This window comes from Streptomyces sp. NPDC048295, from assembly GCF_040652135.1.
Taxonomy (GTDB): Bacteria; Actinomycetota; Actinomycetes; order Streptomycetales; family Streptomycetaceae; genus Streptomyces.
In genome coordinates this window covers 288,358-346,028 of record NZ_JBEZLL010000008.1, presented here as the reverse complement: position 1 = coordinate 346,028, position 57,671 = coordinate 288,358, and the positions used below count along the sequence as shown (strand labels likewise).

General features: G+C 73.3%; 42 protein-coding genes and 1 tRNA gene (2 of these 43 only partly in view). 17 read left to right on the top strand and 26 right to left on the bottom strand.

Annotated features, from left to right (window positions below; genetic code table 11):
- From AB0D53_RS15300 to AB0D53_RS15290, 3 genes are all read right to left on the bottom strand, one after another.
- A protein-coding gene (locus AB0D53_RS15300; protein WP_362445552.1) for an ABC transporter permease crosses the window boundary here: on the bottom strand, positions 1–946 show its 5' portion. It extends 110 nt beyond the left edge of the window; the window shows 946 of its 1,056 coding nt (coding positions 1–946); its start codon is at positions 944–946; its stop codon lies beyond the left edge, outside the window.
- Positions 943–2,502 (bottom strand): sugar ABC transporter ATP-binding protein, encoded by a 1,560-nt coding sequence (locus AB0D53_RS15295; protein WP_362445549.1) that lies wholly within the window; start codon positions 2,500–2,502, stop codon positions 943–945. The genes AB0D53_RS15300 and AB0D53_RS15295 overlap by 4 nt, the downstream gene beginning before the upstream one ends.
- A gap of 144 nt (positions 2,503–2,646) precedes the next feature.
- A complete protein-coding gene (locus AB0D53_RS15290; RefSeq protein WP_362445546.1) occupies positions 2,647–3,417 on the bottom strand; it encodes a nucleotidyltransferase domain-containing protein in 771 nt (256 codons plus the stop codon).
- A 264-nt stretch (positions 3,418–3,681) separates the two neighbouring features.
- Here AB0D53_RS15290 and AB0D53_RS15285 point away from each other — a divergent pair, with 264 nt between their 5' ends.
- The 3 genes from AB0D53_RS15285 (at position 3,682) to AB0D53_RS15275 (ending at position 7,209) form a co-directional block, all read left to right on the top strand.
- On the top strand, positions 3,682–5,193 hold the full coding sequence (locus AB0D53_RS15285) for an FG-GAP-like repeat-containing protein (RefSeq protein ID WP_362445543.1): 1,512 nt from the start codon (positions 3,682–3,684) through the stop codon (positions 5,191–5,193).
- 91 nt (positions 5,194–5,284) lie between these two features.
- Entirely contained in the window at positions 5,285–6,577 is a 1,293-nt protein-coding gene (locus AB0D53_RS15280; protein ID WP_362445539.1) for a sensor domain-containing protein, read from the top strand.
- Positions 6,550–7,209, top strand: a complete 660-nt coding sequence (locus AB0D53_RS15275; protein ID WP_362445536.1) for a response regulator transcription factor — start codon at positions 6,550–6,552, stop codon at positions 7,207–7,209. Before AB0D53_RS15280 ends, AB0D53_RS15275 begins: the two co-directional genes overlap by 28 nt.
- Positions 7,210–7,373: 164 nt before the next feature.
- Here the strand turns inward: AB0D53_RS15275 and AB0D53_RS15270 are convergent.
- Positions 7,374–7,446 (bottom strand) — tRNA-Arg (locus tag AB0D53_RS15270).
- 328 nt (positions 7,447–7,774) lie between these two features.
- Here AB0D53_RS15270 and AB0D53_RS15265 point away from each other — a divergent pair.
- The 7 genes from AB0D53_RS15265 to AB0D53_RS15235 all read left to right on the top strand — a co-directional run bounded on the left by AB0D53_RS15265 (position 7,775) and on the right by AB0D53_RS15235 (position 16,658).
- On the top strand, positions 7,775–9,427 hold the full coding sequence (locus AB0D53_RS15265; protein ID WP_362445675.1) for a dynamin family protein: 1,653 nt from the start codon (positions 7,775–7,777) through the stop codon (positions 9,425–9,427).
- Positions 9,424–11,343 carry a GTPase gene (locus tag AB0D53_RS15260; protein WP_362445533.1) on the top strand — a complete coding sequence of 640 codons (1,920 nt, stop codon included), beginning with the start codon at positions 9,424–9,426 and terminating at the stop codon, positions 11,341–11,343. The genes AB0D53_RS15265 and AB0D53_RS15260 overlap by 4 nt, the downstream gene beginning before the upstream one ends.
- A gap of 99 nt (positions 11,344–11,442) precedes the next feature.
- Positions 11,443–11,955, top strand: coding sequence for a single-stranded DNA-binding protein (locus tag AB0D53_RS15255; protein ID WP_362445529.1), 513 nt, complete (start codon positions 11,443–11,445; stop codon positions 11,953–11,955).
- Positions 11,956–12,196: 241 nt separating this feature from the next.
- On the top strand, positions 12,197–13,645 hold the full coding sequence (locus AB0D53_RS15250) for a Cys-Gln thioester bond-forming surface protein (protein ID WP_362445526.1): 1,449 nt from the start codon (positions 12,197–12,199) through the stop codon (positions 13,643–13,645).
- 243 nt (positions 13,646–13,888) lie between these two features.
- Positions 13,889–15,553 (top strand): energy-dependent translational throttle protein EttA, encoded by a 1,665-nt coding sequence (gene ettA, locus AB0D53_RS15245; protein WP_362445523.1) that lies wholly within the window; start codon positions 13,889–13,891, stop codon positions 15,551–15,553.
- A gap of 5 nt (positions 15,554–15,558) precedes the next feature.
- A complete protein-coding gene (locus AB0D53_RS15240; protein ID WP_177328330.1) occupies positions 15,559–15,981 on the top strand; it encodes a thioesterase family protein in 423 nt (140 codons plus the stop codon).
- Positions 15,978–16,658 carry a hypothetical protein gene (locus AB0D53_RS15235; protein ID WP_362445519.1) on the top strand — a complete coding sequence of 227 codons (681 nt, stop codon included), beginning with the start codon at positions 15,978–15,980 and terminating at the stop codon, positions 16,656–16,658. Before AB0D53_RS15240 ends, AB0D53_RS15235 begins: the two co-directional genes overlap by 4 nt.
- Positions 16,659–16,692: 34 nt before the next feature.
- Here AB0D53_RS15235 and AB0D53_RS15230 read toward each other — a convergent pair whose 3' ends face one another.
- The 6 genes from AB0D53_RS15230 to AB0D53_RS15205 all read right to left on the bottom strand — a co-directional run bounded on the left by AB0D53_RS15230 (position 16,693) and on the right by AB0D53_RS15205 (position 27,208).
- On the bottom strand, positions 16,693–17,892 hold the full coding sequence (locus AB0D53_RS15230; protein WP_362445516.1) for a serine hydrolase domain-containing protein: 1,200 nt from the start codon (positions 17,890–17,892) through the stop codon (positions 16,693–16,695).
- Entirely contained in the window at positions 17,889–19,433 is a 1,545-nt protein-coding gene (locus AB0D53_RS15225; RefSeq protein ID WP_362445513.1) for an alpha/beta hydrolase, read from the bottom strand. The genes AB0D53_RS15230 and AB0D53_RS15225 overlap by 4 nt, the downstream gene beginning before the upstream one ends.
- 137 nt (positions 19,434–19,570) lie before the next feature.
- The gene (locus tag AB0D53_RS15220) at positions 19,571–20,533 is read right to left on the bottom strand and encodes an ABC transporter ATP-binding protein (RefSeq protein WP_362445510.1); all 963 of its coding nucleotides are present in this window, start codon (positions 20,531–20,533) and stop codon (positions 19,571–19,573) included.
- Positions 20,530–23,325: an FtsX-like permease family protein gene (locus tag AB0D53_RS15215; protein ID WP_362445506.1), complete on the bottom strand. Its 2,796-nt coding sequence runs from the start codon at positions 23,323–23,325 to the stop codon at positions 20,530–20,532. Before AB0D53_RS15215 ends, AB0D53_RS15220 begins: the two co-directional genes overlap by 4 nt.
- A 1-nt stretch (position 23,326) precedes the next feature.
- Entirely contained in the window at positions 23,327–26,626 is a 3,300-nt protein-coding gene (locus tag AB0D53_RS15210; protein WP_362445503.1) for an ABC transporter permease, read from the bottom strand.
- Between the two features lie 177 nt (positions 26,627–26,803).
- Positions 26,804–27,208 (bottom strand): globin, encoded by a 405-nt coding sequence (locus tag AB0D53_RS15205; protein WP_362445500.1) that lies wholly within the window; start codon positions 27,206–27,208, stop codon positions 26,804–26,806.
- 132 nt (positions 27,209–27,340) lie between these two features.
- On the opposite strand from AB0D53_RS15205, the gene AB0D53_RS15200 reads away from it, so the two are divergent.
- Positions 27,341–28,321 (top strand): methyltransferase domain-containing protein, encoded by a 981-nt coding sequence (locus AB0D53_RS15200; RefSeq protein WP_362445497.1) that lies wholly within the window; start codon positions 27,341–27,343, stop codon positions 28,319–28,321.
- Positions 28,322–28,327: 6 nt separating this feature from the next.
- On the opposite strand, the gene AB0D53_RS15195 is transcribed toward AB0D53_RS15200, so the two are convergent.
- From AB0D53_RS15195 to AB0D53_RS15130, 14 genes are all read right to left on the bottom strand, one after another.
- On the bottom strand, positions 28,328–29,566 hold the full coding sequence (locus AB0D53_RS15195; RefSeq protein WP_362445494.1) for an FHA domain-containing protein: 1,239 nt from the start codon (positions 29,564–29,566) through the stop codon (positions 28,328–28,330).
- A 155-nt stretch (positions 29,567–29,721) separates the two neighbouring features.
- A complete protein-coding gene (locus tag AB0D53_RS15190) occupies positions 29,722–31,080 on the bottom strand; it encodes a VWA domain-containing protein (protein ID WP_362445491.1) in 1,359 nt (452 codons plus the stop codon).
- Positions 31,081–31,201: 121 nt separating this feature from the next.
- A complete protein-coding gene (locus AB0D53_RS15185; RefSeq protein WP_362445488.1) occupies positions 31,202–32,581 on the bottom strand; it encodes a protein phosphatase 2C domain-containing protein in 1,380 nt (459 codons plus the stop codon).
- 2 nt (positions 32,582–32,583) lie between these two features.
- Complete coding sequence (locus AB0D53_RS15180; protein ID WP_362445485.1) at positions 32,584–35,367, bottom strand: tetratricopeptide repeat protein; 2,784 nt, start codon at positions 35,365–35,367, stop codon at positions 32,584–32,586.
- Positions 35,368–35,428: 61 nt separating this feature from the next.
- Positions 35,429–36,754 carry a hypothetical protein gene (locus AB0D53_RS15175; RefSeq protein ID WP_362445482.1) on the bottom strand — a complete coding sequence of 442 codons (1,326 nt, stop codon included), beginning with the start codon at positions 36,752–36,754 and terminating at the stop codon, positions 35,429–35,431.
- A 104-nt stretch (positions 36,755–36,858) separates the two neighbouring features.
- The gene (locus AB0D53_RS15170) at positions 36,859–37,914 is read right to left on the bottom strand and encodes a glutamate ABC transporter substrate-binding protein (protein WP_362445479.1); all 1,056 of its coding nucleotides are present in this window, start codon (positions 37,912–37,914) and stop codon (positions 36,859–36,861) included.
- Between the two features lie 11 nt (positions 37,915–37,925).
- The gene (locus AB0D53_RS15165; RefSeq protein ID WP_362445672.1) at positions 37,926–39,260 is read right to left on the bottom strand and encodes a hypothetical protein; all 1,335 of its coding nucleotides are present in this window, start codon (positions 39,258–39,260) and stop codon (positions 37,926–37,928) included.
- Positions 39,261–39,655: 395 nt separating this feature from the next.
- A complete protein-coding gene (locus AB0D53_RS15160) occupies positions 39,656–40,630 on the bottom strand; it encodes a BadF/BadG/BcrA/BcrD ATPase family protein (protein ID WP_362445476.1) in 975 nt (324 codons plus the stop codon).
- On the bottom strand, positions 40,621–41,886 hold the full coding sequence (locus tag AB0D53_RS15155) for a 6-phospho-beta-glucosidase (RefSeq protein WP_362445473.1): 1,266 nt from the start codon (positions 41,884–41,886) through the stop codon (positions 40,621–40,623). The genes AB0D53_RS15160 and AB0D53_RS15155 overlap by 10 nt, the downstream gene beginning before the upstream one ends.
- A gap of 2 nt (positions 41,887–41,888) precedes the next feature.
- Entirely contained in the window at positions 41,889–42,791 is a 903-nt protein-coding gene (locus AB0D53_RS15150) for a carbohydrate ABC transporter permease (RefSeq protein WP_362445470.1), read from the bottom strand.
- Between the two features lies 1 nt (position 42,792).
- Positions 42,793–43,734 (bottom strand): sugar ABC transporter permease, encoded by a 942-nt coding sequence (locus tag AB0D53_RS15145; RefSeq protein WP_362445467.1) that lies wholly within the window; start codon positions 43,732–43,734, stop codon positions 42,793–42,795.
- Between the two features lie 7 nt (positions 43,735–43,741).
- Entirely contained in the window at positions 43,742–45,079 is a 1,338-nt protein-coding gene (locus AB0D53_RS15140; RefSeq protein WP_362445464.1) for an ABC transporter substrate-binding protein, read from the bottom strand.
- Between the two features lie 58 nt (positions 45,080–45,137).
- A complete protein-coding gene (locus AB0D53_RS15135; RefSeq protein ID WP_362445460.1) occupies positions 45,138–46,361 on the bottom strand; it encodes an ROK family transcriptional regulator in 1,224 nt (407 codons plus the stop codon).
- Positions 46,362–46,569: 208 nt separating this feature from the next.
- Entirely contained in the window at positions 46,570–47,634 is a 1,065-nt protein-coding gene (locus AB0D53_RS15130; protein ID WP_362445457.1) for a mechanosensitive ion channel family protein, read from the bottom strand.
- A gap of 319 nt (positions 47,635–47,953) precedes the next feature.
- Here AB0D53_RS15130 and AB0D53_RS15125 point away from each other — a divergent pair, with 319 nt between their 5' ends.
- Entirely contained in the window at positions 47,954–48,490 is a 537-nt protein-coding gene (locus AB0D53_RS15125; protein WP_329820972.1) for an HNH endonuclease, read from the top strand.
- A 44-nt stretch (positions 48,491–48,534) separates the two neighbouring features.
- Here AB0D53_RS15125 and AB0D53_RS15120 read toward each other — a convergent pair whose 3' ends face one another.
- Entirely contained in the window at positions 48,535–51,546 is a 3,012-nt protein-coding gene (locus AB0D53_RS15120; RefSeq protein ID WP_362445453.1) for a beta-N-acetylglucosaminidase domain-containing protein, read from the bottom strand.
- Between the two features lie 310 nt (positions 51,547–51,856).
- On the opposite strand from AB0D53_RS15120, the gene AB0D53_RS15115 reads away from it, so the two are divergent.
- The 5 genes from AB0D53_RS15115 to alc all read left to right on the top strand — a co-directional run bounded on the left by AB0D53_RS15115 (position 51,857) and on the right by alc (position 56,870).
- Positions 51,857–52,117: a hypothetical protein gene (locus AB0D53_RS15115; protein WP_362445450.1), complete on the top strand. Its 261-nt coding sequence runs from the start codon at positions 51,857–51,859 to the stop codon at positions 52,115–52,117.
- A complete protein-coding gene (gene malQ / locus AB0D53_RS15110; RefSeq protein WP_362445447.1) occupies positions 52,118–54,316 on the top strand; it encodes a 4-alpha-glucanotransferase in 2,199 nt (732 codons plus the stop codon).
- A 79-nt stretch (positions 54,317–54,395) separates the two neighbouring features.
- Entirely contained in the window at positions 54,396–54,626 is a 231-nt protein-coding gene (locus AB0D53_RS15105) for a hypothetical protein (RefSeq protein WP_362445444.1), read from the top strand.
- A 125-nt stretch (positions 54,627–54,751) separates the two neighbouring features.
- Positions 54,752–55,675 (top strand): LysR substrate-binding domain-containing protein, encoded by a 924-nt coding sequence (locus AB0D53_RS15100; RefSeq protein WP_362445441.1) that lies wholly within the window; start codon positions 54,752–54,754, stop codon positions 55,673–55,675.
- Between the two features lie 55 nt (positions 55,676–55,730).
- On the top strand, positions 55,731–56,870 hold the full coding sequence (gene alc, locus AB0D53_RS15095) for an allantoicase (RefSeq protein WP_362445438.1): 1,140 nt from the start codon (positions 55,731–55,733) through the stop codon (positions 56,868–56,870).
- A 154-nt stretch (positions 56,871–57,024) separates the two neighbouring features.
- On the opposite strand, the gene pepN is transcribed toward alc, so the two are convergent.
- A protein-coding gene (gene pepN, locus AB0D53_RS15090; RefSeq protein WP_362445435.1) for an aminopeptidase N crosses the window boundary here: on the bottom strand, positions 57,025–57,671 show its 3' portion. Its footprint extends 1,930 nt past the window's final position; only the last 647 of its 2,577 coding nucleotides appear in the window; its start codon lies beyond the right edge, outside the window; the stop codon is at positions 57,025–57,027.

Sequence of the window (57,671 nt, the reverse complement as noted above, 5' to 3'; positions counted from 1 at the left end):
CGCCCTGCCAGAAGGCGTCGACCTTCAGGACGACCAGGACGCTGCCGATGGTGGTGAGCAGCAGGGCGCCCAGCGCCGCGCCCCAGACCGTTCCCGTACCGCCGGTGATGGCGACGCCGCCGACGACGACGGCGCTGACGACGGTCAGTTCCCAGCCGTGCGCGTTGTCCGCGACGACCGTGCCGAACCGGGCCAGCCACAGCGCCCCGGCGAAACCCGCGACGGCGCCGGAGAAGACGTACGCGGCAAGCACCCGGCGGCGGAGGGGGATTCCGGCGAGCAGCGCGGCCTCCGGATTCGAACCGATCGCGTACAGCTCGCGGCCCGAGCGGTGGTTGCGCAGGAAGTACGCGGTCGCGGCGAGCAGGACCAGGGCGATCAGCGGCAGATACGGCACACCGAGGACACTGCCGCTGCCCAGTCCCAGGACCGGGTCGGGCACCTCGGCGGCCCCGATCTGGTCGCCCTGCGCCCACCAGTAGTCGACGCCCTGGATGATGTAGAGCATGCCCAGCGTCACGACCAGCGCCGGGACCTCGCCGAAGCCGACCAGGGCGCCGGAGACGAGCCCGCAGACCGCGCCGACGGCGATGCCGAGCAGCATCACGGTGAGCACGCCGTGGTCCGTCCCGGCGACGAACCTGCCGCAGGCGAAGGCGGAGAGCCCGACGACGGAACCGACCGACAGATCGATGTTGCGGGTGATCACGACGGCCGACTGGCCGACCGCGAGCAGCACCAGGATCGAGGCGTTGAGCAGCAGGTCCTTGACACCCTGTCCGGACAGGAACCGCGGGTTGGCGAGATACGTGCAGAGGATCAGCAGGACGAGCGCCCCGGCGATGGAGATCTCCCGGGCCCGGAGCACGGCGGCCACGAGCGAGGCGGCGCCGCGCGCCGGCGCCCCGGCCCCGGTGTCCGGCGGATCTTCGACGGCGGTGGTCATGCCACGGCCCTCCCGCCCAGCCCGGCCGCCGCGGCCATGACCGCCTCCTCGGTGGCGCTCCGGCGCGGGAGTTCGGCGACGAGCCGGCCCTCGTGCATCACGAGCACCCGGTCGGCCATCCCGATCACCTCGGGCAGATCGGAGGAGATCATCAGCACCGCGAGCCCGTCCGCCGCCGACGCGGAGAGCAGCCGGTGCACCTCGGCCTTGGTGCCGACATCGATGCCGCGGGTCGGCTCGTCGACGACGAGTACGGACGGCCCGGTCGCGAGCCACTTGGCGAGCACGACCTTCTGCTGGTTGCCGCCCGACAGCACGCCGACGGCATCGGCGAGGCGGTGGTACTTGAGCCGGAGCCGTACGGCCCAGTCGGCGGCCCGGTCGTGCTCCAGGGCCCGGCGGACGAGCCCGCGCCTGCGGACCTCGCCGAGGCCGGTGAGCGCGATGTTGCGCTCGATGGACATCTCCATGACGAGCCCGCGCAGGCGGCGGTCCTCCGGTACGAGCGCGAGCCCGGCGGCCATCGCGGCGGCCGGCGACCCGGGGCGCAGCACGGTGCCGCCCACCCGTACCTCCCCGGCGTCCGCGCGGTCGACGCCGAAGACCGCCTGGGCGACCTCGGTCCGGCCGGCGCCGACGAGCCCGGCGAGCGCGACGATCTCGCCGCGCCGGACCTCGAACGACACATCGCGGAAGACGCCTTCGCGGGTCAGCCGGCGCACCGACAGGGCGACTTCGCCGACCGTCGTGTCCTGCTTCGGATAGAGCTCGTCCAGATCGCGGCCGACCATCCGGCGCACCAGATCGTCCTCGGTCAGCCCGGCCAGCGGCTCGCAGGAGACCCGGCGGCCGTCGCGCAGCGTCGTGACCCGCCCGCACAGATCGAAGATCTCGCCGAGCCGGTGCGAGATGAACAGCACCGCCGCACCCTCGTCGCGCAGCGCCCGTACGACGGAGAAGAGCCGGGCCGTCTCGCCGCCGGTGAGCGCGGCCGTCGGCTCGTCCATGATCAGGACCCGGGCGTCGAAGGAGAGCGCCTTGGCGATCTCGACGATCTGCTGGTCCGCGATGGAGAGCCCGCGGGCGGGCCGGCCGGGCGCCAGGTCGACGCCGAGCCGGCGCATCAGGGCGGCGGTGGCCGCGTGCACGGCACGGTGGTCGATCCGGCCGAGGGTGCGCCGGGGCTGGCGGCCCATGAAGATGTTCTCGGCGATCGACAGATCGGGGAAGAGGGCCGGTTCCTGGTAGATGACCGCGATCCCGGCATCGCGGGCGTCGGCGGGCCCGTGGAAGACGACGGGCTCCCCGTCGAGCAGCAACTGCCCGCTGTCCGGGCGGTGCACACCGGCGAGCGTCTTGATGAGGGTGGACTTGCCCGCGCCGTTCTCCCCGGCGAGCGCGTGGACCTCGCCGGGACACAGCGACAGGGACACGTCCCGCAGGGCGCTCACGGCGCCGAAGGACTTGCTCACCTCCTTCAGCGCCAGGACCGGGGCGACGGGATCCGGGGCGACGGGTTCCGGGTCCGGGGGCGGGCCCTCGGCGGACTGGTTCATGGGGGCTCCTCGGCGGTGGCATGCGCGGGTGGAGCGCGGTGTCCGTACACACCGTGAAAGGATTCAATGAAGTGCCTCGGAAGCTAGACGGGGACCGCGGGCGCAGTCAATGGTGCGGTGGCTCCCCGGTTGCGCAGCGGCCCGTCAGGGGCCGGGGTGGGCGGCCAGGGTGTTCTCGATGCCCGTCCGGACGAAGGCGCGCGCGAGGCGGCCGCGTCGGATGCGCCACGGCAGGGACGTGCGGTGCGGCCCGGTCCCGTACCGGCGGCGGTGGATGTCGCGGACGACCTCGGGCGGCGCGCCCCACGCGGCCAGTACCTCCAGCGCCTGCCCCTTGGTGATGAGCCGTTCGTCCCGCAGGGTGACCGCGGCCCGCGCGAGCGTCAGCAGCCCGAGGTCCACCCAGATGTCCCTCAGCCAGAGCGAGGGCCGGGCACTCGCCGGGTACCAGAACCCCTTGAGGTCGCCCCGGACGAACTCCGCCAGCTCCTGGTCGGTCACCTCCGCGACGATCCCGGCGGGCCCCGGCCCGAACAGCGTCAGCCCGCCCGTGCTCAGCTCCCGCCGGCTGACCGGCGTGACCGGCCGCTCGAACAGCCGGGACTGCGCCCAGGTCACATGGTCGCGCCCGGCGTCCGGCAGCTGCGAGCGCACCACGTAGGAGCAGTGCAGCCCGGCCGCCCCCGGTACCTGCGAGATCAACGTGCGGTGCAGCTCTTCGAGTTGCCGCCGCTGCGGGCCGCTGACCGGCGCAGCCACGAGGGCCACGAGGTCTAGGTCGCTGCGACCGGGCCGGTAGTCGCCCAGTGCCAGCGACCCGTGCGCCCAGAGCGCCTCCAGGGCGACCACGTGGCCGACGTCGGTGATGAACCGTTCCAGCAGCTGCCGGGTGGGCCGATCCTCGGAAGCATTCATGGGACCGACCATGACACGGAGCGGACGCGGCCCGACAGTGCTCCGCAGGGTCGTGGCGCGCGCCCCGCCGCTCGACTCCGGCCACGGCGACCGGACTTCGTCTCCCGGCGTTCGCCGGCCGTTCGCGTGCCAGAGCTGTAACGGACGCTCCGGGGAGGCAACCGTCGCGCGCCGCCGCCTGTCTGAGACTGCGCGGTGCCGGTGCTCCACCGACGCGCCGCACTGTTCACCCGAACCTTCCGAAACCTGAACGAAGGAGTCCACGTGGCATCCCGTGCCCTCGGAACCACCGTGGTCCTCGCCATCACCGTGGCGACCGCCGTGACCACCTTCCCCACCGCCCAGGCGTCGACGCCCGCGCGCGCCACGACCTCGGTGTCGGCGTCCGCGAACGGGGCGGTGCCCGCACCGGCCCCGCGCCGCGACGACTTCAACGGGGACGGCTACCCGGACCTCGCGTTCACCGCGCCGGGTGCCACGGTCGACGGCAAGGCCAAGGCCGGATACGTGGGTGTGGTGTACGGCTCCAAGAACGGACTGCAGACCTCCACCAAGCAGATCTTCACCCAGGACTCGCCCGGAATACCGGACGCCGCCGAGAGCGGCGACGCGTTCGGCAGCTCCATGGTCTCCGCCGACCTCGACAAGGACGGCTACAGCGACCTCGTGGTCGGCGCGGGCAACGAGAAGACCGGCACGTTCAAGCAGGCCGGCTCGCTCACCGTCATCTGGGGCGGTGCGAAGGGGCTCTCCGGCGGCGCGACCCTTCTGAACGGCGACCAGGAGTACGACGGGGTCGGCTCCCAGAGCGCCGTGGGCGACTTCGACGGCGACGGCGCCATGGACATCGTCACGCTCGGGCTGGGCAACATCCGCGTCCTGTCCGGCCCGTTCAAGCGCGACGGCAGCTCGGCGGCCCCCGCCCGGAAGATCCCCGACATGGACGATCTGCGCTTCACGGGCATCGCCGCGGGCGACTTCAACGGCGACGGCCGCGACGACCTGGCAGCCGTCGTCCACGACGGCGACGAGTACGACGCCCGGCGCATCCTCATCCGCAACGGCGGCGCCACCGGCCTCGCCGAGAGCTACACCACCGTCAACCGGTCCAACGGCTACCGCCTCCAGGGCGGCGAGACCATCGCGGCCGGCCACATCAACGGGGACAAGTACGCCGACCTCGTCGTCGGCCGCACGGTCGAGGGCTACGACAGCGACCTGGACTACCCGCTCGCCCTGGGCGGCATGATCACCTACGTACCGGGCAGCGCCACCGGCCCGCGCGGCGACCGGGCCAAGGTCTTCAACCAGGACAGCGCCGGAGTCCCCGGCGCCGCCGAGGTGCACGACGGATTCGGCTCGTCCCTGTCGATCGGCGACATGAACGGTGACGGCTACGGAGACATCGCCGTCGGCGTCGCCCAGGAGGACATCGGCACGAAGAAGGACGCGGGCTCGGTCCTGGTCCTCCCCGGCACCGCGTCCGGCCCGACCGGCACCGGCACGGTCGGCTTCAACCAGGACACGGCGGACGTCCCCGGGGCGGCCGAGGCCGGCGACCTGTTCGGCGGCGCCGTCAAGCTGGTCGACGCCAACCGCGACGGCCGCAGCGAACTGGCCGTCGGCGCCCCCGGCGAGAACAGCGACGCGGGCTCCCTGTGGGTCTTCCCGACCACGGCGAAGGGCCTGACGGCCAAGGGCTCGTTCACCTTCGGCCACGGCACGCTGGGCACCGTGGGAACGTCCGCGGCGCTGGGATCGTCGTTCAACCGCTGACCGTACGGGAACGGGGGTGGGGCCTGCCCCACCCCCGGAAGTCGGGCAGCGGGTATGTCCCGCCCCGGTGACCTCCTCCTACGGTGAGGCCATGCACCCCCGCACCGTGTGGCAGGCCCTGTCCTCGCCCCGCTATCCGCTGTCCTCCTGGCCCTGGCGGTCGGCCGGCTACCTGATCAGCGGTGCCCTGGCCGGCGCGGTCGTCCTGGTGGTGACCGCGACCGGCGCGGCCGTGGGCGGCGTGCTCTCCGTCGTACTGATCGGGCTGCCGCTGCTCGCCCTCCTGGCCCTGACCGGAATCCCGGTGGCGGCCCTGGAGCGGCGCAGGCTCGGCCTGATGGGCCCCGCCCCGGCCCCGGACCCGCACCGCAGACCGGCCGAACCGGGGCTGCGGAGCTGGGCGGCCTGCCGGTTCCGGGAGCGGGCGACCTGGTGGGAACTCGGGTACGCGCTGCTGTTCGCCGTGGTCCTGTGGCCGGTCGACGCCCTCGCGGTGGCCGTCTGCACGGCCGCACCGCTGGCGATGCTCGGCACCCCCGTACTCATGGAGGTCTACGGGGACGGCACGGAGTTCCGCGTGGTGAAGCTGTGGACGGTCACGACCCGGCCCGAAGCCTTCGCGACGGCGGCCGGCGGACTCGTCCTCCTGCTGCTCGGCTGCTACGCACTGGGCGCGCTGGCCGGGGCGAGGGCGGAGCTGACCCGACTCCTGCTCACCCCCGGACCGGCCGGGCCGGACGAGCGGGTCATGGAGCTGAGCCGCTCCCGGGTCCGCCTGGTCGACGCGTTCGAGGCCGAGCGCCGCCGTATCGAACGCGATCTGCACGACGGCGCCCAGCAGCGCATCGTGGCCCTCACCATGATGCTCGGCCTGGCCCGGCTGGACGCCCCGCCGGGCCCCCTCGCCGACCAGCTCGCCCGGGCCCACGAGGAAGCCGGCAGGGCACTCGCGGAACTGCGCGAACTGATCCACGGCATCCACCCCCAGGTCCTGGCCGACTACGGCCTCCAGGCCGCCGTCGCCGATGCCGCCGAACGCTCCGTGATCCCCGTCGCGCTCGACGTCGAACTGCCCGGCAGACTCCCCGAAGCGGTCGAGGCGGCCGCCTACTTCGTGGTGTGCGAGGCGCTGGCCAACGTCGCCCGGCACAGCGGCGCGAGCCGCGCCGGGATCAGCGGGGGCCACCGGGGCGGCCGGCTGTTCCTGGAGGTCCACGACGACGGACGCGGCGGCGCGAGCACGTCCTCGGGCGGCAGCGGACTGACCGGCCTGGCCGACCGGGTGTCCGTGCTCGATGGCAGACTTGCGCTGTCCAGCCCGGCCGGAGGCCCGACCCGATTGCGTGTGGAGATCCCTTGCGAGTGGACCGATCGCTCCGCGTAGTCCTGGCCGAGGACAGCGTGCTGCTGCGCGAGGGGCTGACGGGCCTGCTCGGCCGCTTCGGTCACGAGGTGGTCGCCGCCGTCGGCGACGCGGAAGCGCTGGTGGCGGCCGTGGACCGGCACGCACCGGACATCGTGGTGACCGACGTCCGGATGCCGCCCGGCTTCCAGGACGAGGGCCTGCACGCGGCGGTCCTGCTCCGCGAGCGGCAGCCCGCCCTCCCGGTGCTGGTCCTGAGCCAGTACGTGCAACGCGCCTACGCCGCCGACCTCCTGGACTCCGGGGACGGTTCGGGCGTCGGCTACCTGCTCAAGGACCGGGTCGGCCAGGTCGAGGAGTTCATCGACGCGCTGCGGGAGGTCGCCGACGGCGGCACGGTCGTCGACCCGGAGGTCGTACGCCAGCTCCTGCGCCGCCGCCGCGACCCGCTGGAGCGCCTCACCGCCAGGGAGCGCGAGGTGCTCGCCCTGGTGGCCCAGGGCCGGTCGAACGGCTCGATCGCCCGCGAACTGGTCGTCTCCGAGGCGGCGGTGGGCAAGCACATCGGCAACATCCTCGCCAAGCTGGACCTCCCGCCGGCCGACGAGACACACCGCCGGGTCCTGGCGGTCCTGACCTTCCTGCGCGCCTGACCCGCCCGAGGGCCCGCCCCTCCGCCACCGCCGGGGCTTACGCCACCGCTACGGCACGCTCGTTAACGTGCCTCCGGAAGGCGACGCGGCCGTCGGACCGGGCACCGGATCCGGGCAGCGAAAAGGCCCTCCGGGTGGAGGGCCTCATGGTGGTGCGCGCTGTGCGCCCCCGGCAGGACTCGAACCTGCGGCCAAGCGCTTAGAAGGCGCCTGCTCTATCCACTGAGCTACGGGGGCCGGGTGGTGGCCTCGGCGGCCTGGAGCCCTGGGGCCGGGCCGGTCGGTGACCTGCCGGGACAAGGATAGGGCTCCGACCGCCTCGTCCTGGTTGCTTCACCTGCGTGGCACGATGTGGAGGTTCGGTGAAGCGAACCGATAATCGCAGGTAGGTGGGATTCGTGCAGCGCTTTTCGCGCCTCGCGCCCCGGGTGTTGTGCACTCGTTATGCCTGCGCCCCACTCATCCCCTCTGTCCCGACTTCGTTCCCGGGGGAGAACCGGCGCGCAGAGGTGGCTATACGCTTCAAAAAGGCTCCAAAATTGGGCATTCTTCGCATGTGGTGACCTTGGACGTACGGCCTCAGCTCATCGACGCACTCTCCGCCCTGCGCGACCGTGTCGCTGCCGTGCGTCTTCCGCTCCCGCTGCCGGGGGCCGCGCGCGCCCGGCAGACCCGGGGGGAGCTGCTCGCCCAGCTCGACGACTATCTGCTTCCCCGGCTCAGGGATCCCGAAGCACCCCTGCTCGCGGTCATCGGCGGCTCCACCGGGGCGGGCAAGTCGACACTGGTCAATTCGCTGGTGGGCCGACCGGTCAGCGAGGCCGGGGTGCTGCGGCCGACCACCCGGACCCCCGTGCTCGTCTGCCATCCGGATGATCACCACTGGTTCGCGGGGGCACGCGTACTGCCGCAGCTGACCCGCGTCTGGCTGCCGCCGGAGGAGTCCGGGGAGCCCGGCCGGTGCGAGGACCTCGACGGGCTCGACGGGTACGAGGAGGACGACGGGATCACCTTGCGGGTCGAGACCTCGCCCGGACTGCCGCGCGGCCTCGCGCTGCTCGACGCACCCGACATCGATTCGCTCGTGGTGCGCAACCGGGTGCTGGCCGCCGAGCTGATCTGCGCCGCGGACGTCTGGGTGATGGTGACCACCGCCTCCCGGTACGCGGACGCGGTGCCCTGGCACCTGCTGCGTACCGCCAAGCAGTACGACGCCTCCCTCGTCACCGTCCTCGACCGGGTGCCGCACCAGGTGATCGCCGAGGTGTCGCGGCAGTACGGGGCGCTGCTCACCCGGGCGGGCCTCGGCGAGGTGCCGCGCTTCACCATTCCCGAGCTGCCCGAATCGGCCGGCGGCGGCAACGGGCTGCTGCCCGCGACCGCCGTCGCCCCGCTGCGGGCCTGGCTCACCCACCGCGCCCAGGACCCGGCCGCCCGCCAGCAGGCGGTGGGGCGCACGGCGGCCGGGGTCATCGACTCCCTGGACGTGCGGATGCCCGAGCTGGCGGGGGCGGTCGCGGCGCAGTACGCGGCGGCCGTGCGGCTGACCGGCGTGGTCGAGGACGCGTACCGCACCGAAGGCGCCCGGGTCCGGCGCAGGCTGCGCAGCGGCGGCGTGCTCGCCGGGGACGCCCGCACCAGGTGGCGCGGATTCCCGCTGTACAGCACCTCCGGCGAACTCCTCGAAGCACTGGTCGAAAGCCTTTCCACGCTCCTCCAGTGCGCCGTGGCCGCCGCCGACGAAATGGTCCGCACGACCTGGCGGCGCGAGCCCGCGGCCAGGGAGTTCGGCTTCGAGGGCGTCGGCCGGGAGGCCGGGGGATGGGGACCCGCCGAGGACATCCGGGGCCGGATCGCCATGGCCGTACGGCGGTGGTGGCGGGTCCTGGAGGAGCTGGCCGAGGAGGAGGTGCGCAGCCTGGAACGCACTGCCGCCCCCGACGCCGAGACCGTGGCCGCCCTGCTGGCCGCCGCACTGCTCGGCGGGCGCCGCACCCGGGGCGCCGGGGAGCAGCTCGCCGAACGGATCGGCGCCCAGGGCGCGCTGCGGCTGCGCGACAGGGGCGGGGCGCTGCTCAACGACTGCCTCGACCGGGTGCTGAACGGCGAGCGCGACCGCCGGCTCGCACCGCTCGACGCGCTCGACGTGGCCCCGGAGCCGCAGGCCGAACTGATCGCCGCGCTGTCCGTACTGCAGAAGGAGAGGTGGCAGCGATGACTGCCGTCACTGACGAGGGGCCCGGCCGGATGGGCGGCCCCGCTTCCCACGAGAACCCGGACCCGGACGGGCACGGGCGGATCCCCGGGGCGGGCCGGATCCCCGGGGCGGGCCGGGCCTCCGGGGCGGGCCGGGAATGGAACGACGGGCTCATCGCCCGGCGGGCGGCCACCAGGGCGGCGGACCCCGAACCCGAAACCGCCCCGGACGACGACGTACGGCCGCCCCAGGTCGAGGCCTACGTGCCCTCCGGGGGACCGCTCCGGCCGCGGCTCGACGCGCTGCGGGAACTCGTCGGGCTGTCCCGGGCCCGGCTCGACGGGGACACCCTCGCCGAGGCGGGGCGGGTCCTCGACGAGGCGGCGGCCCGGCAGCGGCTCTCCTCGCGGCACACCGTCGTCGCCATCGCCGGGGCCACCGGCAGCGGCAAGTCGACGCTCTTCAACACCCTCGCGGGCGCCCAGATCTCCGACACCGGACTGCGCAGGCCGACCACCGCCGCCCCCCTCGCCTGCTCCTGGACCGACGGGGCGGCCGGGCTGCTCGACCGGCTCGCCATCCCCGGCCGGCTCAGGCGCAGGCCGCAGCAGGGCGGCGCGGACGCCGACGAGGCCCTCCAGGGGCTCGTCCTCGTCGACCTGCCCGACCACGACTCGGCGGCGACCGAACACCGCGAACAGGTCGACCGGGTGCTCGCGCTGGTCGACGCCGTGATCTGGGTCGTCGACCCGGAGAAGTACGCGGACGCGGCCCTGCACGAGCGCTATCTGCGGCCGCTCGCCGGGCACGCCGAGATCACCTTCGTCGTCCTGAACCAGATCGACCGGCTGCCCGGCGACGCCGCCGACCTGGTCCTGGACGATCTGCGCCGGCTGCTCGACGAGGACGGCATGGCGCTCGGCGAGCACGGTGAACCCGGCGCCACCGTCATGTCCCTGTCCGCGCTCACCGGCGAGGGCGTCGGCGAACTGCGCGAGGTGCTCGGCCGGTTCGTCCAAGAGCGCACCGCCGCGGCGCGCAGACTCTCCGCCGACGTGGACGCCGCCGCGGCCAGGCTCCGCCCGGTCTATGTGGCCGAGGGGCGCCCCGGCCTCGGGGAACGGGCCCGCGAGGAGTTCGCCGACCGGCTGGCGGACGCCGTCGGGGCGGCCGCGGCGGGGCAGGCGGCCGAGCGCGAGTGGCGCAGGAACGCCGGACGGGCGTGCGGCACGCCCTGGCTGCGGCTGTGGCGCTGGTGCGAGTCCGTCCGGCGGCCCGGCGGCCTGGAGCGTCCGGTGCTGCCCGATCCCCCCGAGGAGCAGCTCACCGCCCGCCAGTGCGTGGAACAGGCGGTACGGGCGGTGGCGGACGAGGCCTCCGCCGGACTGCCCGGCCCCTGGGCGCAGGCGGTTCGCGAGGCCGCGGTGCACGGTGCGGAGGGACTGCCGGAGGCGCTCGACGCGCTGGCGGTCAGGGCCGGGACCGAGCAGGCGCCGGGCGGTGCGGCGGTGGTGGCGACGGGGGTGGCCGGGGCCTCCGGTGTGGCGCACAGCGGCCGGGTGGGCGGGAAGCCACCGCGGCCGAGGTGGTGGCCCGCCGCGGTGCTGGCCCAGGTGTCCATGACGCTCCTGCAGATCTTCGGCGGTCTCTGGCTGGTCGGCCAGATCGTCGGCGTACTCGAACCGGGCTACCTCACGCCCGCCATGGTGATGCTGGCCGGGGTCGTCGGCGGGCCCGTCGTGGAGTGGTCGTGCGTGGCCGCGGCGCGTGGGCCGGCACGACGGTACGGGCAGGAGGCCGAGCGGCAGTTGCGCGAGGCGGCGGCGGCCTGCGGCCGGGCCCGGGTACTCGATCCGGTGGCCGCCGAACTCGTGCGGTACCGCGAGGTGCGGGAGCGGTACGCGGCGGTGACGGAGATTTCCACAACCGGCCGGTAGTCCACAGGCGCCAGCGGGATTTCCGCCTTCCCTTCAATCTGGGACCGGTGACCACACGGACGCGGTCACCGATCCGAAGGCCGAAGGGGAGGCGGAGTCATGAACGACACCTTGGTGACATTGGTGGGCAACGCGGCTACGGGCGTGGAGTTCCGGGAGACCGCGGCCGGCGGAATGGCGCGATTCCGCTTCGCGGTGACGCCACGCCGCTGGGACCGCGAGAAACAGCTCTGGGCGGACGGGCACACCAGCTTTTACACCGTGTGGGCCTGGCGGACCCTGGCATGGAATCTGGCCGGCTCCGTTTCCGTCGGGGAACCACTCGTCGTGCACGGCAGGCTGAAGGTGCGCGAGGAGGAACGGGAGGGGCAGCGGCGGACGTTCGTGGACATCGAGGCCGTCGCGGTGGGCCACGACCTGAGCCGGGGGACCGCCGCGTTCCGGCGCGTCGTGCGGGGTGACCCCGCGCTGACAGCGCGTGCGGGGAGCGCGGACAGGCCGGATGACGGCCCGGACGAGCCCGGCAGGTCCGGGGCCGGGGCGGAACGGTCCGGGAGCAAGCGGTCGACGGGGCGTCAGAAGGCCCAGCAGGAGCTGGTGTCGGTGCCGTGATGCGTCGGCAGCGGGGCGGAAGAGGGGCCGAAATCGGGCCGGGGGCGGGCCGGGAAGGGGAACGGGAGTGATACCGGCGATAACGATTCCGATTCGGAATGGTTGTACGACGGTATGACGGGGGACTGTTCATCGCTTCGTCCTTAGTATTCCCCAGTACTCACGGGGCACTTGAGTCGACTGGCGGGGCAGTCCCCACACGCGCATCAGGCGCGGAGGGTCCCGCCCGGAGGGGAATTCTGTGTTTTCTGCTTCTTCAGCGACCGCTTCGTCGTCCTCGGTGACGACGGCCAATTCTCCGAGGCGGCGCGGCATAGCCCGGCTGGCCGCTTCGGCGGTGGCATCCGGTCTGGTCATGGCAGGCGCCCTCGTCGGCGCGGGCAGCGCGGTCGCCGACGAGGCGCCGCAGCACCAGGGCGGCGCGGCCGCGGTGCTGGACGGGTTGAAGACCTTCGACCGCGCCGTGCTGCACACGAACGGCAAGGACCAGCAGCTGCCCGCCGGCCTCTTCGAGATGACTGTCGACGGCGGCGGCAAGCTCAAGACGTACTGCATCGACATCCACAACCCGACCCAGGACCAGGCGAAGTACCTGGAGACCCCCTGGAACCAGACCTCGCTCGGCGGCAACAAGAACGCCGGCAAGATCCGCTGGATCCTGGAGCACTCCTACCCGCAGGTCGACGACCTCGCGGCGCTCGCCAAGGCGGCCGGCACCGGACCGCTCACCGAGAAGACCGCGGCGGCGGGCACCCAGGTCGCCATCTGGCGCTACTCGGACAACGTCGACGTCGAGGCGAACGACAGTCAGGCCGAGAAGCTCGCCGACTGGCTGGAGCACAGCGCCGTCGACCAGGCCGAGCCCAAGGCGTCCCTCGCCCTGGACCCGGCCGCGGTCTCCGGCAAGTCCGGTGAGCGGCTCGGCCCGGTCACCGTGCACACCAACGCCGGCCAGGTCTCCGTGACCCCGCCGGCCGACGCCGCCAGCGGTGTCAAGGTCACCGACAAGGCCGGCAAGCCGGTCACCGCCGCGGCCAACGGCGCCGAGCTCTACTTCGACGTGCCGGCGGGCGCCGCCGACGGCACCGCCTCGCTGACGGTCCAGGCCACCACCTCGGTGCCGGTCGGCCGGGCCTTCGCCGGTGTGACCAAGAGCCAGACCATGATCCTGGCCGGTTCCAGCGAGTCGACGGTCTCCGCGACCGCCACCGGCACCTGGGCCAAGAAGGGCGCGATCCCGGCCGTCTCGGCGCAGAAGAACTGCGCCAAGGGCGGCGTGGACGTCACCGCCTCCAACACGGGTGACGAGGCCTTCACCTTCGAGCTGGCCGGTGCGAAGCACACCGTCGAGGCCGGCAAGTCCGAGACGATCACCGTCCCGGTCGCCGAGGACCAGGCGTACGACTTCACGATCACCGGCCCCGGCGGCTTCACCAAGACGTTCAAGGGCGTCCTGGACTGCAAGACCAGCGGCAGCGCCACGGGCGGCACCGAGACCCAGACCGGCGGGGACAAGACCCCGGCCACGTCCGGCGGCAGCAGCTCCACCGGTGGCTCGGGCGACCTCGCCGAGACCGGTGGCTCCAGCGCCACCCCGGTCATCGCGGGCGTCGCGATCGCTCTCGTCGTCGTCGGCGGCGGCGCGGTCTTCCTCCTCCGCAAGCGCAAGGCCCAGCCCTCCGCGCAGTAATCCCGAACCGTCGCCCGCACACCGGATCGCGGAGTGACGAATGCGGGGCGGACTGTCACGTTCGCTGATGACGGCCCCGGTACGCCGACGCGTACCGGGGCCGTCGCATGTCCGGAAGCGGCCCTCCGTACGCCCGGGAGCCGGAACGGGGTGTCTCGCGAACCGAGCGGGTTTCCATCCTGGGGTGGCGGTCAGGCAAGATGGGGTGTATCTGCCCACACATCGATTGCCGGACGGTTTCTCTTGGCTGAGTACATCTACACCATGCGCAAGACGCGCAAGGCGCACGGCGACAAGGTGATCCTTGACGACGTCACGCTGAGCTTCCTGCCCGGGGCGAAGATCGGTGTGGTGGGTCCCAACGGCGCCGGTAAGTCCACGGTGCTGAAGATCATGGCGGGCCTGGAGCAGCCGTCCAACGGTGACGCGTTCCTGTCGCCCGGTTTCAGCGTCGGCATCCTCATGCAGGAGCCGCACCTCGACGAGACCAAGACCGTCCTGGAGAACGTCCAGGACGGCGCCGCCGAGGTCATGGGCAAGCTCAAGCGCTTCAACGAGGTCGCCGAGCTCATGGCGACCGACTACTCCGACGCGCTCATGGACGAGATGGGCAAGCTCCAGGAGGACCTGGACCACGCCAACGCGTGGGACCTGGACGCCCAGCTGGAGCAGGCCATGGACGCCCTGGGCTGCCCGCCCGGCGACTGGCCCGTCGTCAACCTCTCCGGTGGCGAGAAGCGCCGTGTCGCGCTCTGCAAGCTGCTGATCGAGGCCCCCGACCTGCTGCTGCTCGACGAGCCCACCAACCACCTCGACGCCGAGTCGGTGAACTGGCTGGAGCAGCACCTCTCGAAGTACGCGGGCGCCGTCGTCGCCGTCACGCACGACCGCTACTTCCTGAACAACGTCGCCGAGTGGATCCTCGAACTCGACCGCGGCCGCGCCATCCCGTACGAGGGCAACTACTCCACGTACCTCGACAAGAAGGCCGCCCGCCTCAAGGTCGAGGGCCGCAAGGACGAGAAGCGCGCCAAGCGGCTCAAGGAAGAGCTGGAGTGGGTCCGCTCCAACGCCAAGGGCCGGCAGACCAAGTCCAAGGCCCGTCTCGCCCGTTACGAGGAGATGGCGGCCGAGGCGGACAAGATGCGGAAGCTGGACTTCGAGGAGATCCAGATCCCGCCGGGCCCGCGGCTCGGTTCCATCGTCGTCGAGGTCGAGAACCTCTCGAAGGCCTTCGGCGACAAGGTCCTCATCGACGACCTGTCGTTCACGCTGCCGCGCAACGGCATCGTCGGCGTCATCGGTCCGAACGGCGCGGGCAAGACCACGCTGTTCAAGATGATCCAGGGCCTGGAGACCCCGGACACCGGCTCCATCAAGGTCGGCGACACGGTCAAGATCTCCTACGTCGACCAGTCCCGCGCCAACATCGACCCGAAGAAGACCCTCTGGGCCGTCGTCTCGGACGAGCTGGACTACATCAACGTCGGCCAGGTCGAGATGCCCTCGCGGGCCTATGTCTCCGCGTTCGGCTTCAAGGGCCCGGACCAGCAGAAGCCGGCCGGCGTCCTGTCCGGTGGTGAGCGCAACCGCCTCAACCTGGCGCTGACGCTCAAGGAGGGCGGCAACCTGCTGCTCCTCGACGAGCCCACCAACGACCTCGACGTCGAGACCCTGTCCTCGCTGGAGAACGCCCTCCTGGAGTTCCCGGGCGCAGCGGTGGTCATCTCCCACGACCGCTGGTTCCTGGACCGCGTCGCCACGCACATCCTGGCGTACGAGGGCGACTCCAAGTGGTACTGGTTCGAGGGCAACTTCGAGTCGTACGAGAAGAACAAGGTCGAGCGCCTCGGCGCGGACGCGGCCCGCCCGCACCGTGCCACGTACAAGAAGCTCACGCGAGGCTGATCGTCTTGGCTCGTCACATCTACAGCTGCCCGCTGCGCTGGTCGGACATGGACGCCTTCGGCCATGTGAACAACGTGGTCTTCCTCCGCTACCTGGAGGAGGCGCGCATCGACTTCATGTTCCGGCTGGCGCCGGGGGACGGTTCGCCGTCCTTCTCGGGCGGCTCCGTCGTGGCCCGGCACGAGATCGACTACGTACGCCCGCTGGTCCACCGGCACGAACCGGTGACCGTCGAGTCCTGGGTCACGAAGATCGGCGCGGCGTCGCTGACGATCGCGTACGAGATCAAGGACCCGGACCAGGTGTACGTACGGGCCTCGACCGTCGTCGTGCCCTACGACCTGGCCGAGGAGCGGCCCCGGCGGATCTCCGCCGAGGAGAAGCTCTACCTCCAGCAGTACCTGGCCGAGGAGCCTGCCGCAGCATGACGGTGCCCGTACGGTCGCTGGACTTCGCCGACCCGGGGGAGGCCGCGGATCTCGCGGCCTTCCTCGGCCGGCTGCTCCACTACGACCGGGCCGCCGCGGTGCGGATGCAGGCGGGCGGCGGAGCGCTGGCCGTCTTCGGCAGGCCGCCGTCGTTCGAGGTCCTGGCGATCCGGGCGGCGCGGCTGGCCGAGCCGGACGACTTCGACGTCACCGTGTCCGCCGGTGAACTCCTCGAATCCCTCGGGGAGTCCACCGGCTCCGGGGCGATCCCGGCACCCGTCACCGGGCCGCCGTGGACGGGAGTCCTCCCGCCCCGCGGCGGCTGGCGCGAACTGCCGGGCCTGCCCGGCCCGGTCTCCCTGCGCACGGCGGTCACCGCCGCGGTGGCGGAGTTCCGCTCCCGCGACGAGGCCCTGCCCGAGGAGCGCCGCACCCGGGCCGAGCGGGACCTGATCGGCCGCGAGATCTGGTCGCGCACGCTCGCCGGTACCGCACTCCCGCTGCGGGCCGTGCACGCCGCCCAGTCCCTCGGCTTCCTCCGCCCGGCGCCGGACTTCCCGGTCGCCCTGCTCGCGGCCGGGTCCTGGCTGCGGCTGCGCACCCCGTTCGGCTCGATCGCCCTGCGCGGCCCGGGCAGCGGGCTCGGCACGCTCGCCGTGTCGGTGGGCGCGGGCTGAGCGACCGGTCCGACGACCGGACCCCGGGTCTGCCCTAACCGGTCAGGGCCCGGTCCACCAGCCGGAGCGCGGCCAGGTCCTGGGCGTCCTGGGCCGGATCGCCCATCCGCAGGGAGAACGTGGCGCTGGTCGCGGCCCGCGCACCGTCCGGTGTCACCCCGCTCTCGGAGACGGTCCCCAGATGGGTTCCGCCGTGGAACCAGATCCCGCCACGGCTTCCCGCCACCGGGCGCCAGGCGATGCCCAGCCCGTAACGGACCCCCGGCGCCGGACTCCAGTCCTCGGCCACGACCGTCTCCTTCATCGCGGCCAGCTGGGCCGGGCGCAGCAGCCGGCCGCTCATCAGGGCGCGCAGGAAGACACCGTGGTCGTGGGTGGTGCTGATGACGGAGCCGTCCGCCCCGCCGCCGGAGGCCGTCGTCGTGTCGGTCGGCCGGGTGCAGCCGGGGAACCAGGTGTACGCGGTGGCGGTGGGCCGGGGCAGGTACGGCGAGGTCCCCGGAGTGAAGGTGTGGCGCAGGCCCAGGGGTTCGATGATCCGGTCGTGGATCTCCTGCGCCCAGGGGTTGCCGGTGACCTGCTCGATGATCAGGCCCGCCAGCACGTAGTTGGTGTTGGAGTAGCCCCAGCGCCGTTCCCCGGCGGGCCGGCCCGTGTCCGGCAGCCACAGGGGCGGCCGGCTCAGAGCCGCCTTCAGCTGTTCCTCGGGGGCCGTGGTGCGAAAGCGCGACCGGCGGTAGCCGTCCGGGGTGAACGCGTCGGCGGCGTCCGGTGAGACGGCGAGATAGTCGTTGAGCCCGCTGGTCTGGCGCAGCAGATCGGCGACCGTGATCCTGCCGCCGTCGTTGCCGTTGCCCCGCACGGCGCCGGGCAGCCACCGCTCGACGGTGTCCGTGAGCGCGAGCCGCCCCTCGCCCACCAGCTGGAGGGCGAGCGTGGCCGTGAAGGTCTTGGTGTCGCTGCCGATCCGGTAGTAGGCGCCCCAGGGGACCGGGTGGTGCGGGGTGTCCAGGACGGCGGATCCGGCGCGGGCCGTCGTCCGGTCCCGGGCGCTCTGCACCTCGGCCAGTACGCCGGTGGCGCCGGTGGCCAGGACCGCGTCCACGTCGCTCTGGAGACGGCCACCGGTCCCGGGGGCGCGGCGGGGTGCGGCGGCGGCCGTCGCCGCGGGGCCGGACGCTCCGGTGAGCAGGGCCGCCGCAGTGGCCGCCAGGCCCGTACGCCTGCTGATCACCGGTCCTCCCCGGTACGGGGGCAGGTCAGGTCGGCGCCGGGCAGAGTGCCGTCGCGCAGGTAGTCATTGACCGCCGCGTCGGCGCAGGGGACGGGGGTGAGGCCGCCGGATCCGCGTCCGTACACCCCGTGCGAGCGGATGTCCGCCGTCACCAGCCGTGAACCGGTCAGCCGGTGGTGCAGGGCCAGGGCCCCTTCGTAGGGGACGTTGTTGTCGCGCCGGGCCTGGAGCATCAGCACGGGTACGTCGTTGCCGATCACCGTGGCGGGCTCGCGGGACGTGCTCGTCCAGAACGCGCACGGGGCCATCATGCTGTTGACGAGCGGGCCGAAGACGGGCTGGGCGGCACGGCTGCGTTCCATGTTCCGCCAGTACGTCTCCGGGTTCCCCGGCCAGCCGCCGGCCGGCCAGCCACGGTCGCCGCACATGAAGAAGGTCCCGCCCAGCATGCTGTCCGCCAGCTCGGGTGACGCGAGCATTTCGAGCATGGCGGCGAGCTCCGGGCCGGGCTCGACCGGCCTGCCCGCGGCGGCGTCGGTCAGATCGCGCACCGTACCGGCGAGCGCCGGGTCGTACTCCTCGTACTGGATGAACTGCCGCAGTACCAGGCGCAGCAACTGTGCGTCGAGCCGGACGCCGGAGACGGTGACCGGGCGCCGCTCGGCCCCGTCGAGCAACCGCTGGACGCCCGCCCGCACTTCGGCCGGTGTGCCGCCGAGCCGGTAGGTGCCGTTCCGCCGCGCGGTCCATCCGGCCCAGGCGTCCAGCGCCTCTTCGAGCGGCTTGCCCGCCCGCTGGAAGAGTTGGTACTGGGTGGCCGTCGGGTCGGTCGAGGAGTCGATGACGATGCGGTCGGCGCGGCGGGGGAACATCTGGGTGTAGACGGCGCCCAGATCGGCGCCGTACGAGACGCCGTAGTACGACAGCCTGGGTTCGCCCAGCGCCGCGCGGATCGCGTCCATGTCACGGGCGACGTTCCTGGTGGTGGCGTGCGGGAGGAGCCGGGCGTTGTCCCCGTGCTCCTGGCAGCGGCGCGCGGTGTCGCGGGCGGACCGTACCGACTGCTCGAAGTCCTCGCGCCGGGTCGTGACCGGGCCGGGCGCGGGCGCCGGGGCGGCCGGGTCGCAGGTGAGGGGGCTGGACTCGCCGAGGAAGCGGGGATCGAAGCCGATCGGGTCGTAGCGGTCCGCGACGTCCTTCAACGCGGGTTGCAGGGAAAGGGTGTTGGCGAGTCCGGTGCCGCCCGGACCGCCCGGGTTCGACAGCAGGACGCCGCGCCGCTGCCCGTGCTTCGCGGTGGCTTTGATGCGGGAGACGGCGATCCTGATCGTCCGGCCGCCGGGGTCGGAGTAGTCGAGCGGGACGGTCACCTCCGTGCACTGTGCACCCGCCTCGTTCAGCTCCCGCTGCTGCGGTGAGCAGGGGCCCCAGACGAGCCGCTGGTGGGCGGAGGGTGTTGCGGGGGCGGCCGACGCGGGCATGGTGCCCGCGAACAAACAGGTCAGGCCCAGGCCGGCGGCGGCCAGCGTGGCGACGCGCATGGTGCTCCTCGGAATCAGGTGGACGACTCCCGCACGACGCTAGGCGCGTACGCGGCGCGAGAACATCGGGCCACCCGGCCGGAGCGACCTCGGGCCACCCGGCCGAAGCGACCTGGGGCCAGCACCACCAACACCCTTTACGGGCGCGGCTGGTCGTCCGGCCAGACCCCGATGTGGTCGCGCTCCAGCTCCAGCATCACCCGGTGCTCCATCCCGAGCGTCTCCGTGTAGTCGGCGGGCAGTTGCAGCCGCCCCGCCCGGTCGAGCATCGCGTACTCCCTGGCCACCTGGGACTCCAGGCCCGTCGCGGCGTCGACCTCGGTGCGGCGCAGCACCTCGGAGGAGGTGCGGCCGTCGCGGATGGCGACCGTGCGGCGGACCTCGCCGGCCACCGCCTGGTCGTGCGTGACGATCACGATCGTGGTGCCGAGCTCCTCGTTGGCCCGGCGGAACGCGGCGAAGACCTGCTCACCGGTGGCCGAGTCGAGCTCGCCGGTCGGCTCGTCGGCGAGCAGCACCGACGGGTTGTTGGCGAGTGCGACCGCGATCGCCACCCGCTGCTGCTGGCCGCCGGAGAGCTGCTGCGGGCGCCGGTCGCGGCAGTCCGCGACCTCCAGGATCCGCAGCAGCTCCTCGGCGCGGGCGGCCCGTTCGGCCCCCTTGATCCGGCCCCGGCCGCGCAGCTGCATCGGCAGGGTGACGTTCTGGACGGCGGTGAGGTACGGGAGCAGATTGCGGGCGGTCTGCTGCCAGACGAAGCCGACGACGTCCCGGCGGTAGCGGAGCCGTTCCTTCGGCCCCATCGACAACAGATCGCAGCCCGCGACCTTCGCCGACCCGGCCGTCGGCACGTCGAGGCCGGCCAGGATGTTCATCAGGGTCGACTTGCCGCTGCCGGACGCGCCGACCAGGGCCATCAACTCGCCCTCGGTGACGAGGAGATCGAGGCCCTGGAGGGCCTGCACCTCCACCCCGTCCGCGGAGAAGATACGGACCAGCCGGTCGCAGGCGATCAGCGCGTCGTGCCCGTACGAGGGCCGGTCGCGGCGCGCGGCGGCCCGCTGTTCGAGCTCGGCGAGCGTGGTGTCGGGCGAGGTCATCGGGGGTCTCCTGACCTGAGTTCGGTGATCGGTCCGCGGCGGCCGGCCCACCGGGCCTGGACGGTGGCCACCGCGGCGGTGAGGACGACGACGCCGAGCGCCGGAAGCGTCAGCGACCACGGGTCGGCCCGCAGCTGAGCGGCGTCGAGCGCCACGGGACCGGGCCCGGCGGAGAGCGCGAGGCCCACCAGGTCGACGCCCGGCGCCAGCAGCACGGTCGTCGCCCAGCCGACGAGCACCCCGCCGAAGGCCGCCGGCAGCGCCTGCGGCAGCGATTCGAGCCCGAGCAGCCGTCTGCCCTGCCGGGAGGTGAGGCCCATGGTCCGCAGCCGGGCCAGCAGGGCCGTGCGTTCCGGCGCGGTCCGCAACAGCGACAGCAGGACGGCGAGCAGGGCGTAGCCCGCGCCGGCCACGATCGCCGCCGCGTAGATCCCCCAGGCGCCCTGCTGCATGGGGGTGTCGACGAATGCCGCCCGTTCCTCGGAGCGCAGCCGTACGGAGAGGCCCTCGCCCGCGTGCCGTGCCGCCGCCCGCAGCGCCTTCGCGTCCGGGGAGCCGCCGGTGACCAGCAGGGTGGTGGTCTGCTTGCGGGGCAGCGAGGCGGCGTCGACGATCAGGAAGTCGCTGTCGGGGACGGCGGCGGTGCGCGGGACGACGCCCGCCACCCGCACCCTGAGGTCCCCGGCCGCCGTGGACAGCTCGCGCGGCCGGTCGCCGAGCTCCGCGGCGACGGACGGCGACGCGATCACGGGCAGCACCGCGTCCTTCGCCGCCGCGCCGCCCGCGGCCCTCAACCGGTCGGCGGGGAACGGGCCGATCCCCGTCGACCGGGCCAGCCGGGCGTACGCCGCCGGGTCGACCCCCAGCAGGGCGGCGCTCTTCATGCGGCTGTTCCCGGCCGGATCGGCGGGCAGCGGCACGCCGTACACGACCTGGACCCCCGCCACCTCCCGTACGCCGTCCGCCGCCCGTACCTCACGGATCAGGCGGTCCGGCAGCGGCACCGAGTCGAGCACGCCGCTGATCCGGGCGTCCGCGCCGACCGTGTGCAGGGCCGCCCGGTCCCGTGCGTCCGCGACGCCCGCGAGCACCGAGCCGCCGAACGCCGCCGTGGTCAGCGCGAGCAGCAGCGCCAGCAGCGGCAGCGCGCCGCCCGCCGAGCTCCGCCCGGCACGGGCCAGCGACAGGAAGCCGACCGCGCCGCGCCGCCGGGCGACGGCACGGGAGGCCAGACGCAGCGGCAGCGGCAGGAGCCGTACCAGGACCAGGGCGGCGATCAGCCCGACGAGCACGGGGGCGGCGCTGATCAGCAGGTCACCGCCGCCGTCGCCACCCGTACCGCGCCGGCGCAGAGCGGCGACCGCGCCGACGGCCAGCACCAGCGCGGTGAGTTCGACGACCGTGCGGCGCCGCGACGGGCGGGCGTCCATCAGGTCCTCGCGGGCCCCGGGCGGCTGCGGCTTGCGATGCGGCAGCACCGAGCACAGCGGCAGGGCGAGGCAGACCAGCGCGGCGACGGCGGCGGGCCCCACGACGGAGGGCCGCAGCCGGGCCCCGTCGAAGAACGGCAGGGCGATCAGCAGCCCCAGTGCCGCCGCGGGCACCGCGATCACCACGGTCTCGGCGAACAGCCGGCCGCCGATGCCGCGCAGCGATCCGCCGCGCGCCCGCAGCAGCGTCAGTTCGGTGCGGCGCCGCCCGCCGATCAGCCCGGCGGTCATCAGCAGGACGACGGCTGCGACGGCCCCGATGCCCACGGCTGCGACCGTGACGACCGGGCCGATCGCCGTTCGCAGCGTGTCGTACCCGGTGAGGATCTCGTCCAGGTCGGTCGCGAAGCTGGTGTTGGTGCCGGCCACCGCGCGTATGCGTACCAGGCCGGGGCCGCCCTCCAGCGAGGCGATCGACGCGCGCAGCCCCGCCACATCGGAGGAGGTGAGGCCGGCGGGGTCCGGTGCGAACCGCCAGAACATCTCCGGCTCGCCCGTCGTGGCGAGCAGCGCGGGCGCGGCGTCCGGCGGCAGCAGGACGGCAGCGGTCCAGTGGTGGCGCGGGGGGTACAGATTCGGTTCGGGGACCAGCGCCGGGGTCCGGAGCAGCGGCTGGGCCGACCAGTAGGCCGTCCCCGGGTGCTTCGGGGTGACGATGCCGGTGATCCGGACGGTCAGCCGCTTCCCGCTCTGGGTCGGTACGGAGATGGCCGCACCGGGCTTCGCCCGCAGGGCCTTCGCCGTCTCCTCGGTGACCGCGCCCTCCACCTCGGAGGTCTTCTCGGAGGCCTCGCCGCGGACGGCGGGCCACTTCCCGGCGCGAAGGGTGGCGTGGTCCGGGAGGGCGGACAGGGTGGAGTAGCTCAGTTGGGGGTCGACGCGGTCCGGCCTCGGCAGCCAGCCGTCCGGGGCGGGGATCGGCTTGCCGGTGCGGAAGCCGTACGCGGAGTCGGCGCTGCCGGGCAGCACCTCGGCGGGCAGCGCGGGCCGCACCTTGCGGTGGACGGACGCCAGCGCCGCCTCGCGCACGGCCGCCTCGCGCTCCGCCGGGGAGAGCTGCAGCTCGGGCTGCGGGCTGTTCAGCTCCAGAACACTGTGCCGGGGGTCCGCGGCGGCGATGTCGTGGCGCAGTCCCCCGTTCTCGTAGTGTTCGACGGCGCGCGGGAAGAGGGCCGCGAGGAACGACGTCAGCAGGACGAGCAGCCCCAGCGCCCAGGCCGTGCCGGGCGCGGTGCGCAGCCGGGTGCGGACCCAGGGCGCGGCGGCGCGGCCGGCGCCGTTTCGAACGGAACGCGGAGTCATGTCAGTTGTCCCCCTGGACGCGCAGCGAGGCCGCGGGGTCGGCGCCGCGCAGAGCGAGCGCCACGACGATCACCAGCGGCAGCGCGGCGACGCCTGCCAGCAGCGCCGCGATCTGCCCGGCCGGCAATTGCACCAGCACCCCGGGCACCGGCGCGGTGGCCTGTCCGGTCAGTACGACGAGCGGTACGACGGCGCGGTTCAGCACGGCCCCGAGCACGGTTCCGACCAGCAGCGCGATCGCGATGAGCACGCCCTGTTCGGCGGCGATCATCCGGGTCAGCCGGCGGCGCGGGGTACCCAGCGCCCGCAGGACGGCGAACTCGGCGGCCCTCTCCCGCTGGGCGCCGACGGCGCTCACCGCGAAGCCGACCGCGGCCAGGGCCGCGGCGACCACCGCCACCGCGGGCAGCGCGGACTGCGGCCCGGCGCCCAGCGGATCGCCGACCAGTTCCCGCGCGATCTCGTCCCGCACCAGGACCTGCGCCGGATCGGTGTCGGGCTGCGCCCGCAGCGCGGCGGCGGCCTTCGCGGCCTGCCCGGGGGCGGTGCTCAGCCACCACTCGTTGGCGGTGAGCACGGCGCCGGGGCGCTGGGCGAAGACCTGGCCGACGGCCCGGAAGTCGAGCAGCAGGGCTCCGCCGTCGCGGTCCTCGGCGCGTTCGGCGGCGGAGTCGTCCGCGCCGGTGCCGGTGGTCGGCAGCCGGCGCACCACGTCCGCGATCCTCACCCGGAGGGTCTCGCCGGCCAGCGTCACATCGACGCTCTGGCCCTTCTTCGCTCCGGCGGCCTTCAGATACGCGTCGGTGACGATCGCCTTCGGCATCGGGGCGTTCGGGCGGGGCGCGGTGACCCGTACGGAGAAGGCGGGCGTGTAGTTCCACGCGTTCGGGGCGGAGCCGGTGTGGTACCCGACGGCCAGCGGACTCTTCGCGGAGGCCGTCGCGTCGACCGCCTCGCCGGGCTCCGCCTCGCCACCGTTGCCGGTGCCGGTCAGCTCGGCACGCCAGCCGAACCCCTCGGGGACCGGGACCGGGTGCTCGGTGCCGTCGGCCGTCACGGTCCGCAGGGCACCGATGGCGAGCCGCTGCGATTCGTCCGAGCCGGTCGGCCGGTTGCCGCTCAGCTCGAACCCGGTCACCGCGAGCCCACCCGCGGCGGCCACCGCGAAGTCGACCGGATGCGCCTTGCCGTCCACGGGCACGGCCCCGGCCGGCACCCGGTACGGCAGTCCGTAGCGGTCCTCCAGCAGCACGGCCAGTACCGGATCGTCGGCCGTCGACGCGTGCGCCCCGGCCACGGTGATCCGTACGTCGAGCCGGAGCCGCTCGCTGTGCTCCGGGAGTGCCAGCCCGGCCCGCGCGGGCTTCGGCGGGTCGAGCGGGTCGAACAGCCGCTCGCGCGGCCGGTCGCCGAGGTCGTCGCGGATCAGCATCCGCTCGGTGGCGTGCGCGGTGTCCAGGGCGACGACCGCGGCGGTCCGGTCGCCCGAGAGCTCCGTGGTCGCGCGGAACGCGGGCGCGGCGTCCCGCACCCCCGGCAGCCCCGCGTACCCGCCCGCCTTCGCCGGATCGTCGTCGGCACCGGTCGTCACACGCAGCGACGCACCGGCCCTGAAGTCCGCCTGGTCGCTCTGCGAACGGTCCCAGGAGGCGCGCTGCCCGACGGCCAGCATGCCCATCGCCACCGCGAGGACCAGCAGCAGCACGGGCCCGGCATTGCGCAGCGGGCGCCGGCTGAGCTGCCAGCCGGACAGGGCCACCATGAGCCCCCGGCCGCCCGCCGCACCGCGCTCCGCGAGCCGGGCCGCGGGCGGCAGCAGCCGCAGCGTCAGCACGGTGCCCGCGAGCAGGAGCAGCGCGGGCGCCGCGACCAGCAGCGGATCGACGCCGAGCCGGCCCTGCCGGTCCCCGCTCAGCACGCCGCCGCCGACATCCGCGGCCCGGCGGTCGAGCTGCCAGTACGCCACCGCCGCGATCGCCAGCAGCCCGAGGTCGGCGCCCGCCCGCAGCGGCGCGGGCAGCGAGGCGGTCCGGCCGCCCCGGCGCTCCCCGGCGCCCGCCGCCAGCGCGGGCGCCACCACGGCCAGCGCGCAGGCGAGCGCGGTGACCACGGCGACCAGCCAGACGGTGGCGGTGGCACCGCCGTCGAGCCGCAGTCCGATGCGGGACAGTGCGCCGCGGCCCGCGAGCAGCCGGGTCAGCGGCCCGGCGAGCAGCGGGGCCACGAGCGCGGCGGGCAGCGCGAGCAGCAGGGCCTCGATCGCGGCGAGCGCCGTGACGCGGCCGCGCGAGCCGCCACGGGCCCGCAGCACACGGGTCTCGCCGTCGCGTTCGCTGCTCAGCAGCCGGGCCACCAGCAGCAGCGCGTATCCCGCGAGCAGCACCAGCTGGACGGCCACGATCATCAGCGTCGAGCGGGAGACCAGCAGTGCCCGGTCGATCTGCTCCAGCACCCGGGGGAGCGAGGTCCGCGCGGTGGCACCGCTCTTGAACTCGGGGGCCGCCGTCACCGTCTTCGGAGCGGCCGTGGCGGTGCTGTGCAGGGCCTCGATGCGGTCCGTGGTGACGGTGCGGAAGTCGGCGGCGGCCAGCCAGGACATCGTTGCGGAACTGATCCGTCCGGTGTCGGCCGCGTCGGGGGCGGTGAGCAGCGGGCCGTAGGTGGTGAAGGCGAGCTTGCGGACGCCACGCCCGCCGAGCTCGTCGAGCTGCCAGTAGGGATCGGCCGGGTCGGACACCTCGTACACGCCCGTGACCAGGACGTGCAGCGGCTTGTCGGTCAGCCGGTCGGTGACGGTGATCCGCGCACCGGGCTTCATCCTCAACGCCTCGGCGGCCGGCCGCGGCAGGGCGACCTGGACGGGCCCGTCGGACTTCTCGCCGGCCACCGGCATGCGGCCCGCGGTGATACGGACCCGGCTGCGGTCGACCGAGGCGAAGTGGGTGAGATCGGGCTCGCCGCCCCGGGCCTGCGGGGCCCGCAGCTCGCGCGGCAGCGCGTACGCCCCCGAGGTCTCCAGCGTCCGGACGGTCACCGGAAGGCCGTCGAAGGCCTCGTGGGCGGCTTTCCGGGCGATCGCGTCGGCCGCGTCCCGCTGCGCGGGCGCCACCTGGGCGGACATCACGAGGGAGGCGTCGGCCGCCGAACGGTGGGTCAGCGCGTGGCGGAGCGCCGCGTCGCCGACGGAGCCGGAGAAGGCGGTCAGTGCCGCCAGCACCGACGTGGTCAGCACGACGGCCAGGAGGGCCGCGGAGAGCAGGAGCCGATGGGCCCGCACCCGGAGAAAGACGAACCCCGTCACTCACGCCCCCCTGGGCCCTGGTCACACTCACGCCCCCCGGCGTTCTACGGATGCTTTCAAGGCGCATGTGCTCTTGGAAACCGCTTGCGGCCGTACTTGATCCGATTGTGACCGTATATCGGTCACGGAAGACCGTATTCCGCGCCTTGGGCAGGGGGTCGGTGGGGGAGAAGGGGGTCAGCCCTGGGTGTTCACCATCGAGGCCGCGGCGTAGGTCAGGTAGTCCCACAGCTGCCGCTCGTGCTCCGGCGTCAGCCCGAGCTCGTCGAGGGCCACCCGCATATGGCTCAGCCAGGCGTCGTGCGCCGCCCGGTCCACCCGGAAAGGAACGTGCCGCATCCGCAGCCGCGGGTGCCCGCGCTGCTCGCCGTAGGTACGGGGCCCGCCCCAGTACTGCATCAGGAACAGCGCGAACCGCTCCTCGGCCGGGCCCAGATCCTCCTCCGGGTACATCGGCCGCAGCAGCGGGTCCTCCGCGACCCCCTGGTAGAAGCGGTGCACCAGGCGCCGGAAGGTCTCCTCGCCGCCGACCTGCTCGTAGAAGGTCTGCTCCTGCAGCGTGTCGCGCGGAATCTCTGTCACCCGTCCATCGTCGCAGACGCACCGGCCGAGGACCGGGGTCCTAGGACCACCCGGGCAGCTCCGGGCGGTCCGGCGGCCCCTCGCCCGCCCGGGTTCCTGGCCCCCGGGCCCCGGACGCAGGAAGGTGGAGGTATGGACACGCACTCCGACCGGTTCGCCGTGGCCGCCGCCGAGGAGCGGTGGGCGATGGTGCGCTCCATCGCGGCCGACGGGGCGCTGCGCGACCCCGACTGGCGGGCCGCCTTCGAGGAGGTGCCGCGGCATCTGTTCGTGCCGTACTACTTCGTGGCCGGCGGCTACGACCGCCTGTGGTGCGAGGACCCCGACCCGGTCCGGCGGGCCCGCTGGCTGCGCGGGGCGTACGAGGACGGCCCGCTGGCCACCCGGATCAAGGACGGCGAACTGATCTCGTCGAGCAGCCAGCCGTCACTGATGGCCCGGATGCTCGAAGAGCTGGACGTACAGGACGGACAGCGGGTCCTGGAGATCGGCGCGGGCAGCGGCTACAACGCCGCGCTGCTCACCCACCGGCTCGGCGACGACGCCGTGACCACCGTCGACCTCGACCCGGAGATCACCGAGTCGGCCCGCCGGCACCTGGCCGCGGCCGGGTACCACCCGGCGGTGATCACCGGGGACGGGACCCGGGGCTGGCCCCCGCGCGGCCCGTACGACCGGATCATCGCGACCTGCACCCTGCCGGGCGTACCCCAGCCGTGGCTGGAGCAGTGCGTGCCGGGCGCCCGGATCCTGGCCCCGTTCGCCACGGGACTGATCGCGCTGCGGGTACGGGACGGGGCACACGGCAGATACGCCGAGGGCCGGTTCCTGCACACGGCCGCCTACTTCGTACCGCTGCGCGGCGTCCCGGCGCGGGCCGCACGGCACCCGCACACCGGCGCGGTGCCCAGGCGCGTCAGCGAGAACGACCTCTTCCGCTTCATGCTGGCGCTGACCGAGGGCTCCCTCGACCCGCGCGAGGCCCACTCCCTCTGGCGGCGCGAGCAGCGCCCCGAGCGGGAGAGGTTCGGCATCACGGTCAGGGACGGGCGGCAGTGGGCCTGGCTGGACAACCCCGAGGGGCCGTACGCCTGGCCACTGCCCACCGTGTGACGCGGATCAGCCCCGGCGGATCGTGATCGTCGTCCACGCCCCGACATGCACCCGGTCGCCGTCCTGGAGCGGGACGGGGACATAGGGCTGGATCGGGTCCTCGGCACCGTTGAGCGTGGTGCCGTTGGTGGAGTTCTGGTCGACCACGGCCCAGCTGCCGTCGGGCTGCTGCACCAGCACCGCGTGCTGGTGCGAGACACCCGGGTCCTCCGGCGGCACGGACAGATCGATGTCGGGGGACTCGCCGGTGCTCTGCCGGCGGCGGCCGATGGTGACCTGGTTGCCGGAGAGCGGAAGCTGCTGCTCCGGGGAGTACGCGGGCAGGTTCAGCCCGGTCGCCTCGGGGCCGCTGCGCTGCATCATCGCCAGGAAGTACTCACGGTCCGGGGCGATGACCGCGGTCCAGCTCGCGGGCGGCTGGTTCTGGCCCGGCCCCGGGAACGGCGGCTGTTGCTGCTGCGGCGGGGCCGGCTGCTGCTGCGGGGGCTGGGTACGGGACGGCGGCGACAGCATCCAGTCGTCGTCACCGCCTCCCTGCGGTCCCTGCGGCGGTCCCTGCGGCTGCGGTCCCTGCGGCGCGGGCGGCTGAGGGGCCGGCGGCTGCGGGGCGGGCGGCGCCGACTGCTGCTGGAACGGCGGCGGTGCGGACTGCTGCTGGAACGGAGAGGGCGGCGCCGACTGCTGCTGGAAGGACGGCGGAGGCGGCGGACCCTGCTGGAACGGCGGCGGGGGCGACTGCGGGCCGGGGGCCGGGGGCGACTGCGGGCCAGGTCCGGGCACCGGGGGACCCGGGGGGGTCCCCGGCTCGGAGGAGAGCGGCTCGGCCGGACGGTTCACCTGCGAGGGCCGCGAACCCTGGTACTCGAACGGATCGCGCGGCCGCGGGGCCGGCGGCTGCTGCGCCTGGAAGCCGGGCGGCAGATGGAGACCGGGCGGCGGGCCGGGAACGCCGTGGGCCGGGGCCAGCGGCGTGTACGAGGTCGCGGTGTTCGTGAGGAAGTTCCAGCGGCACTCCTCGCAGAACGGCGCCATCGCCTCGCGGGGCGTGCGGCACTGCGGGCAGAGCTCCGCCTGCTGGGTCGCGTCGGCCCCGGGGCCGGGCGGGTAGCCGTAGCCGGGAGCGGGCGGCGGAGGCGGCGGCGGGGGGACCGCGCCCGCAGGCGCGCCCGCGCCGGTCATGCGATGGCCGCAGACCTCGCACCAGTCATCGGAACCCGACTGGTGTCCGTTCGGGCAGGTCGGCATGTCGGCGCTTCCCCCTCTCCTGGGCCGGCCCCGGGGCCGGCGTATTCTTCCTGCTCTTCGCCCCCCGGCGGAGCGTTCCGCCGGGCGGTCCGACTATGCGGCTCTGTGCTTTTCGCCGTACGGTTCCGTGCTTTTCCCGCCGTACGGCTCGGTGGTCACTTCTTGACGCGAACGGTCTTGGTCGAGCGCGTTTCGAGTGTCATCTCGTCGGCGTCCGCGACCTTGGCCTTCAGTCGCACAGTACCGGTCGCCGCGTCCACGACGTCCACCACCTTCGAAAGCAGTTTCGCAGTGTCCTCGTTTCCGGACGCCGACGCCAGCTGCACCGCGCGGCCCAGTTTCGCGGTCGCGCCGTCGAAGTCCCCCGACTTGCGGGCATCGAGTCCCTGCTGGATGACCTGGGCCAGTTCCGCCTGGCCGGTGTAGTGCGCGACCTGCGGATTGATCGAGGTGGACGCCACCATGTCCTCGGTCCATACGGCCCTGACCAGGCCCTGCGAAAGCGTCTGGGGAGCCCCGCCCGACGGGTCGGGGAGGATCAGCGAGACCCGGGAAGCCAGCATCTCCTGCCCGATCCCGGCCTGCGGCACCTGCACGCACACGTGGTAATCGCGGGACTCGTCGCCCCAGGAGCCCGTGGGATAGTCCCCGGCGCGGGGGCCCGCCTCGGTGCGCCGGCCGGTCAGATCGACCACCGTCGGTGCGACCTGTTTCACAAACCTGATCTCCACCCCGACGGGCGTCCAGAGCCGCAGCGCGACGTCCGCGACCTCCTTGCCCATCGCGTTCTCCATCATCCGTGTGAAGTCGGCTGCCAGCCCCGCCGGGTCGGCGACGATGTCGGCCGTGCCGAGCAGCGCGGTGGCGACCGCTGTGACCTCTTTCACCTCCCAGTCGGTGCCGACACCGCGGGCGTCACAGGTGAAGCGGCCGGCGCAGGACTCCAGCGCGGCCCGCAGGTCCTCCGGGGCCTCGTGCTCGTTGCGGCCGTCGGTGAGCAGGATGCCGTGCCGGATGTCCACATCGGCCGCGCCGAGCAGCCGGTCGGCCAGCCGCAGCCAGGTGCCGATCGCCGTACCGCCACCGGCGCCGAGCGCGCGCAGGGCCTCCTTCGCCTGGGCCCTGGTCCGCGCGTCGGCCACGGCGAGCCTGCCGTTGCCCGGGTAGACCTCCTTGGCGACATGCGTACCGCCGACGACGGCGAACGAGGTGCCGTCGCGCAGAGTGTCGATGGCCGCGGCCGTGGCGTCGCGGGCGTTGCGCATCTTCGTCGGCGGATAGTCCATCGAACCGGAGCAGTCGACCATGATCACCACGGCGGCCCTCGGCGCCTGCCCGGAGTCGCGCGCGGCCGTCGCCGCCGCACCGGACAGCGGGACGCCGCCGGTGGTGCCGCCCCCGGTCGAGGTGACCGTGACGATCGCGTTGACCTCGCGTCCGCCTTCCGGCAGATATTCGTTCTGGTACACCTCGACGGAGAACTGCGGCACGTTCGACTTGGAGAAGTTGGCCATCTGGTCGGCTCCTTGGGACTCCAGGTGTCGGATGAAGACAGCTGTGAGCGAAGAAAAACGGGCGAAGGCGGCGGGGCGGGGCGGACGGTCGGAACTGGAACCAAGCGTTACGGAACGGGACTCACGGGGTACCGCACGCCGATCCTGCCCCCTGCGGCTCCACGGCGAACGGCAGCAGAGCCACTGTTACGTTGTCGTGGCCCCCACCGTCGAGCGCATGGCCCACCAGCACCTGGGCACCGTGCAAAGGCCGTTGGTGCGCGTCGGCCGGCACCGCCGCGGCCATCTCGGCCGCCGACTCCGCGTAGTTCCACAGGCCGTCCGTGCAGACGACCACGAGACCGGACCGGTCCGGCTTGAAGGACGCGGTGTGCGGTTCCAGCTCGTACGCGTCGGCGCCGAGCCATCCCGTGATGGCGTGGGCCCGCTCGTCCGCGTACGCCTCGGCCTCGTTCATCAGCCCCGCCGCCACCATCTGCGCGGCCCAGGAGTCGTCCTCGGTCAGCCGGGCGGGCGGGTTGGCGCGGTCGTCGGGGACCCAGTAGACACGGCTGTCGCCGACCCAGCCGACGACCAGCAGGCCGCCCGCCATGATCGAGCCGACCAGGGTGCACGCCGGTGCGTTCTGGTGGCGGTGCCGGTCGTGCTCCATGGCCCGGCCGGGCTCCTGCGCCAGCGCGTTGACCGCCTCGGCGGCCGCGAGGATCGCCTCGTGCATCGCCTGCTGCGGATGGGTGCCGCGCGGCAGCGACTCCAGCAGCGCCTCGTTGGCCGCGCTCGCGGCGGCCGCCGACGCCTCGTCGGGCCGGCTGGCCGAGGAGACACCGTCGCAGACGATCGCGACGACGGCCGGTGAGCCGTCGGGCAGGGCGGTGGTCGACACCGCGAACGAGTCCTCGTTGCGGTGATGGCGCAGCCCCCGGTCGCTGACGGCGGCCACCGAACCGAGCTCCTGCTCCATGTGGTCACGCTCGCGCGGCTGGGCGTGACCGCAGTTCTCGCAGTAGCCGTCGGTGTCGACACTGCCGGCCCGGCAGGCCACACACACCCGGGTACCGGCCGGCGGCGTCGCCACCAACGGTTCCGCGGCGGGGGTACGGGGGTCGGGCGCGGGCGCCGGGGCATCGGCCGGGGGCGCGGCGGCCGGCGCGGGCGCGGCCAGCTCGAAGTCCCCGGACTCGCCCGGCGTTCCCGGTCCGGCCGACGCTCCCGGTGCGGCCGGACCGGCCGGTCCCGATCCGGCGGCTGCGTCGGATCCGTCCGACCCGGCCCGCCGGTCGAGGCGGACCTCCGCCGCGCGGGCCTGGGCACCGCTTTCCGTACTGCTCTCCGCACCGTTCTCCACGGGGACGGTCAGCGCGATCGTCGGGTGGTCCTGGGGGGCGGGGGGCACGGCCGACAGGTCGTACCCGCACGCACCGCAGAACAGGTCCCCCGGCTCCAGCGGCTCCTCGCAGCCGGGGCACTTCGACAGGGCCGTCTCCTGGGGCTTCTGCGACATTTTCACACCCACGTCCGGGGGCGGAAACGGTTGGCCCGCTCCACCAGTTCGATCCTCTCATCGCCGGGCTCCGCAAGCCTGGCGAGCATCCGGTACGAACGCTCGAGCCCGAACCGCAGGCCCCGTTCGTCCAGCTCACTGCCGAGCAGCGTTCTCGGCCCGGTCGGCCCGGCAGGCATGGGCGAGTGCGCCGCCGGGCTGCCGGAGAGCACCCAGTCGAGCGCCGTGCCCAGCACCTCGGTCGACAGCTTCTCCCGGCGCACCGCGTCCAGCCCGAAACCGGCCAGGGCCGAGACCTGGTCGGAGGCGGCCGAAAGATCGTCGATCAGCGGCTCCTCCGGGGCCCGGCCACGCAGCCGGGCACGCACCGCGGCGACCCGGGCCGCCGTGTAGTGGATCGACGCCTCCGGCACCGACTCCAGCGCCCCGACGGCACCGGCCCGGTCCCCGGCGGCGATCCGCACCCGGGCCAGCCCGAAGGCGGCGGAGACGAAGCTCGGGTCGGTCGTCCACACCAGCCGGTAGTACTCGGCGGCGTTGTCCAGCTGGCCCAGCACCTCCGCACAGATCCCCAGCGCCAGCTTGGGCGCCGGCTCACCGGGGAACGCGTCGTACACCGCGTCGAAGGAGAGCGCCGCGTTCTCGTTGTCACCGGTCACCAGCGACGTGACGCCGCGGTACCAGACGACCCGCCAGTCGTCGGGGTACTGGCCCTCCAGTGCCGTCAACGTCTGCCCCGCGGCACCGAGTTCGTTCATCTCCAGGCGGGCGCGCAGCTCGCGCAGCCGGGTCTCCAGCGAGGCCGCGGGCACCGCGTTCAGCGCGGTGATCAGCTCGGCCGGGGCGGTGGTCATCAGCCCGGCCAGGAATCCCGCGTTGGGGTCGCTCGCGTCGACCCGGGGCACGGGCAGCGCGAGCGAGGTGGACCGCACGTCGAGCCCGGCCGGCCGGGCGCCCTCCGGGACCGGGAACCCGGACGGCGCACCGGGGGCGCCCTCCGGGACCCGGGGGCCGGGAATCGCGGCCTGCGCCTGCGCGTACGGGAGGGCCTCGCCGCTCCGGCCCGGCGCGCCGCCGGCCCGGACGTGGGTGGGCGGCGCGGCCGACGGACCGGCCCCCGGCGCGGCGTACCCGGGAGCGGGCGGGGCGCCCGCGGGCAGTGCGCCCGGCGCCGGTGCGGCGGGCGCGACCGGAACCGCGGCCGGTGCGGCGCCCCCCGCCGCGCCCCGCCGCCCGGAACGACCGGACACGGTGTCCCGGCCCCCCAGCCGGGACACGTCGTCCGTCAGCTCCGGGAACAACTGCGTGTCCGTGACCCGTACTTCCGTGCCGAACAGCGTCGAGAGCGCCGGGCGCGGCCGCCCCGTCTGCAGCGACACCACCTCGCGCAGCACACCCGTCAGCTGCTCCGCCATCTCCGCCGCCGAGGCGAACCGCCGCGCCGGATCAGGGTCGGTGGCCCGCACCAGCAGCCGGTAGAACGACTCGTAGGTCCGGAACACCTCGATGTTGTCCGGATCCGGCAGGGAATCCACGAAGACGTTGGTGTAGCCCTGGAAGTCGAAGGTGAGCACCGCGAGCGTCCGCGCGACCGTGTACAGGTCGGAGGCGACCGAGGGTCCGATCTCCGCGACCTCCGGCGCCTGGTATCCCACCGTGCCGTAGATGGCCGACTCGTCGTCGTCCATCCTGCGGACGGCGCCCATGTCGATCAGCTTCAGCTGGTCCTCGGTCTGGATCGCGTTGTCGACCTTGAAGTCGCAGTACAGCAGGTTGCGGCTGTGCAGATGACCGAGCGCCTCCAGCGCCTCGATGCCGTACGCGCAGGCCTGCTCGACCGGCAGCGGATCGCGCTTGCCGGCGGCGTCGCGGCGCTCGTTGGCGATGTCCTTGAGCGCCTTGCCGCCGACGTACTCCATCACGATGTAGCCGTCGAGCGAGCCGGTGCGCTGGTCGAGGTGCTCGACGAAGTTGTAGATCCGGACGATGTTGGAGTGCTCGATCTCGGCGAGGAAGCGGCGCTCGGAGATCGCGGCCGCCATGGCGTCCTGGTCACCGGTGTCGAGCAGGCCCTTGAGCACCACCCAGCGGTCGGAGACCGCACGGTCGACCGCGAGGTAGACCCAGCCGAGCCCGCCGTGCGCCAGACAGCCGGCGACCTCGTACTGACCGTGCACGATGTCGCCCGCGCGGAGCTTGGGCACGAACGAGTAGGGGTGACCGCACTTGGTGCAGAACCCCTCGGTGCGGCCCACCCGTTCCCCGCGGGAGCGGCCGACCGGCGCCCCGCAGTCGGAACGCGAACAGAAACGCTTCCGCTCCGGTACCTCCGGGTTCTCCATCACCGCCGAGCGCGGGTCGGGACGCGGCACGTCCGGTACCTGCACCAGGCCCACGCCCAGCCTGCCCCGGGCGGAGGCGCCCGAGGACGAACCGGAGGAACGCACCGAGACCGAGGGCGAGGTGGCGGAGCCGGACAGCGAACGCGAGAGCCGCCCCGACACCGAACGCCGGGAGGTCGACGAGCGTGACGAGCGGGACGAACGCGAGGACGCCCGGGACGAGGATCCCGAACCGCCCCTGCTGCCCCGGCTGTTCGCGCCGCCCGCGATCCCGGTGGGCGGCGAGCTCACCAGCCCGTTCCCGGGTTCCCGGCTTCGCTCGGACCGGGGAGGCCCCCCTGGCGACACCACCGGAGCCAGACCGCAGGTGTCGCAGTACAGCTCACCGCCGCCCATGTCCTCGTAGCTGCCCTCGCACGCGGGGCGCTGGCACTGCGTACTCATGGTCGGTCCCCCTGATCGCCCCGCCGCCGCAGCGGCCCTTGTGCCGTGCGCACCCCTGTGGTCATCGCCGGTCCTCCGGTTCCGGTGCCCGGCGCTGGGAGAGCAGTTCGGCCGCCGCCTCCTGGTAGCGCAGCACCGCCTGCCCGGCGACCCGCAGATCGCACGGCGCGCTCCACAGCATCCGGCGCGCCGCGTCGTACCGCTCGATCAGCAGCGGGTCCTCGGCCAGACCGTGCCGGGCGACCTTCGCCTTGTACGCGTCGAGCCTGCCGCGCAGCTCCGCCCGCACCGCCAGCGGGGCCGTGACCGCGGTCAACGACTCACGGGCCCGCAGCAATTCGTCCTCGGCCTCCCGCTCCAGCGTCTCCAGGAGCGGGGACAGCCGGTGCCACTGCGCATGCCTGCGGTACTCCGAGGCGGCGGCCAGCCGCTCCTGGAGCACGGTCGCCGGGCCGCTGACCGCGGGCACCTCCGAGGCCGCGATCTTCGCCAGCACCTCGCCGCGCGCCGCCCGGGCCTCGGTCAGGGTGCGGTCCGCGCGGGAGAGCACGTCCCGCAGCTGGACCAGGCGCTGCTCGGCGTCCTGCCGCACCGCGAGCACCGCCTCGATCTCACGGCGTACGTCGTCCAGGGCACGGGCCGCCCGGTCGTAGCGCGCCGTGTCGGGGCGGCCGCCGCCGGGCGCCGAACTGCCCGGCCCCGGCAGCCAGAAGGCGAGCGGATCGGAGATCACCTGGACGCGGAGCGTGGCCAGTTCGTGGGTGATCGCCTCCAGGTCGTCGCCCGCCGGGTGCTCACCGGGCCGCACCCCCACGGAGTGCGCCAGCGAACGCGTGCGGTGCAGCTCGGCGGCGAGCAGGTCTATCCGGGCGGGCAGCGCGGACCACACGGAGTCGGAGGCGACGACCATGTCCAGCGAGCGGGCGTACAGCTCGTTCATCCGGGCGACCAGCTCCTCCAGCGTGAATCGCTCGGAGAGCCTGGCCGGGCCGTTGACCGAAGGATCGGGGCGGGCCGCCGCGTGCGCCACCGTGACGCCCTGGCCGCGCAGCAGCTCGGTGAGGGCCACCAGATCGTCCCGGTTGGGATAGCGGCGCCGGGCCCGCACCGCACGCGCCTGGGCGAGCGCCCCCGCGTAGGCGTCGAAGTACCCCCAGAGCAGCGTGATCGCCTGGTCGGTCGAGGCCCAGCGCTCCCTGGTGACGCCGGTCAGCTCGGCACCCTCCAGGAGCCGGCGGCCCGCATGGTCCTGCAGGGCGAGGAGCGAGGTCTCGATCGCCTCGTGCTCCGCGCCGAGCCGGGCCAGCGCACGGTCCGCGTCGTCCCGGTCCATGACCGGGACGGGGAGCCCGGCCGCATGGCCGGGGAAGGGGCCCGCGACGCCCATCGATCACCTCTCCGCTCCGCCTGCCGGGACGGGCCCCGGCAGGATCAGTACCACTGTCTCTCCGGCCGGGTCCGCTCCGTCGCGCCCACCCGGCCGGCCCGGCGTCAGTTGCTCCGGTACTTGGGGGCCGGCGGGGCCGTTATCCCCGGCAGACCGTCCTCCAGCCAGTTCCGGTACGACTGCATCCAGCGGCTGTCCTTGCCGCCCCTGCGGTAGTCCACCAGAACCTGGTTGACCCTGGCCACCAGGTCGTCGGCGCCGAGCTTCGCCGCCACGCCGTAGTACTCGGTGGTGAACGGCTTGTCGCCCTTGAGTTCGACCGCCGGGTCCTGGGCGGCCTGGCCGGCCGCCAGCGCGTTGTCCGTGACCACCGCGTCGACCTCGCCCAGCTGCAGCCGCACCAGGCAGTCCAGCTGGTTGGGGACGGTGAGCTGGTCCTCGTCCGCCTCGGTGCCGTCGTGCGGGTCCTTGAAGACCGCGCCGAACGACTGCTTCTCCAGCGCCTCGTAGGCGGTGGAGCCCTCGGCGGTGCAGACCCGCTTGCCGGTCAGTGACTTGTCGAAGCCGGTGATCGTCGAGTCCTTCGGCGCGAGGACCTGCTGCCCGGCCTGGAAGTAGGCCGTGGAGAACGAGACCTGCTTCAGCCGGCTGCAGTTGATGGTCATCGTCCGGACGACGACGTCGACCTTGTCGTTCTCCAGTGCCGCGATCCGCTGGTTGGTGGGGATGGCCCGGAAGATCACCGCGTCGCGGTCGCCCAGGATGTTCTCGGCGATGGCCCGCACCAGATCGATGTCGAAGCCTTCGAGCTTGTCCTTGCCCTCACCGGCCGCCGTATTGCGGTAGCCCCAGCTGAAGCTGTTCTGGTCGACGCCCGCGATCAGCTTTCCGCGCTTCTTGATCTTCTCGATGTTCGGGCCGCTGCCGGACGACGGCGGAAGGCTCGCCTCCGGGTCCGTGCAGTCGTCGGCCCTGATCTGCACGGCCCGGGCCGTGCCCGGCCCCGCGGCATCCCCGCCGAGGACCTCGGTGCCGCCGTGGGAGAGCGGCAGCAGGGTGAGCGCGGCCGTCACCGCGCAGGCCGCGGCCATGCCCGTCACCCCGCCCCAGCCGCGCAGCCTGCCGCGGGCGGACCACCGGCCCGCGCGCTTCCTGGTCATCGCTGCCCCTCTCACCGGTACTCCGAGAGCCTGCGGTTGACTCCGACGATCGCGGCCACGGCGGCCAGCGCGGCCAGTGCGGCGGCCCCGGTCGGCAGCCCGCCCAGTGCCCCCTGCCCGTCCTTCGCGGCCCGGGTGAACTCGCCCTGCTCATGGGCGAGCGCCTGCTTCAGCGCCTCGTCCACCCGCTCGAAGGACTCACCCGTCGAGTCCTTCGCCCCGATGATCTGCGTCCGAGCGCCCTCGTAGTCGCCGCTGTCGTCGGCCGTACGGGCCGTCCGGTGGCGGCCCTGCCACTCGGAGACGGCGTCGACGGCCTTCGCCACCGGTCCTCTTCCCTGGTCGTCGTCGGCAAGCTTCCCGGCTCTCCCCAGCTCTTCGCCGAGGGCCTTCATGCCCGTGTTGTAGTCGGTCTCGTACTTGTCGTTCCTGCCGTCCGCGGTGAGCACGGCGCCGCGGGCGACCAGAGTGAGGTTCTCATTGGCGCGCGCCTTCAGCGAGTCGATCCGCGCGTGATTGAGGACATCGAGGGACTGCTGTCCGTTGACATCGGCCCCATGCAGCGCGGACCGCGCCACCGTGTGTCCCACGGCCAGCCACAGCAGCAGCACCGTGGACGCCGCCGTCGCCACGAGCAGTCCGTGGTTGAACACCCGGTTCGTCCTGCGGTAGTTGCGCCGCTGCGCCCAGACCAGCCCGGCCAGCGCCACGACCCCGAGCCCGAGCGAGAAGAACGGCCACGTCCTGGCCGAGTCGCTGTCCTCGCCGAGCCGGCCGGTCTCCGCCGCGTACAGCCGCTCGGCGGCCGGCAGCATCACCTTGCTCATCCGCTGGTTGGCGTACCGGATGTAGGCGCCGCCCAGCGGAAGACCCTGCCGGTTGTTGGCGCGGGCCCGCTCGATCAGACCCGTGTACCGGGGGAGTTCCTTGTTGAGCGTGGTGATCTCCTGGCCGGACTTCGTCGACGCGTCGGTGTTGGCGGCGGCCTTCACCAGGAGGCGGGACGCCTCCTCGATGTCCTTCTCGTACCGGTCGTGGACATCGCGCGGCTCCTGCGCCCCGGCCAGGAAGCCGCTCGCCGCGGCGGTGTCGGCGTCCGCCAGCGAGCGGTAGATGGCCGCCGCGTCGGCGCTCAGCGGCTGGCTGCGGCCCACCACGTCGTCGGCGGCGGACGCCCGGTCGGCGATCTCGAAGGCCGTCACGGCCCCGAACGCCACGACGAGCAGGGCCAGCACGGCCCCGATGATCTGGAGCCTGCCCGGCTCGGTGGTGGCCGCGGCCCGCACCTTGTCGGCCGTCACGGACAGCACACCGCGCTGCGACGGGGCGGGTGCGGTCGCGGACACGGGCGGCTGTGCCCGCTCGTGCTCAGGCGCCGTGCGCACACTCGGCGGGTATGTCACTCGACCTCCCCCTCGGTCACTGACGCCGGCCCGACCCCCGGCCGATCGGGGACTGGTGCCCGGCCATGAAGTATGGCCGCAGGGACCGGTATCCACACCATGAACGTCCGGATCCCGCACCGGTCCACGGATGCGCTCACACGCATTCGATCAAGGCCGGCGCCGCCGATCAAGCCGATCGACGGACCAGTAACCGGAGCGGACCGATCTCCCCACTCATGAACACGTCCGGGACAACTGAACGGTTCCCGTGCGCGAGGGGCGTCCCGCGGCGCGAAAACGCGACGGAACGCCCCCAGGGCACCTCGTGGGCCGTGTCGTGGATCACGGACGGCATGTCAGCCGTACTGCGCACGCAGCCTCTCGTGCACCGCGGCGTCCGCGCCCGTGCGGTCCAGGCCCAGCAGCGCGGCCCCCAGCACCGGCGGCCGGGTCACGACCCGGATCTCCGCCTTCGGGGCCCGCACCGCGAGGAGTTCGCCGATCTTCGCGTCCAACTGCGGGTGACGGGCCGCCAGTACGCCGCCGCCCAGCACCACCGGCGCCTCCTCGCCCAGCAGGTCCAGCCTGCCCAGTGCGACCGAGGCCATCGTGACGACCTCCTCCGCCAGCCGGTGCACCAGCGCACCCGCCACCGCGTCCCCGGCCGCCGCGGTCGCGAAGAGCACCGGAGCCAGCTCGTGCCGGCGCTCGAACTCCACCCGGCCCAGATGCAGCGCCTCGATCAGCGCGTACATCGAGCCGAGCCCGAAGTGCTCCGGCAGCGTACGGACCAGCTCGGTCGGCTCACCGCGCCCGTCCTCGGCCCGCGCGGCGAACCACATCGCCTCCTCGGCCAGCCCCGCGCCGCCGCCCCAGTCACCGGAGATCCGGCCTATGGCGGGGAACCGCGCGGTCCGCCCGTCCGGCACCATGCCGACACAGTTGATCCCCGCGCCGCAGACCACGGCCACCCCGCGCGGCTCGTCCACCCCCGCGCGCAGTATCGCGAAGGTGTCGTTGCGCACCTCGACGGTGGCGCCCCAGCCCCGCGCGCGCAGCGCCGCCGCCAACTGCTCCTCCTCCACCGGGAGGTCGGCGTTGGCGAGACAGGCGGACACGTGCGCGACGGGGCCTGCCGGGTCGCCGGAGAGCTCCAGCGCCCGGTCGACGGCCGCGCCGAGGACGTCGACGGCCGCCCCGATGCCCACGGCAGGCGGCTGGAAGCCACCGCCCCGGGCCTTCGAGAGCACCGTTCCGTCCGCACCGATCAGCGCCACGTCGGTCTTGCTGTTCCCCGCGTCGATCGCGAGGACCGAAGCGTTCACGCCCACGCCAGGTGCTCCCGGTTGTGCGCGATCAGCTTGTCGGTGAGCGCCTCGGCGTACTCGAACTGGCCGATCAGCGGGTGCGCGAGCAGCGCCTTGAAGACCCGGTCCCTGCCACCGCGCAGCGCGGCCTCCAGGGCGAGGTCCTCGTACGCCGTCACATTGGCGATCAGACCGGCGTACAACGGGTCCAGCTCGGGAACGGCGAGCGGCGTCGCGCCCGTGCCGTCGACCCGGGCCTGCACCTCGATCACCGCGTCGTCCGGCAGGAACGGCAGCGTGCCCCTGTTGTACGTGTTGACCACCTGCACCGCGGAGCCGCCCGAGCCGAGCAGCGAGGACGCCAGGTCCACGGCCGCCTCCGAGTAGAAGGCGCCGCCTCGCTTGGCGAGCAGCGCGGGCTTCTCGTCCAGCGCCGGATCGCCGTACATGGCGAGGAGTTCCTTCTCCATCGCGGCGACCTCGGCGGCCCGGGACGGCTTGGTGCCGAGCTCCCGCACGACCGCGTCGTGCGCGTAGAAGTAGCGCAGGTAGTACGAGGGGACGACGCCGAGCCGGTCGGTGATGGCCCGCGGCATGCGCAGGTCGTCCGCGATCGTGTCGCCGTGCTCGGCGAGCAGCTTCGGCAGGACGTTCTCGCCGTCGGGGCCGCCGAGGCGCACCCCGAGTTCCCAGGTCAGGTGGTTGAGCCCGACGTGGTCGAGGTGGACCTCGGCCGGGGTGACGTCGAGCAGCCGGGCGAACTTCCGCTGGAAGCCGATCGCGACGTTGCACAGGCCGACGGCCTTGTGGCCGGCCTGGAGCAGCGCCCGGGTGACGATGCCGACCGGGTTGGTGAAGTCGATGATCCAGGCATCGGGGTTGGTACGGCGGACCCGCTCGGCGATGTCCAGGACGACCGGCACGGTGCGCATCGCCTTGGCGAGGCCGCCGGCGCCGGTGGTCTCCTGGCCGATGCAGCCGCACTCCAGCGGCCAGGTCTCGTCCTGGTTGCGGGCGGCCTGGCCGCCGACGCGCAGCTGGAGCAGGACCGCGTCGGCGTCGGCGACGCCCGCGTCGAGGTCCGAGGTGGTGACGATCCGCCCCGGGTGGCCCTGCTTGGCGAAGATCCGCCGGGCGAGGCCGCCGACGAGTTCCAGGCGGTCGGCCGCCGGGTCGACGAGCACCAGCTCCTCGATGGGCAGCGTGTCCCGCAACCGGGCGAAGCCGTCGATCAGTTCAGGTGTGTAGGTGGACCCGCCACCAACTACTGCGAGCTTCATAGTCAGCCCTTTACTCCGGTCAGTGTGACGCCCTCGACGAATGCCTTCTGTGCGAAGAAGAAGACGAGGATCACGGGGGCCATGACCAGTACGGTCGCGGCCATGGTCAGGTTCCAGTCGGTGTGGTGTGCGCTCTTGAAGGACTCCAGGCCGTAACTGAGTGTCCAGGCGGCCGGGTTCTCCGAGGCGTAGATCTGCGGGCCGAAGTAGTCGTTCCAGGCGTAGAAGAACTGGAAGAGGGCCACGGCGGCGATACCCGGCTTCGCCATCGGCACGACGACCCGGAGCAGGGTGCGCAGTTCGCCGCAGCCGTCGACCTTCGCCGCGTCGAGGTACTCGTTCGGGATGGTCAGCAGGAACTGCCGCAGCAGGAAGATGGAGAACGCGTCGCCGAAGGCCATCGGGATGATCAGCGGCCAGAGCGTGCCGGACAGGTCCAGCTGCTTGGCCCAGAACAGGTACATCGGGATGACGACGACCTGCGGCGGCAGCATCATCATCGAGATGACCAGCATCAGCGACAGATGCCGGCCGCGGAAGCGGAACTTGGCGAGCGCGTACGCCACGGGCAGCGACGACACGACCGTGAGGACGGTGCCGAGACCCGCGTACAGCAGGGTGTTCCGCCACCAGGTCAGGAAGCCGTCGGTCTCGAAGACCCGCTGGTAGTTGCTCCACTCGAAGGGGTGCGGCCACAGATCGCGGGTCAGCGTCTGCTGGCCGTTCATCAGCGAGGTGAGCACCAGGAAGACGAACGGCAGCACGAAGAAGAGCGCGGCGGCGACCCCGAGCGAGTGCACGGCGATCCAGTTCAGCAGCGTCCTGCGGCGCGCGACGCGTTCGGCCGGGGTGACCGGGCCGGTCGCGGGGCCGGTTTCCTTGACGGCGTCGAGTACCTGCGCCACGTCACTCACCTGCCTGGATCAGTCCGCTGCGGCGCCGCATCAGCAGTGCGGTGAACGCCATGGCGAGTACGAAGAGAACGAGCGCGACCACGCAGGCGGAGCCGTAGTCGAAGCGCTGGAAACCGAGGTTGTAGACGAGCTGCGGAAGCGTCAGTGTCGACTTGTCGGGATAGCCCGGTTCGAACTGCTGCCCGGAGCCGCCCATCACGCCCGAGGCGACCTTCCCGGCCACGAATGGCTGGGTGTAGTACTGCATCGTCTGGATGATCCCGGTGACCACCGCGAACATGATGATCGGCGAGATGTTCGGCAGGGTGACGAAGCGGAACCGCTGGAACGAGGTCGCCCCGTCCAGCTCCGCCGCCTCGTACTGCTCCTTCGGTACGTCGAGCAGGGCGGCCATGAAGATCACCATCAGATCGCCCACCCCCCACACCGCGAGCGCGGTCAGGGCAGGCTTGGACCAGGCGGCGTCGGTGAACCAGCCGGGCGTGGGGAGCCCCAGCTCGCCGAGGATCGAATTGACCGGCCCGGTACCCGGGTTGAGCAGGAAGACGAAGCCGAGGGTCGCCGCGACCGGCGGGGCCAGGTACGGCAGGTAGAACAGGGTGCGGAAGACCCCGGCGCCCGTCTTGATCCGGGTGATCAGCAGTCCGACACCGAGGCCGAACACCACCCGGCAGGTGACCAGGACCACGACCAGCCAGAGCGTGTTGCGCAGCGCCGGCCAGAACAGCGGGTACTCGTTGAAGACGTACGACCAGTTCTTCAGCCCGCTGAACACGGGGGCGGTGAAACCGTCGTAGTCGGTGAAGGAGAAGTAGACGGTGGAGATCAGCGGATAGGCGAAGAAGACGCAGAATCCGATCAGCCACGGTGACATGAAGGCCGCGGTCCGCAGCGCCGAGCGGCGGCGCTTCGAACGGAGTGTGTAGGTGGTCATCGCGGTTCTACTTCGCCTGCGCGATCGCCGCGTCGATTTCCTCGGCGGTCTTCTCCAGACCCGCCTTGATGTCCTTCTGCCTGCCCTTCTCGATGTCGAATCCGAGGTTCTGCAGGGAGGTCAGGTAGGCACCGCCGTTCACCGAGGGCGGGGTGGTGGTGCTGTCCGGGTTCGCGGCGATGTCCAGGAAGGTCTTGAACCGCGGGTCGTACTTCAGCTTCGGCGACTTCAGCGCCGCCAGGGTCGACGGCACGTTGTGGATGGAGTTGGCGAAGTTCACCACGGCGTCGGTGTCGGTGGTCATGAACTTGACCAGCTCCCAGGCCGCGTTCTGCTTCTTCGAGGTGGCGGCGATCCCGGCGATGGTGCCGGTCAGATATCCCTTGCCGTAGCTGTCGGCCTGGTCGTCGGCGACGGGCAGCGGGGCGACCCCGATCTCGAACCCCGGCTTGGCCTCCTCGGCCATCCCCAGCCGCCACTCGCCGTCCATCTGCATCGCCACCTGGCCGGTGTGGAACGGGTGCTTGGCCCCCCACTCGTCGCCGAAGGACGTACGGAACTTCTCCAGCTTCTCGTAGCCGCCCAGGTCGTCGACCAGCTTCTTCTGGGTCGTGAGCATGTCGGCGAACGACGGGTCCTTGGCGATGTTCGACTTGCCGTCCGCGTCGAAGTACTTCGGGTCCCAGGAGCCGAGGTAGTGCTCGGTCGTCGTCTCGTAGCCGTGGTAGTTCGGCATGAAGCCGAGCCGCTCGTACGAGTCGCCCTTGGTCTTCGTCAGCTTCTTGGCGTCCTCGGCCAGCTCCGACCAGGTCCTCGGCGGCCTGGTGATCTTGGCCGCGGCGAAGGCGTCCTTGTTGTAGTAGAGGCCGTACGCGTCACCGAGCAGCGGCACGGTGCAGCGCACCCCCTCGAACTGGGTGTACTCGTTCATCGCCTTCGGGAAGGTCTTGTCCGGGTCGATCCCGTCCTTCTTCAGGAAGGGGGCGAGGTCGATGAACGCCTTCGACGAACAGAACTTGCCGACGTTGTTCGTGGTGAACGACGAGACGACGTCCGGGGCGTTCGAGCCGCCCGCCCGCAGCGCCTGGTTGATCTTGTCGTCGGTCATGCCGCCGACGACCTTCACGTGGATGTTGGGGTGCGCCTTCTGGAAGGCGGCCACCGACGCCTCGATGCCCGCGACCTCGTTCGGGGAGTTCCAGCCGTGCCAGAACGTGATGGTCGTCTCCTTGGACGGGTCATCGCTGGCACCGGACCCGCTCTGGCCCGTACAGGCCGAGGCGAGCAGAGATATGGCGGCGGTCGCGGCGAGCGCGGCGGCCGTCTTCCGGCGGTTTCCGGACATGGCGGTCTCCCGGTGGAGGATGGGGGCGGGGTACGGAGGAGGGCAGGCCGAGAAGGGGTCAACGGGACGTGTCGAAGACTTCGTCACGAGTGGTGGCGAGCGCGCTCTCCAGCGCGCCGCGCAGTACGGGGCGGTGCTTCACTTCCCCGGCGATCAGCCGGGGCCGGGAGGCCGCCAGCTCGGTGAGCTCGGATGCCACCCGGCAGCGCAGTTGTTCGCCGCCGGCCGCGATGACCTCACCGGACAGCACGACGACCTCCGGGTCGAGCACGGCGGTCAGGGAGGCGAGACCGGTCGCGAGACCGGTGGCGAACAGATCGAGGAGCCGGGGGTACGGGCCGGCCTCGCCGGCCTCGGCGGCCTCGGCGGCGCGGGCGAGCAGCCGGGCGGCGACCTCGTGATGGGTGCCGGGGGCGCGGATCGGCTCGTCGTCGATGCCGAGCTCCCGGCCCAGCCGGGACAGCACCTGAGCACCCGCCAGTTCCTGGAAGCCGCCCGCGTTGACCTTGGTCACCTGACGGACCAGCGGGGCGCCCGGCACCGGCAGGAAACCCACCTCGCCGGCGCCGCCGGTGAAGCCGCGGTGCAGCCGTCCGTTGATGACGAGGGCGGCACCGAGCCCCTCCTCGTTCCACAGCAGGACGAAGTCCTCGTGCCCCCGCGCCGCGCCCAGCCGCTGCTCGGCCACCGCGACCAGGTTCACGTCGTTCTCGTACTCCACCGGCATCGGCAGGAAGGCGGCCAGCTCCTCCAGCAACGTGGGGGAGTGCCAGCCCGGCAGGTGCGAGGCGTACCGCAGCCGCCCGGTGCCGGGGTCGAAGGCGCCCGGGGTGCCGATGACGACCCGGTGCACATCGGATCGGGTGAGCCCGGCGTCCTTCACCGCCCCGTCCAGTGCCTCGGCCACCTGCCGCACCACACTGTCGGCGCGCCGCCCCGGGGTGCGCAGCTCGAACTCCCCGACCGTCTCCCCGGTCACATCGGCGACGGCCGCGACGATCCGGCGGGCGTTCACGTCCAGTCCCGCGACATGCGCGGCCCGCGCGTTCACCCCGTACAGCTGCGCGTTGGGCCCGGGCCGCCCGGCCACGGTCCCGGTGGCGACGACCAGCCCGGCCGCCTCCAGCCGCGCCAGCAACTGCGAGGCGGTGGGCTTGGAGAGCCCGGTCAGCTTCCCGATCCTGGTCCGCGAGAGGGGGCCGTGCTCCAGCAGCAGATCGAGGGCGGCCCGGTCGTTCATGGCCCGCAGAACGCGGGGGGTACCCGGTGTGGTTCCGGCCATGAGCGCTGCACCTGCCCTCTGTTAGGAAAGTTTCCTATTCGGTGAGAGGACGGTATGCGCGCGTCACCTGGCCGTCAATGGGCAGCGCCGCGGTGGCAACCAAAGCGTTACCTGGAACACTTCCGGAATTTCCGGGTCCATGGTGAGGCATGCCCAACCGGTTCGTCGGTGAACCGAGTTGGAACGGCGTCGGCCCGCCCGGCGCGGGCTACTTCGAGATGTTCGGCGGGGTGATCGGGGCCGTGGCCAGGGACTGCGGGGAAGTGGTCGAGGCGTAGGCCGAGGGGGCGGCCATACCGGCCGCCGGGTCGGGGCCGGAGGGCTCGTCCGCCTGGGCCGGGACACCGCCGACGATGCGGATGCCCGCCTCGTCGAAGGCCTGCTTGATCCGCCAGCGCAGCTCGCGCTCCACACCCAGGGCCTTGCCGGGCATCGTCTTCGCGCTCAGCCGGACCGTCATCGAGTCCAGGAGCACCGAGTTCAGCCCCAGGATCTCCACCGGGCCCCACAGGCGCTCGTTCCAGGGGTCCTCCTTGGCCATCGCCGCGGCGGCCTCGGTGATCACCGCACGTACCTTGCCGAGGTCCTCCGTCGGGCGCACCATCACATCGATGCCGGCCGTCGACCAGCCCTGGCTGAGGTTGCCGATCCGCTTCACCTCGCCGTTGCGCACGTACCAGATCTCGCCGTTGTCGCCGCGCAGCTTCGTGACCCGCAGACCGACCTCGATGACCTCGCCGGAGGCGACGCCCGCGTCGACGGTGTCGCCGACGCCGTACTGGTCCTCCAGGATCATGAAGACACCGGAGAGGAAGTCGGTGACCAGGTTGCGCGCACCGAAACCGATCGCCACACCGGCCACCCCGGCGGAGGCCAGCAGCGGGGCCAGGTTGATCTCGAACGCGCCCAGGATCATCAGCATGGCCGTGCCGAGGATCAGGAACGACGCGACCGAGCGGAGTACGGAGCCGATCGCCTCCGAGCGCTGACGGCGGCGTTCCGCGTTGACCAGCAGCCCGCCCAGCGTGGTGCCCTCGACCGCCTGGGCACTGCGGTTCATCCGTTCTATGAGCTTGGTCAGCGCACGCCGGACCGCGATGCGCAACATGACCGCGACGGCCGCGATGAGCATGATCCGCAGGCCGGTGCTCAGCCAGGTGGACCAGTTCTCCTGCACCCAGCTCGCTGCGTCGCCGGCCTGCTTGGCGGCATCGTCCAGCGAGCTGCCGGGCTCGGGCGACGGGGCTGCGGCCAACAGGGCGGACAGGGACACGGTGAGACCTCCAGATGGGCGACGGCCGTCCGACCACATTAACGGGGTATCCGGAATGCTCCGTTGCCCCGACAGAGCGGCGGGAAACGCATCAATCGGGGGATACCGAGGGCGGTGGGCGGCGGCGGGACGGTACCGGCGGCGGCCTCCTGTGGCCGATCGCACACCCGGCGGGGCCGCCCGGCGCCCGTGGCAGGGCGAAAATCCTTCCGGCCCGTTACCCGCACGTGGTGGCGCTTCCACCAGGCAGGAGTAGAGACTGAGATCGGATCGTCCCGGCGCGAGCCACGCGCCGCCGGCGTACAAGGAGGCATCCACCGTGCCGCATGTCCTGGTTCTCAACGCGTCGTACGAGCCACTCGGCGTCGTACCGCTCCGCCGCGCGCTCGTCCTCGTCCTCGAAAACAAGGCCATCTGCCTAGAGGAGTCCGGCGCCTTCATGCACAGTGCCACCCGGGCCGTCCCGGCGCCCAGCGTCGTCCGCCTGAAGCGGTTCGTACGGGTTCCCTACCGGGGGCCCGTACCGCTGACCCGCAGGGCGCTGTTCGCCCGGGACGGGGGCCGCTGCATGTACTGCGGCGCCGCCGCGACCAGCGTCGACCACGTGATTCCGCGCAGCCGCGGCGGACAGCACGTCTGGGACAACGTGGTGGCGGCCTGTCGCCGCTGCAACCACTTCAAGGCGGACCGGCACCTGCCGGAGCTCGGCTGGCGGCTGCACCAGCAGCCCGCCCCGCCGACGGGGCTCGCCTGGCGGATCATCGGCACGGGACACCGCGACCCGCGCTGGCTGCCGTACTTGCAACCGTTCGGAGCGGACGACGCCATGGCCCGGATCGACGGCATCTCAGCCTGAGAGATCCGGGCCTTCTGCGTCCCGGGGCAAAAAGGGCCGGACCGTTACTCCGTCGGGGCGACGGCGTACGCCTCCACCGACCAGAGGGAATAGCCGAACTCGGTGCCCCGGGCATCGCCCTGGACCCTGAGGTAGCGGGCGTCCTTCGCGTCCATCCGGACCGACTCGCGCCCGCCCCTGCCGTCCCGGACGGTCGCCGCCGTGCGCCAGCTGCGGCCGTCCGAGGAGACCTGGACGCGGTAGCGGGTGGCGTACGCGTCCTGCCAGTGCAGCACCACCTGGCCTATCCGGGCGGCCCGCGGCAGTCGTGCCTGCCACCAGGCGCCGTCCTCGGCCGGTGAGGACCAGCGGGTCTCCGGATCGCCGTCGGAGGCGGCCGCCGCCGGGAAGTCCGGGGTCTCGTCGCCGGACGAGGACGCGGTGGCGGTGCGCAGCAGATCGGGGCCCGCGGTGCGCGGGAACGCCCGGACGGTGAGCGTGCTGCGTTCGTCGCCGAAGCTGAACGGCACCTCGTACTCCCCGGCCGGGGTGCCCGCCGGGACCGTGATCTCCACGGGCACGTCGGTGCGGGAGCCGCGCGGCACCCGCGTCTGCTTCGGGACCTCCACCTTGATGCCCTTGGGCGCCTTCGCGGTGAGCGCGCCGCGCACCTCGGCGGGGCGGCGGGCGGCGAGGCGCGCCTCGACCCGCTGCGGCCCGCCGCCGATCTCGGCGTCCGTCTCACCGCGTGCCAGATCGAGCCGGGCCGCGGGCTCGTCCCCGAACCAGGGCACGAGCGCGTGCACCCGCGGAGCCGGCAGCGGGGCGCTCCCGGAGGCTCCGCCTCCCGGTGCCATCGGCGCCACCGTGCGGGAGACGACCGGGGGCATCGCCGGGACGCCCGTGGGCCGGCTGATCCGGATCGCGTCGGCCCGCAGCCCCTTCGCCGCCGTCTGGGTCCAGCCGCTCGCCGACAGCGCGCCCAGGCGGCGCCAGCCCTCGCCGGGCACATGGGCCTCCAGCACCGCGCCGTCCACCGCGCCGCCGGGCACGGTCATCGCCGTCACGGTCTGAACCGGGCGGGCCCGGTTCAGACGGACCGTGTAGCTGCCCGGGGCCTTCGTGACCGTACCGGCGTCGCGGTCCGCGCCCGTCCAGGCGTCCGCCTCCCGGCGCACCCGGTCCAGGAACGGGCCCAGCACCCCCTTGCCGACCGTCGCACCGCCCGCCTTGGCGGCCTTGCGCACCGGCTCCAGGGCCAGCGAGGCCTTCCACGCGGCGTCACCGTCGCCGCGCGACTGCGCCTGGAGCAGATCGACGGCCAGTTCACCCGCCCGGCCGTACCGGGACAACTGCTCCGTCCACGGCCGTACTTCCTCGTCCAGGCGCCCGTCCGCCAGGCCCTTCAGCCGCTGCGGGGCCTCCCGCATCACGGTGAACGCCTCCCGCAGCCTGCGCGCCGCGCCGGCCCGCTCCGTGGCGTCGTGCCCCGCGCGGGCCTTCCAGAACGCGGCCAGCAGCGGCCGCAGATACGCGGACTCGTCGCCGCCCAGCACGGACGTCGCGCTGTTCCCGGCCAGCGCCCGCAGCGCGTCCCTGGTGCGCGGGTCGCCGCCCGCCAGGTCGTCGATCGCCGCCTGCCAGGACTCCTGCGGCCGGTAACCCCTCGGGTTCCAGGCGAAGTCGGCGGCGGTGAACAGGGGGATGCGGGACGCGGACGGCTGTTCCATCGCGTTGGCGAGCAGCGCCGCGGACCCGATGGCCACCGCGGGATCCCGGCCGGTGTACGGGCCGAGGAATATCCGGTCCTGCGCGTAGTCGTTGACCGGATAGTTGTCCATCGTGACCAGCGGATGCCCGAACGCGGCGCGGGCACCGGCCAGCTCCCCGCCGGTGATGGTCCTCGGCACGACCCCGACGCCGGTCCAGGCGATCTGGACCCGGTCGTCCAGTTCCTCGGCGAGCGCCTCGCGGTACTCGGTGGACCCGTCCTGGTAGAACTCCGTCGGCATCACCGACAGCGGCTGCGAACCCGGATACCGGTCCGCGAGATGGCGCGCCACCTCGCCGGCCACCCGCGCCTGCGCCCCGGCCGCCGCCCGCGGGCCGCTGCCGAAGGTGTCGGCGTCGCTGTCGCAGTGCCATTCGCTGTAGCTGACGTCCTGGAACTGGAGCTGGAAGGCCCGCACGCCCAGTGCCCACATCGCGTCGAGCTTCTTCGTCAGCGCCTTCACGTCGCCGGCCGAGGACATGCACATGGCCTGGCCGGGGGAGACGGCCCAGCCGAGCGTCACATGTTCGGCGCGGGCCCGCTCGGCCAGCGCCCGGAAGCCGGCCCGCCGGCCGGCCGGGTAGGGATCGCGCCAACGGGCCTGGCGGTACGGATCGTCACCCGCCGCGTACAGGTACCTGTTCTGCTTGGTGCGACCCATGAAGCCGATCTGGGCCAGCCGCTCCTCGTGGGTCCACGGCTGCCCGTAGAAGCCCTCGGTCATGCCGCGCACGGCGGTGCCCGGCCAGTCCCTGACGGTGACGCCGGCGACGCTCCTGTCCCGCACCAGCTGACGCAGTGTCTGCACGCCGTGGAAGAGGCCGTCCTCGCCGACACCGTCCACGGCGACGGTGTCCCGGCCCGCGACCCGGCCGACCGCGATCCGGTAGCCCCCGGAGGGCAGGTCGCCGCGCGCGGGGGCGCGCAGGGTGCGCAGCGCGTCCCGGGCGCCGTCGCCGCCGAGCCTGATGACCGGGCCGCGGCCCGGCAGCGCCTCGTGGACGGTCCGCACGCCCGCGTCCCGCAGGACCTGCCGGAGCGCGTCGACCGCGTACGGATCGGCGTGGGCGCCGGCCACGAGGGTGGCCTCGGCGGAGAGCGGTACGGACGCCCCGGCGGCCTCGATGGACTGCGGCCGGGGCCATACGGAGGGCAGTGCGGCGTCGTCCGTGCGGTCGGGGTTGGTGACGGCGGTGGAACCGGGCGCGGAAGGGGCCGCGACGGCGGCCGGGGTGCCCGTGGAGAGCAGTCCGCCGAGCACGGCGACCGCGATGGCCGTTGCCTGCGTTCCGCGCCTGAGCCGCATCGCTCGTCTCCCTCGTTCCCGCCGGTGGCCTCCGAGCCCACCACCCGCGCGCGAGGGTGTCAATGCGCGCGGGTGGTGTGCCGGAAATGCCCGATGCCGCAGGTGGGGCGGGGGCCGGCGGGCCGGGGCCGTCGACGCCAAAGATGACGCCGGATGGCCGAAAACAGCGGACAACTTACGGAGAACGGGCCCTGGGGGAACGGAATGTGACCCAGAGCACGTTGAATTCGTTGTGATGACGCCTGCGCCGGCGGTCGGGTCCGCCGGGCGGGTCCGCTGTGTCCTGTTTCCCCACGGCCAGGAGGCCGCCATGCCCGCTGTCGCGAAGCGTCCGCTCTCCGCCCTCCCCGGACAGGTACCCGGCCCCGCCGCCCCGCCGTCCCCCGCGCCCGGCCCCGGCCCACTGACCAGCGAGCCGCCGCTCGCCGACGCGATACCTCTCACCAGCGAGCCGCCGCTCGCCGACGCCACCCCCCTGACCAGCGAACCCCCGCTCGCCGTCAACGCCCCGCTGACCAGCGAGCCGGCCGCGTCCGGCGCCGCATGGGGCACGGAGTTCCCAGGAGTCTGAATGGGCTTGGACCGGCTCGCCGCGCTGCACGGCGTCGCCACCTCCTACTCCCCGTCCGCCGACGTGACCGTGTCCGTCCCCGACGACACGGTCGTCGCCGTGCTCGCCGCGCTCGGTGTGGACGCCACCACGCCCGCAGCGGTACGGGAATCGCTCGCCGCCGCCGAGTCCTCGGCCCGCTCCCGGCTGCTCCCGCCGACGCTGGTGGTGTGGACCGGTGAGCCGCTGCCCGGCGCCCTGACCGCCCTGCCGCCCGGCACCACGCTGGAGATCGCCCTCGAAGACCCCGGTCCGGCCCCGCCCACGCGGATGCGTATTCCGGCCGACCGACCGGATCCGGCCGTTTCGGTGCGGGGCGCCGACGGCGTCCGGGCGGACCCGGTGGACGCGGTGGACGCGGAAGGGGCGGGCGACGGCACGGGGGTGCCCGTGGTCCCCGCCTGGTGGACCGGGCCGCCGCTCGGGGTGCACCGGCTCTTCGTACGGGCTCCCGGCGGCCGCAGCGCGACCGGCACGCTCGTCGTCGCCCCGTCCCGGGCACCCCGGCCGCCCGCCCGCAGCCACGGCTTCCTCGTCCAGCTCTACTCCCTGCTCTCCGCCCGCTCCTGGGGCATGGGCGACCTGGGGGACCTCGCCGACCTCGCCGCCTGGTCCGGGCGGACCCTCGGCGCCGGATTCGTCCAGGTCAACCCGCTCCACGCCGCCGTGCCCGGCCGCCCCACCGACCCCTCCCCGTACCGCCCCTCCTCGCGGCGCTTCCCCGACCCCGTGCATCTGCACATCGAGTCCGTCCCCGAGTACGGACACGTCACGGACCGGGCCACCCTCGACGACCTGCGCCAGGACGCCGCGGCGCTCGGCGACACCGTGCTGAACAAGGGCGCGCTGATCGACCGCGACGCCGTCTGGGACCTCAAGCGCCAGGCTCTCGAACTCGTACGGCAGGTGCCCCTCACCCCCGGCCGCCGCGCCGCGTACTGCGACTTCCTGGCCGAGCAGGGACAGGCCCTGGAGGACCACGCCCTGTGGTACGCCCTCGCCGAGGTGCACGGCCCCGACTGGCACGGCTGGCCCGCCGGGCTCCGCGACCCCCGCTCCGAGGAGACCGCCCGCGCCCGCGGCGAACTGCTGGACCGGGTCGACTTCCACTGCCGGCTCGCCTGGCTGACCGACGGCCAGCTGGCGGCCGCCCAGCGCGCCGCCCTCGACGCGGGCATGGCCGTCGGCATCGTCCACGACCTCGCCGTCGGCGTGCACCCCGGCGGCGCCGACGCCTGGGCCCAGCAGGACGCCTTCGCGCACGGCATGTCCGTCGGCGCGCCGCCCGACGCCTTCAACGCCCGCGGCCAGGACTGGGGCCTGCCGCCGTGGCGCCCGGACGTCCTCGCCGCCTCCGGCTACGCCCCGTACCGCGGACTGCTGCGCGGGCTCCTCGCCCACGCGGGCGCCCTGCGCATCGACCACGTCATGGGCCTGTTCCGGCTCTGGTGGGTGCCCGAGGGGCGCCCGCCCACCGAGGGCACCTATGTCACCCACGACGCCGAGGCGATGCTCGCCGTCCTCGTCCTGGAGGCGCACCGGGCCGGCGCGGTCGTCATGGGCGAGGACCTCGGCACGGTCGAGCCGGGGGTCCGCGAGGCGCTGGCCCGGCGCGGTGTGCTCGGCACCTCCGTCCTCTGGTTCGAACGGGACTGGGCGGGCACCGGCCGCCCGCTGGCCCCCGAGGAGTGGCGCGAGGGCTGCCTCGCCACCGTCACCACGCACGACCTGCCGTCCACCGCGGCCCGGCTGACCGGCGACCACGTGACGCTGCGCCACCGCCTCGGCCTGCTCACCCGCCCCCTCGACCAGGAGCTGACGGCGGACGCGGCCGACACCGCCGAGTGGCTGGGGTATCTCACCAGGCTCGGCCTGCTCCCCGAGGGCGAGGACGACGAGGAGGGCGCCGTCCGCGCCGTGCACCGCTTCCTGCTGCGCACCCCCGCCCGCATGACCGGCGTCTGGCTGCCCGACACACTCGGCGACCGCCGCCCGCAGAACCTCCCCGGCACCTGGGACCAGTACCCCAACTGGCGCCTGCCCGTCGCCGACGCGGAGGGCCATCCGGTCACCCTGGAGGAACTGGCCGCCGCGCCCCGCCTGCACCGGCTGATGGAGGTCCTCCGGCCACGCGGGGACCGCCCGGACCCCGCCGGGTGACCCCGCCCCGCACCCCGACCCGCACCCCGTACGGCACCCCGGGCGCGCGCCCCTCGCGGGCGTTCGCTACGTTTGCACCGTGGACAAGAAGAACGCTATGCGCGCCGGCGCCGTCGCGGCCGGCACGACGCTGATGATGCTGCTCATGTCGTCCCCCGCGCTCGCGCTCACCCGCGACGCCGGTGACGACCCGGGGCCCGGCCTGAGCGCGATGGAGACCATCGGCCTCTACGTCGTGGCACCCATCGTCCTGTTCCTGGTGATCACGGGCCTGGTCATGGTCCTGGACAAGTCCAAGAAGCAGGCCTAGTACCCACACGTTCCTCCAGGGTGCGCCGCAGGTACTCCGCGAGTACCGCGCGGCGCACACGCATGTCCGCGGCCGGGCACCCGGACGCGGACACCCCGCCCCCCGGGGCCGGGTAGGTTGCGGCCATGATCGAGTGGGACGTCAAGAAGCTCCGCATCCTGCGCACCCTGCGCGACCGGGGCACGGTCACCGCGACCGCGCAGGCCCTGCTGATGACTCCCTCCGCGGTCTCGCAGCAGCTGTCCAGCCTCTCCAGGCAGCTCGGCGTGCCGCTCCTGGAGGCCCAGGGCAGGCGCGTCCGGCTGACCGATGCCGCGCATCTCGTGCTGCGCCACGCCGAGGCCGTCTTCGCCCAGCTGGAGCGCGCGGATGCCGAGCTGACCGGCTATCTGCGCGGCGAGGCCGGCGAGGTGCGGATCGCCGCGTTCTCCACGGCCGTGCCCGCCCTCGTCGTACCGGCGATCCAGCGGCTGCGCGCCGAGGAACGGCCGGGGCCCGGCGTGCGGGTGCGGGAGGCCGAGGCCGCGCAGGCGTACGAACTCCTGGTCGCCGGTGACGTCGACCTCGCCCTGTCGCTCGCCGCGCACGCCCCGACCGCCCGCGACCCCCGGTTCGCGGTGCTGCCCCTGCTCGCCGACCCGCTGGACGTGGCCCTGCCCGCGGACCACCGCCTCGCCGCCGCCCCCGCCCTGCGCCTGGCGGACCTCTCCGGCGACCCGTGGATCTTCGGCGGCTCGGGGCCCTGGTCGCAGATCACGACGGCGGCCTGCGAAGCCGCCGGATTCGTGCCCGAGCAGGCGCACAGCGCCTCCGGCTGGACGGCGATCCTGGCCATGGTCGAGGCGGGCATGGGCGTGGCGCTGGTCCCGCGCATGGCGTCGGCGGAGCGCAGCGGCCGGGGCGGCGTGGTGATGCGCGCCCTCGAAGCCGACCAGCCGCGCCGTCATGTGGTGGCGGCGGTACGGCGGGGTGCCGAGCAGGGCCCCGCGGTGGCCAGGGTCCTCGCGGCGCTCACCGCGAGCGCAGAATCGTTCACTTCAGCTGAATAAACAATGCAAAAACTTTCGATGGACCTGATGGGTTGTTCGCCGTGACAGTAGGTGCATGACCTTCGACCAGAATGAGAACCACCACGAGGACCCCCACGCCAACGACGCGGCCCCGTACGGCGGTGGTGACCCGTATGCCGACTACCGCACCACCGACCTCCCCTTCACCGAACTCGTCGACCTCGCCGACCGCCGCCTCGGCGCGGGCGTGATCGCCGCCAACGACGAGTTCTTCGCCCAGCGCGAGAACCTCCTGGTCCGGGAGCGGGCGGTCTTCGACCCCGAGCACTTCGGCCACAAGGGCAAGATCATGGACGGCTGGGAGACCCGCCGCCGGCGCGGCGCGGACGCCGACAACCCGTTCCCGGCCCCCGGCGAGCACGACTGGGCCCTGGTCCGGCTCGGCGCCCCCGGCATCATCCGCGGCATCGTCGTCGACACGGCCCACTTCCGCGGCAACTACCCGCAGCGCGTCTCGGTCCAGGCCACCACGGTCGAGGGCTCGCCCAGCCCCGCCGAGCTCCTCGCCGACGACGTGAAGTGGGAGGAGATCGTCCCGCCGACCCCGGTACGCGGCCACGCCGCCAACGGCTTCGAGATCACCGGCGGCCGCCGCTACACCCACGTACGCCTGTGCCAGCACCCCGACGGCGGCATCGCCCGCCTCCGCGTCCACGGCGAGGTCCTGCCCGACCCGTCCTGGCTCGCCACCCTCGGCACGTTCGACCTGATCTCGGTCCTGAACGGCGGCAGCTACGAGGACGCCTCCGACCGCTTCTACTCCTCGCCGACCCAGATCATCCTGCCCGGCACCTCCCGCAAGATGGACGACGGCTGGGAGAACCGCCGCCGCCGGGTCCGCGACACCAACGACTGGGTCCGCTTCCGCCTCCCCGCCCAGGGCGCGGTCCGGGCCATCGAGATCGACACCGCCTACCTCAAGGGCAACTCGGCGGGCTGGATCGCCCTCCAGGGCCGCAACGGCGAGACCGGCGAGTGGTTCGAGATCATCCCCCGCACCAGGCTCCAGCCCGACACCCTGCACCGCTTCCCGCTCCGCGCTCAGGCGATCGTCACCCACGTCCGCCTCGACGCCTTCCCGGACGGCGGCGTCGCCCGCATGCGCCTGCACGGCAGCCTGACGGAGACCGGCGCGGCCGAGCTGGCCCGCCGCTACGAGGAGTCCGGCGCGTAACCGGTTTCCGGGCACCCCCTGCTCCCGCCCGTCGGACGGCTGCGCGACCGCGCCCGTCCGACGGGCGGGTTTCCAGCGCCACACCGCCCGGAGCACGAGGAAGGGGCGCCTCCCACCACGGGAGGCGCCCCTTCCTGTGTCACCGGTCAGTGCGTCACACCGTGGCCGCCGCAGCGTCCGCGGCCTGGGCCTTCAGGGCGCGCTCGACGCCCGAGCGGGACTCCGACATCAGCCGGCGCAGGGCCGCGCTCGGCTCCGCCGAGGAGAGCCAGGCGTCCGTGGCGTCCAGCGTGTCCTGCGAGACCTGGAGGGCCGGGTAGAGGCCGATCGCGACCTGCTGCGCCATCTCGTGGCTGCGCGAGTCCCAGACGTCCTTCACCGAGGCGAAGAACTTCTCCGCGTACGGAGCCAGCAGCTCGCGCTGGTCGGTCTGGACGAAGCCGCCGATGACCGCCTCCTGGAGGGAGTTCGGCAGCTTGTCGGACTCGATGACCGAGGCCCACGCCTCCGCCTTCGCCTCCTCGGTGGGGCGTGCCGCGCGGGCGGTCGCCGCGTGGAGCTCGCCCGCCGCCGTCCTGTCCCGCTCGTACTCGGCGGCGATCTCGTCCTCCTCGATGAGACCGGTCGCGGCGAGCCGTTCGACGAACGCCCAGCGCAGCTCCGTGTCGACGGCCAGGCCCTCGACCGTCTCCTTGCCGTCGAGCAGCGACTGCAGCAGGTCCGTCTGCTGCGGGGTGCGGGCCGTCGCCGCGAAGGCACGGGCCCAGGCCAGCTGGTGGTCGCTGCCCGGCTCCGCCGCAC

Excerpts from the sequence above, each read along its gene's own strand:
- AB0D53_RS15295 (WP_362445549.1), bottom strand. The coding sequence starts at position 2,502 with ATGAACCAGTCCGCCGAGGGCCCGCCCCCGGACCCGGAACCCGTCGCC.
- AB0D53_RS15290 (WP_362445546.1), bottom strand. The coding sequence starts at position 3,417 with ATGAATGCTTCCGAGGATCGGCCCACCCGGCAGCTGCTGGAACGGTTC.
- AB0D53_RS15280 (WP_362445539.1), top strand. The coding sequence starts at position 5,285 with ATGCACCCCCGCACCGTGTGGCAGGCCCTGTCCTCGCCCCGCTATCCG.
- AB0D53_RS15260 (WP_362445533.1), top strand. The coding sequence starts at position 9,424 with ATGACTGCCGTCACTGACGAGGGGCCCGGCCGGATGGGCGGCCCCGCT.
- AB0D53_RS15255 (WP_362445529.1), top strand. The coding sequence starts at position 11,443 with ATGAACGACACCTTGGTGACATTGGTGGGCAACGCGGCTACGGGCGTG.
- AB0D53_RS15235 (WP_362445519.1), top strand. The coding sequence starts at position 15,978 with ATGACGGTGCCCGTACGGTCGCTGGACTTCGCCGACCCGGGGGAGGCC.
- AB0D53_RS15225 (WP_362445513.1), bottom strand. The coding sequence starts at position 19,433 with ATGCGCGTCGCCACGCTGGCCGCCGCCGGCCTGGGCCTGACCTGTTTG.
- AB0D53_RS15220 (WP_362445510.1), bottom strand. The coding sequence starts at position 20,533 with ATGACCTCGCCCGACACCACGCTCGCCGAGCTCGAACAGCGGGCCGCC.
- AB0D53_RS15215 (WP_362445506.1), bottom strand. The coding sequence starts at position 23,325 with ATGACTCCGCGTTCCGTTCGAAACGGCGCCGGCCGCGCCGCCGCGCCC.
- AB0D53_RS15200 (WP_362445497.1), top strand. The coding sequence starts at position 27,341 with ATGGACACGCACTCCGACCGGTTCGCCGTGGCCGCCGCCGAGGAGCGG.
- AB0D53_RS15195 (WP_362445494.1), bottom strand. The coding sequence starts at position 29,566 with ATGCCGACCTGCCCGAACGGACACCAGTCGGGTTCCGATGACTGGTGC.
- AB0D53_RS15190 (WP_362445491.1), bottom strand. The coding sequence starts at position 31,080 with ATGGCCAACTTCTCCAAGTCGAACGTGCCGCAGTTCTCCGTCGAGGTG.
- AB0D53_RS15185 (WP_362445488.1), bottom strand. The coding sequence starts at position 32,581 with ATGTCGCAGAAGCCCCAGGAGACGGCCCTGTCGAAGTGCCCCGGCTGC.
- AB0D53_RS15180 (WP_362445485.1), bottom strand. The coding sequence starts at position 35,367 with ATGAGTACGCAGTGCCAGCGCCCCGCGTGCGAGGGCAGCTACGAGGAC.
- AB0D53_RS15175 (WP_362445482.1), bottom strand. The coding sequence starts at position 36,754 with ATGGGCGTCGCGGGCCCCTTCCCCGGCCATGCGGCCGGGCTCCCCGTC.
- AB0D53_RS15170 (WP_362445479.1), bottom strand. The coding sequence starts at position 37,914 with ATGACCAGGAAGCGCGCGGGCCGGTGGTCCGCCCGCGGCAGGCTGCGC.
- AB0D53_RS15155 (WP_362445473.1), bottom strand. The coding sequence starts at position 41,886 with ATGAAGCTCGCAGTAGTTGGTGGCGGGTCCACCTACACACCTGAACTG.
- AB0D53_RS15145 (WP_362445467.1), bottom strand. The coding sequence starts at position 43,734 with ATGACCACCTACACACTCCGTTCGAAGCGCCGCCGCTCGGCGCTGCGG.
- AB0D53_RS15140 (WP_362445464.1), bottom strand. The coding sequence starts at position 45,079 with ATGTCCGGAAACCGCCGGAAGACGGCCGCCGCGCTCGCCGCGACCGCC.
- AB0D53_RS15135 (WP_362445460.1), bottom strand. The coding sequence starts at position 46,361 with ATGGCCGGAACCACACCGGGTACCCCCCGCGTTCTGCGGGCCATGAAC.
- AB0D53_RS15120 (WP_362445453.1), bottom strand. The coding sequence starts at position 51,546 with ATGCGGCTCAGGCGCGGAACGCAGGCAACGGCCATCGCGGTCGCCGTG.
- AB0D53_RS15115 (WP_362445450.1), top strand. The coding sequence starts at position 51,857 with ATGCCCGCTGTCGCGAAGCGTCCGCTCTCCGCCCTCCCCGGACAGGTA.
- malQ (WP_362445447.1), top strand. The coding sequence starts at position 52,118 with ATGGGCTTGGACCGGCTCGCCGCGCTGCACGGCGTCGCCACCTCCTAC.
- AB0D53_RS15100 (WP_362445441.1), top strand. The coding sequence starts at position 54,752 with ATGATCGAGTGGGACGTCAAGAAGCTCCGCATCCTGCGCACCCTGCGC.
- alc (WP_362445438.1), top strand. The coding sequence starts at position 55,731 with ATGACCTTCGACCAGAATGAGAACCACCACGAGGACCCCCACGCCAAC.